This window comes from Sphingomonas sp. DC4900 (genome assembly GCF_049896485.1).
In the GTDB taxonomy this organism is placed as follows: domain Bacteria; phylum Pseudomonadota; class Alphaproteobacteria; order Sphingomonadales; family Sphingomonadaceae; genus Sphingomonas; species Sphingomonas aquatilis.
In genome coordinates, this window is record NZ_JAFCUK010000001.1 from 392689 (window position 1) to 446838 (window position 54150).

A 54150-nucleotide genomic window follows, 5' to 3' on the forward strand; every position below is an offset into this window, starting at 1 on the left:
CCGGATCGGTGCCGATCAGCGCGACATATTGGGCGAAGGTCGTCAGCCCGCAGGCGCGCACCCGCGGTGCCAGCCGGCCATAGACGAGCTGCATCTTGTTCGGCGGCAGCAGGATGCCCGCCGCCTCGTACACGAATTCGCTGATCGCCTGATGGTCGGCAACCTCGAAGCGGAATTCGGTCGGTCGCTGTCCGACGAGTGTCGCGGCGGCGGCGCTCATGCGGCGAGGCTCAGCGGCGCGTGCGGCGGCGTGGTGTGGCGCGGGTCACGGCGCCAGCGCGAGATCAGCGCATCTACGTCGAGGATCAGCGCGACGCGGCCGTCGCCCAGGATGGTGGCACCGGCAAGACCGGGGATGGCTTCGTAATTCGCCTCGAGGCTCTTCACGACGACCTGGCGCTGGTCCTGGATCGAATCGACCATCAGCACCGCCTGCCCGTGATCGGATTCGACCACGATCAGCACCGCATCCTCGGGATTGGTCTGCGCGCCATGGATGCCGAGCTGTTCGGCGACGCGGTGGACCGGCACGTACGAGCCGCGCACGTCGAGCAGCGAGGCGGTCGGGCCGAGCACCTTCACGCCGTCTTCGTCGGGGCGCAGGCTTTCGACGATATGGCCCAGCGGGATGACGAAGGTCTGGTCGCCGACGGTGACGATCATGCCGTCGAGTACCGCCAGCGTCAGCGGCAGCGACAGCGCGAAGGTCGACCCCGAGCCCAGCGTCGAGGTGATGCCGATCCGCCCGCCCAGCGCCTGCACGTTCTTGCGCACCACGTCCATGCCGACGCCGCGGCCGGAGATGTTGGAGACGGTCGCCGCGGTCGAGAAGCCGGGGGCGAAGATCAGATTGTCGATCTCTTCCTCGTTCAGGATCGCGTCGGCGGTGATGATGCCGCGCTCGATCGCCTTGGCGCGCACGCGCTTGCGGTCGATGCCGCGGCCGTCGTCGGCGACGGTGATGACGATGCGGCCCGAATGATGCGCGGCCGACAGCGTGACGACGCCCTCTTCCGGCTTGCCCGCGGCGAGGCGATCGGCCGGCGTTTCGAGGCCGTGATCGACCGCGTTGCGGATCAGGTGGGTCAGCGGTTCGCCGATGCGCTCGACGACGGTCTTGTCGACCTCGGTCATCTCGCCGACGATATCGAGGCGGACGCGCTTGCCGGTTTCGACCTCCAGCTCGCGGATGATGCGCGGCACGCGGCTGAAGACGGTCTTCATCGGCTGCGCGCGGATCGCCATCGTCGATTCCTGCAGCTCGCGCGTCAGGTGATCGAGGTCGGTTAGCTCGCTGATGCCGCCGGCGCCGTGTTCGGACAGGCGCTGCGCCAGCATCGCCTGGGTGATGACGAGCTCGCCGACCAGATTGACGAGGCGGTCGAGCTTGTCGAGGTCGACGCGGATCGTCTGCGCGGGCGGCGCGGCCGCGGGGCGCGGCGCGGCAGGTTCGGCGGGCAGGACCGTCGCGACCGGGGCGGGCGTCGCCGGCGCGGGGGCCGCGATCGGCGCAGGTGCCGGTTCGGGCGCGGCGGCCACCGGAGCGGGCGTCGGGGCGGCGGCCGGCACGGGCGCGGCGACCGGCAGGATCTCCTCGACCGGGGCCGATGCGGGCGCGGCCGGCATGACGTCGGCAAGCATGTCGGCGATCAGATCGTCATCCGACACGGCGGGTTCGCCGATGCGGGTGACGGTGAGTTCGCAATCGCCGATGAATTCGAAGATGCCGCGGATATCGTCTTCGGCGACGCTGCCCGGCACGATCGCGGTCCAGCCGAGATACGAGCGTTCCGGATGCAGTTCGGACAGCAGCGGCAGGCGCGACACGTCGGCGGCGAGCACTTCGCCCTCCAGCAGCGTCAGCTCGCGCACCAGCAGCAGCGGGTCGCCGCCATTGTCGAGCGCGTTGGTGCCGGGCACGAAGGTGACGGTCCAGTCGCCGGGATTGCCGAGGCTTTCTTCCGGTTCGGGGATGCTTTCGCACATTTCGAACAGATCGTCGAAATCGTCGATCGGGGCGGCGGCGGGCGCTTCGGCTACCGGTTCGGGCGCGGCCTCTACCGCGGCGCCAGGCGTCGAGGCGGCGACGAGGCGCGCGAGCATCGGGCCGTCGGCGGGCGCATCGCCACCGTCGCGTGCCGCGGCGACGTGATCGGACAGCATGTCGAACGCGCCGACGATCGTGCCGAGCAGGTCCGACGTCAGATCGAGCGTGCCGTTGCGCACCAGGTCGAGCAGCGTTTCATACTCATGGGTGAACGCCTGCAGCCGCTCGTGCCCGAACGCGCCCGCGCCGCCCTTGATCGAATGGACCGACCGGAAGATCGTGTTGATCGTTTCGGTGTCGTGCCCGCCCTGGCGGACGGAGGCGAAGCTCGCCTCCATCGTCGCGAGACCTTCCTCGCATTCCTGAAAGAAGATCTGCTGGATCTCGTCGAGGTTCATCATCAATCCTTTCAGGCGCCGCAGGTCGGTTCGAGCGCGGTGTCGAGCCGGGCGACGATCATCATCCGTTCCAGCGCCTCGCTGGGCCGATCGATGCGGAAATCGAGACCGCGCGCGATCGCGGTGGTGCGGGCGCTGACCAGCACCTGGAGGCAGGCCTGGCCGACCCGCGCGACCTCTGCCCCGTCGAGGCGCAGCGCCTCACCGCGCTCGATCAGGCCGAGCAGCGCGTGGCGCAGCGGCACGGCCGCCGAGGTATCGAGCGTGGGGGCAAGCGGAAGCGATGGCACGGACATACGGGTTCGACTTTCCTACGAACGGCACGACGGAGATCGGAGTGGCTGCGGACGCATCAGAACGCCGACCAATCGTCGTCCGCGATCGCCACGGCGGCGTTGCCGGCCCGCAGACGGGCGAGGCGACGGCCCGCTTCGGCGGCGCGTTGCTGAAGATGATGCACACTATTGCTGACGGAATGACTAACGACGCGCACACCATGACCGGCATCGGTATCGCCGACGCGGAAGTGGGCGACTTGGCGGGCAAGTTCGCTTGCTTCGCCAGACAGTTCCCGGGCGGCGGCGGTGGCCTGTTCGACCATGGCGGCGTTCTGCTGCGTCACGCTGTCCATTTCGCCGACGGCCGTGTTGACCTGCTGCAAGCCGGTCGATTGTTGTTCGGCGGCGATGGCGATTTGCGCGACGAGGCCATTGATCTCGCCGAAGCGGCCGATCAGGCGCTGCAGGGCCTGGCCGGTTTCGCTGACCAAAGCGACGCCGGCATCGACCTGTTCGGATGAAGCATTGATGCGCGTCTTCACGTCCTTGGCCGCCTCGGCCGAGCGCTGCGCCAGCGCGCGCACTTCGGATGCGACGACGGCGAAGCCCTTGCCCGCGTCGCCGGCGCGTGCCGCCTCGACGCCCGCGTTCAGCGCGAGCAGGTTGGTCTGGAAGGCGATTCCGTCGATGACGCTGATGATCTCGGAGATTTCGGCCGAGGCGCGTTCGATGCCGCCCATCGCCTCGACCGCGCGGGCGACGACGGCCCCCGATTGTTCGGCCTCGGTCTGCGCGGCGGCGACCACATCGTTGGCGCGCGTCGCGCCCGTGGCGGCCTGTCGGACCGTCTTGGTGATCTCGTCCATCGCCGCGGCGGTTTCCTCCAGGCTCGCGGCCTGCTGCTCGGTGCGCTGCGACAGATCGTCCGACGCCTGGAGAATGCCCTGCGAGCCATGGTTGATGCGGGTGGCGGCCTGATCGACCGCGGTCATCGCGGTGCGGATCGCGTCCATCGCCGCATTGAAGTCGTCGCGCAGCGATTCGAAATCCGCCGGGAAGGCTGCGGTGATGCGGAAGGTGAGGTCGCCCTGCGCCAGCGCGCCGAGCCCTTCGCCGAGCGCGGCGGCCATGCACCGCTGTGCCTCGGCGGTGTTCGCCTTTTCCATATTGGTGCGGAAGACCGCCATGGCGGTGGTCATCCGGCCGACGCAGTCGCGGTTTTCGGTATAGGCGATCGGCGAATCCAGGTCGCCGTCGGCCAGCGCCTCCATGCGCAGCACGGTGTCGACATAGGGCGTGCAGATAAGGCGACCGGCCATCACCGTCGTCGCGACGATGCCGGCGACCGCAGCGGCGACGACCGCGATGTCGAACGCCGGGCCGATCGCGAGCGTGCCCGTCGCGGTGAGCGCGGTGATCGCCACGGCAACGCCTCCCAGCGTCGCGTGCGTTCCCGCCAGCACCCGGAATTTCGTGCGGATGGGCGCGTGTTTGGCGAACCATTCCAGTGTCATCAGACCCTCCCTCAGGGCCCGGAAAGGCAAGTCCCCCCGGACCATGAGCGCGGGTTGTCGCGACACGTGTTTAACGAGCGGTTGAGCAACCGAAATGGGTGCAATTTTCGGCCGCTTCGTACCGATCCGGGTCGCATGACGCCGGGGGAAGCGGGGGGCGGGAGGACGGGCGACGACACGATAACGGTCGTCGTTCAATCGAACCGACATGGCGTCGCCTTTCTATCAAAGCCGGAGGGAAGAAGACCGGCAGGCACGGGCCCGCCGATCGCGGGATCAGAATTCGGACCAGTCGTCGCTCGGCGCCACGGCCACCGCCGCTCCGCCACCGGTGGCGCGGCGGCTGGCACGGGCGATGCGGCGGCCGGCGTCGGCGGCGCGATTTTGCAGCTCGTGGACCGCCGGCACTGCCGCCTTCGGCTCGCCTTCGCCCACCTTGAAACGGGCGACATGGCGGGCGAGCTCGTCCGATTCGGCGGACAGGCTGCGCGCCGCGGCGGTGGCTTCCTCGACCATCGCGGCGTTCTGCTGGGTCACGCCGTCCATCTCGCTGACCGCGGTGTTGACCTGTTGCAGGCCGGTCGCCTGCTGTTCGGCGGCGGTGGCGATCTGGCCGACGAGATTGCTGATCTCGCTGAAGCGGCCGATGATCCGCTGCAGCGCCTGACCGGTCTCGCTGACCAGTTCGACGCCTGCCTCGACCTGTTCGGACGAGGCGTTGATGCGCGTCTTGACGTCCTTGGCCGCTTCCGCCGAGCGCTGCGCCAGGGCGCGCACTTCGGAGGCGACCACCGCGAAGCCCTTGCCGGCGTCGCCCGCGCGCGCCGCCTCGACGCCCGCGTTCAGCGCCAGCAGATTGGTCTGGAAGGCGATGCCGTCGATGACGCTGATGATTTCCGAAATCTCGTTCGACGAGCGTTCGATGCCGCCCATCGCCTCGACCGCGCGGGCGACGACGGCGCCCGACTGTTCGGCCTCGACGCGCGCTTCCTCGACGACGCCATTGGCGCGGACCGCACCCGCGGCCGTCTGGCGGACGGTCGAGGTGATCTCGTCCATCGCCGCGGCGGTTTCCTCCAGGCTCGCGGCCTGCTGTTCGGTGCGCTGCGACAGATCGTCGGAAGCCTGGCGGATGTCGATCGCGCCGCTGTTGATGCCATTGGTGGCGTCAGTGACCGCGCTCATCGTTTCGGCGACAGCGTCCATCGCACGGTTATAGTCGATGCGGAGCTGTTCGTATTCGGCCGGGAAGGCGCGGTCGATGCGATAGCTGAGATCGCCGCCGGCAAGGCGGGTCAGCCCTTCGCCGAGCGAGCCGACGATGATCTGCTGCGTGGCAGCCCCGGCCTGGACGCGCTCGGCGTTTGCCTTGAAAATCTCCATCGCGCGCGAAATGCGGCCGATGCAGTCGCGATAGTCGGTGTTGGCGATCGGCGTGGTCAGATCGCCCGCAGCCAGCCCCTCCATCCGGACGACGGTGGCGACATAGGGATCGCTGATCAGCTTGCCGGCGACGAACACGGTCGCCATGGTAAGCGCGGTCAGTACGCAGGCGACGGCGAGATACACATGGACCTGCGACGGATCGGCGAGCGCCGCGAGATAGGTGGTGGCGATCCCGCCTGCGGTGAACAGGCCAAGGATCACCAGCAGGACCTTGAACTTCAATCTGATGGGGGCACTTTTTTCGAACCAATTCAGCATCGTCGGCATTCCTTTTCGTCAAGACCGTCGAGCTGAAGCGGCTCCCCCCTCCGGGCCACCGATGCTTCTCGGAATCGATTGGTCCGCTTTGCGTGAAAAGGGTAAAGGCCCGGTAAACTACGTCCATTCTGGCACTGAACCGTTTTGAATATGTGTGCTCAAAATGGCTGGCGAAGGACATGTCGATGACCTGTTACGCTTTGGACGATGTCCGACCCCACCTTGCCGCAGACGCCTATGTCGCGCCGGGTGCGCAGGTGATCGGGCGCGTGACGCTGGGTGCGCGGGCATCGGTCTGGTTCAATGCGGTGCTGCGTGGCGACAACGATCCGATCACGATCGGGGCGGACAGCAACGTGCAGGATGGCGCGATGGTGCATGCCGATCCCGGCGTGCCGACGACGATCGGGGCGGGCGTGACGATCGGGCACCACGCGATCGTCCATGGCGCGACCGTCGGCGACAATTGCCTGATCGGCATGGGCGCGACGCTGCTCAACCGCGCGGTGATCGGTGCCGATTCGCTGGTCGGCGCGGGCGCGTTGGTGACGGAGGGCAAGAGCTTCCCGCCCGGCTCATTGATCGTCGGCAGCCCGGCGCGGGTGCTGCGGCCGCTGAGCGAGACGGAGATCGCCGGTCTCAGGCTGTCGGCGGCGACCTATGTCGCCAATGCCGAACGCTATCGCACCGGGCTGCGCGCGCTTCAGGCGTAGCGCGCCGACGCCTCCGCGACGAAGCGGGCGGTCTCGTCCGGCCGGGTGACGGGGATCATGTGGCCGCCCTCGATCACGTCGATCCGCGCGCCGGGGATCGCCGCGGCGGTGCGGTGGCCGTGCAGATCGGGGTCGAGGACATGGTCCTCGCGCGCATAGAGGATCGACAGCGGCACGCGAAGGTCGCCGTAGCGCGCGGCGATCGCGCCAATGTCGCTGGCGGCATGCGACAGGTCCGCCGCCGCCGCCGCGATCGCCGCAGGGCGGGCGGACAGCGCGCCGCCGCCGCGGGTGACGAAGTCGGCGGGCGGCGCTTCGGGCGCGAAGACCGCGGCGAGCGTCCGTTCCGAGGTGAGGCGGCTCAATGGCGTGGCGATCGTGCTCGCCATCAGCCGGCGCAGCGACGGCGGAATGGCGGCGAGGCTGCGGAACGCCTCGGGCACGCCATCCTGCGGCTGGGTGAGGGGGCAGATCAGCGCGAGGCCGCGGATCAGCGCCGGATGGTCGAGCGCCAGCGCCAGCGCGATGGCGCCGCCCAGCGAATGGCCGACGAGCAAGGGCCGGTCGATCCCCAACGCTTCGATGAAGCGCGCAACGATCGCCGCCTGTTCGACGACATTCGGTTCGCGACCCTCGTCGGCGGTCGAATAGCCCGAGCCGGGACGGTCGACGAGGATGACGCGATGGTCCTTCGCCAGAATATCGAGCATGCCATAGCCGAAGTTGCGCAGCTGGCCGGCAAGGCCATGGACCATGACGATCGCGGGACCGGTGCCCTTGTCGACGTAATGCAACCGCGCGCCATCGACGCGGATGTAGCGGCCGTCGGGCGGCACCTGCCGCTCCGCGTCGCGTGCGAGCCGATCCGAATAGAAGGAAAGCCCGAGCCCGCCGGCGACCGTCAGCGCCGCGCCGCCCACCAGGCTGCCGAGGGTCCAGCGTGTCGCGCTCTGCATGCCCGTCTCCGTCGCTCAAGGTTCGAAGCGACGAGGCGTAGCATGGATTGGGGCGCGGATCACGCGGTGGTGACGATCCCGTCGACGACGGTGACGGGCCATGCCGTCAGTTGCTGGCCGACGCAGGGGCCGCCGACGCAGCGGCCATCCGCAATCGTAAACAGCGCACCGTGCCAGTTGCAGGCGATGAGGTCGCCCGCGGGGGTGAGATAGTCGTCGAGCGTCTGGGTCAGGGGCACGCCGGCATGCGGGCAGCGATCGAGATAGCCGACGACGCCATCGCCCTGCCGCACGACGAAACCGTGAAAGCGGCCGGCGCGCATCTGGAGCACAAAGTTGCGCGCCTTGCCGTCGGCGATGTCGGTCAGCGGGGCGAGCGCGACGCCGGCGGGAGTGGTGGAGAGGCGTTCGGTCACGCGTCCGCGTCGGGCTGGCGGCTGGGGTGGGCGGCTTCCGCCAGATCCGCGGTGCGCGCGGCGGCGGCGACCATGCGCGGGTAGGGTGTGGTGTCCACGCCGAACCGCTCGGCCGAATAGAGCGCGGGGACCGCGATGCAATCGGCGAGCGTGGGGGTGTCGCCGTAGCAGAAGGTGCCGCCGTGACGCTCCGCAAGCGCCTCGAACGCCGCGAACCCCAGCCCCATCCAATGCGCCATCCAGGCGTTGACCTGCGTATCGCTCGCGCCGAAATCCTGGCGCAGCGCCTTCAGCGTGCGCAGATTGTGGAGCGGGTGGACGTCGGTGGCGATCGTCGCGACCATCGCGCGGACGATGGCGCGGCCGTTGGCATCGGCGGGCAGCAGGGCGGGGGTGGGGAAGCGATCCTCCAGCCATTCGAGGATCGCGACGCTCTGCGTCAGGATCAGGCCGTCGACCTCCAGCGCGGGCACCAGTCGCTGCGGGTTTAGCGCGGCATAATCGGGATCGGTGTGGCCCCCGGTGCGCAGGTCATGGTTGACCTGTTCGTAGGCGATGCCCTTCAGCGCCAGCGCGATCCGTACGCGATAGGCGGCGCCCGAGCGCCAATAGCCGTGCAGGATCATGCCATTGGGTCCTTGGGCAGCAGGGCCTTCGGAAAGTCGTTCCACACCGCGTCGTAATCGAGCTGCGCGTGGTCGAGCGCGTAAGTCGTCGGGCGATAGGGCCAGCAGCTTTCGAGCATGAACGCCATCGTGCCGTCGATCTTGTGCGGCTTCAGGTCCGCCGCCGATGCGCCCTGCCAGCTCGCGACATCGGGGCCGTGGCCGGCCATCAGATTGTGCAGCGAAATGCCGCCGGGCGAGAAACCGTCCGCCTTGGCGTCATAGGCGCCGGTGATCAGGCCCATCGCCTCGCTCATCACGTTGCGGTGGAACCAGGGCGGGCGGAACGTATCCTCCGCCACCATCCAGCGCGGGGGGAAGATCACGAAGTCCGCATTGGCGCGGCCGGGCACGTCGCTGGGCGAGGTGAGGACGGTGAAGATCGACGGATCGGGATGGTCGAAGCTGACCGTGTTGATCGTGTTGAAGTGCGACAGGTCGTAGCGCCACGGAGCGAGATTGCCGTGCCATGCCACCACGTCGAGTGGGCTGTGGTCGAGCGTCATCGTCCACAGCGATCCCATGAACTTCTGGATCACCTCGGTGGGTTCGTCGCGATCCTCGAACCACGCGACGGGCGTTTCGAAGTCGCGCGGGTTGGCGAGGCCGTTGGCGCCGATCGGGCCGAGATCGGGCAGGCGGAACAAGCTGCCGTGGTTCTCACAGACATAGCCGCGGGCCGCGCCGTCGGGCAGCAGCGCGCGGAAGCGGACGCCGCGGGGGATCAATGCGATCTGGCCGGGCGCGACGTCGAGGCGGCCGAGTTCGGTCAACAGCTGCAGGCGGCCGGCCTGGGGCACGAACAGCAGCTCGCCGTCGGCATCCATGAACACACGGGCGCTCATGTCGGCATTGGCGGCGTAGACGTGCATCGCGACGCCTTCGAGGTCCGCCGGATGACGGTTGGCGAGCATCGTCGTCATGCCGTCGATCAGGTCGGTGCCGGCGGGCGAATCGGCAATCGGGTTCCAGCGCAGGCGGTTCGGCGCTAGCGGCGCGTCGTCGGTGCCGGGGGCGAAGCGCTTCGCGCCGTCGTAGCGGGTGTAGGGCGGATGCTCCGCGGTCGGACGCATGCGGTACAGCCACGAGCGGCGGTTCTCGTGACGAGGCGCGGTGAAGGCGGTGCCGCTGAGCTGTTCGGCGTAAAGGCCAAAGGCGGGGCGCTGCGGCGAATTACGACCGATCGGCAGCGCGCCGGGCACGGCCTCGGTCGCGATATGGTTGCCGAAGCCGGGGATATAGTCGCTGCGGGGGTGGTGGTCGGTCATTGTTCTGGCGTCCTCTCCTGTTTCCACCACCCCGGTGTCGTACCGCGTCGTCGCCTGCCCCACATCCTTCGTCACTCCGGACGTGTTCCGGAGTCCACTGATCCGCGCGGGAAAGGTAAGAGGCTCCGGCCCTCCCCTCGCCGCGCGGTGGACCCCGGAACGAGTCCGGGGTGACGGAGTGGATGGGGAGGGGTTGACCCGATCCCATCCGCCGTGCCGGCCGGTCGACGGCGGCGCTTTCGCGCCGCACCGCGAACGAAGCTAAAGCTTCGTTCTTGGTCAGGCGTCGACCGTGATGACGCCGCGGCGAATCTGATCAAGCTCGATCGACTCGTACAGCGCCTGGAAATTGCCGTTGCCGAAGCCTTCGTTGCCCTTGCGCTGGATGATCTCGAAGAAGATCGGGCCGACCATCGTTTCGGTGAAGATCTGGAGCAGCAAGCCTTCCTCGCCGACGTTGCCGTCGATCAGGATGCGGTTCTGGCGCAGGCGTTCCAGGTCTTCGCCATGGCCGGGCACGCGCTTGTCGACGAGTTCGTAATAGGTCTCGATCGTGTCCTGCAGTTTGACGCCGCGCGAGCGCAGCTTTTCGACGGTGGTGTAGATGTCGTCGGTGGTCAGTGCGAGGTGCTGGATGCCTTCGCCGTTATAATCGCGGATGAATTCCTCGATCTGGCTCTTGTCGTCCTGGCTCTCGTTCAAGGGGATGCGGATCGCGCGATCGGGGGCGATCATCGCCTGGCTGAACAGGCCGGTCGCCTTGCCCTTGATGTCGAAATACTTCTGCTCTTCGAAGCCGAAGATCTGGCCGTAAAAGGCCGACCAGGTGCGCATCTGGCCGCGGCGCACGTTGTGCGTCAGGTGGTCGAGCAGGTCGAGGCCGACGTTGTTTTCGGCTTCTGCCTCCGCCGCGCCGGGCACCTGATCCCAATCGTCGTAGACGCTGCCGTCGGCGCCATGGCGATCGACGAGGTACAGCAGCGAACCGCCGATGCCTTCCAGCGCCGGAATGCCATCGAGCGACTGGCCGGCGGGGGCGGGCTTGGCGCCGCGCGCGATCGCCGCGTCATAAGCGGCCTGCGCGTCCTGCACCCGGAATGCCATCGCGCTCGCCGACGGGCCGTGCGCCGCGCGGAAATCGGCGGCGTGGCCGCTGTCTTCGCGGTTGATCAGCAGGTTGATGCGGCCCTGCTTGTAACGGGTGATGGCGCGCGTCTTGTGCGTCGAGGCGGGGACGAAGCCCAGCGCCTCGAACTGCTTGGCCAGCGCATCCGGATCGGGCGAGGTGAATTCGCAGAATTCGAAGCCGTCGAGCCCCATCGGGTTGACGTCGATATGGTCGTCGGTCTGGGCGGCATCGGTCATCAGTCTGGCCTTCCGAGATGGTATCATCCGTTACCAAACCCTGCGACATTGCCAATCTGGTGTCAACTGATACGAATGCGGCATGGCCGACCCATGCCCAGCCTCGTCGCCCGCGCCATCGTTGGTTTTGGCCGATTTTATTCCGTACCGGCTGTCGGTGACGTCCAACCTGGTCAGCGATTCGATTGCGCGGACCTATGAGGCGCTGTTTGGGCTGACGATTCCGGAATGGCGGCTGATCGCGGTGATCGCGGAAACGGGCGGCATCACGCAGCAGGCGATCGGCCGGGCCACGCGGATGGACAAGGTGACGGTCAGCCGCGCGGCGATCGCGCTGGTCGACCGGGGATTGCTCGACCGGCGCGGCAATCCGGAAGACCGGCGGTCGCACCTGCTCGACCTGACCGATGCCGGGCGCGACCTGTATGCGGTGGTGGCACCCAAGGCGCTGGACCTCGAAAGCCGCATCTTTTCGCAATTCCCCGCCGACGACGTCGCGCGGTTCATGGAGATGCTGCGCCGGGTCGAGGCGGTGACGCTGGCGCTCGACACCTGATCGCATCCTGCAGCGCGTTCCCACATCGCGGACACCGCTCTGGCACATTCGTGCGACAATTGGCGTTTACGCGCCGGCCGGTCGCCACAGGGACGGCGGCGGGTAAGAGGGACAAGCGAATCATGCGGATCGTTGCGGCGATGATGGTGGCGGCAAGCTGGCCGGCGATGGCGCTGGCGCAAGAGGTGCCGGCGCCCGCGCAGGCCCCCGCGCCCGCTCCGACGCCAAATCCGACGACGCCTGCCCCCGCGGCAGCGACCGTCCAGGCCGCGCCCACGACCCCGGCGGCAGCACCCGCCGCCCCGGCGGAAGAGGACAGCGAAGAGGGCGATATCGTCGTCACCGGCCGCAAGCCGGTGGGCTCCGTCGTCGGCGACATTCCCGCCGAACAGACGCTGAGCCCCGCCGACGTGCGCAGCTATGGCGTCAGCAGCGTGTCCGATCTGCTCACCGAACTGGGGCCGCAGACGCAGAGCGGCGCGGGCGGACCGCCGGTGGTGCTGCTCGACGGGCATCGCATTTCGGGCTTCCAGGAAATCCGCGACATCCCGACCGAGGCGATCCTGCGCGTCGATATCCTGCCCGAAGAGGTCGCGCTGAAATACGGCTATACCGCCGATCAGAAGGTGGTGAATTTCGTGCTGCGCCGCCGCTTCCGCGCGACGACGGTCGAGCTGGCCGACAAGGGCGCGACCGAAGGCGGCAGCAACACGCCGCAGGGCGAGCTGGACCTGCTGACCATCCGCCAGGGCGCGCGGCTGAACATTCACAGCAAATATCAGCAGACGTCGGCGCTGACCGAATCGGAACGCGACATCACCGCCGCGTCGACCGAAGGCCAGACCAACAATTTCGACCAGCGGCCGTATCGCACATTGGTGCCGTTCAGCCGCAGCTTCGGCACCAACGCGACCTATGCCAAGACGATCGGCGAGGACATCAACGCCTCGATCAACGGCGAGATCGCCGCGACGCAGAGCACCGGCCAGTTCGGACTGCCGCTCGACGGCACAGGTACGCCGGTCAGCGGCGATCCGCTGCGCCAGCAGACCAACGGCGTCACCGGGCACCTCGGCACCAGCTTCAACGGGCGGCTGAGCCCACGCTGGCTGTGGACGGTAACGGGATCGTTCGACCGCGCCGATACGCGCACGATCGGTGACACGGTCGCCGGCCGCGGCACCAACCGCGCGCATTCGGTGTCCAATGCCGGCGATCTGGAGGCGCTGGTCAACGGGCCGCTGTTCACACTGCCCGCGGGCGACGTGACGACGGCGGTGCGCGTCGGCGCGCAGACCAGCCAGTTCACCAGCAACTCGCTGCGCGCAGGCCTGGTCAGCGGCGGCCGGGTCTCGCGCGATCAGGCGAACGCGCGCGTCAACATCGACCTGCCGATCGCCAGCAAATCGCGCGCCGTGCTGCCGTTCCTCGGCAATCTGTCGATCAACGGCAATGCGGCGGTCAACCAGCTGTCCGACTTCGGCACGCTGACCGCCTATGGCTATGGCGTGAACTGGGCGCCGATCAACGCGATCCGCGTCATCGGGTCGATCAACCAGCAGGATGTCGCGCCGACCGCGCAGCAGCTGGGCAACCCGACGGTCGTGACGCCGAACGTGCGCGTCTTCGACTATGTGCAGGGTCAGACGGTGACGGTGACGACGATCAGCGGCGGCAACCCCGGCTTGCGCGACAGCAGCCGGCGGGTGACGAAGCTCGGCGTGACGCTCAGGCCGCTCGACCAGACCGACCTGACGATCATCGGTAATTATACGAAGCAGGATACGCGCAACCCGATCCAGGGCTTCCCGTCGCCGACCGCGGTGATCGAGGCGGCCTTCCCCGATCGCTTCACCCGCGATGCGGACGGCGAGCTGACCCGGCTCGACACGCGGCCGGTCAACTTCGCCCGATCCGAAAGCTCGGAATTCCGCTGGGGGATCAACTTCTCCAAGCCGATCAAGTCGAAGGTTCAGAAGCAGATCGAGGCATTCCGTGCCGGCACCGGACCCAATCCATTCGCGGGCCTGCGTTTCCCGGGTGCGGACGGACGGCGACGGGGCGGCGGCGGTGACGGCGCCGGTCCGGGTCGGGGCGCAGGCGCCCCACCGGCGGGCGGCGACCAAGCTGCGACGCAGGGGACCAGCGGGCAGGCGGGTGACGGTTCCGGAGCGCGCCCGAACCAGCAAGCCGATGGTGGCGACCGGCCGCGGGGTGGCTTCGGTGGTCCGGGTGGCGGCGGTCGCGGCTTCGGCGGCGGCGGGTTCGGGGGACGTGGCGGCGCCGGTGGCGGTCGCGTCCAATTCGCCTTCTATCACACCTGGCATCTGGTCGAACGGCGGACGATCGCCAACGGCGGACCGGTGCTCGACCTGCTCAACGGCGATACGCTGGGGTCGAACGGTGGCCAGCCGCGCCACGAATTCCAGGGGCAGGCCGGCTATTCCAACAACGGCATCGGCGTGCGCCTGTCGGCCAATTACGCCACCGGCACGCGGGTGAATGGCGGCACCGCGGCGAACCCGCAGACGCTCAACTTCTCGGGCCTCGCAACCGCGGACTTGCGCATCTTTGCCGATCTGGGGCAGCAGCTCAGCCTGGTGAAGGCGCATCCGTGGATCCGCGGCACCCGCGTCACCTTCTCGGTGAGCAACATCTTCAACAGTCGCCAGCGTGTGACCGATGCGACCGGGGTGACGCCGATCAGCTACCAGCCCGATTATCAGGACCCGATCGGGCGGACGGTGCGGCTGTCGTTGCGCAAGCTGTTCTTCTAAAGGCCCAGCCGGCGGGCGAGCCATTCCGCCGCCTGGTCGGGGGTCTGCTTGTCGGCGTCCCGGTCGACGCGATAATTAGCCTCGCGCATCGCGGTGACGGATATGCGGCCGACCAGCGGCTGGAGCGCCGCGACGAACGCCGCGTCCTTAGCGCGGCGCGGGGCAACGAGCAGCAGCGCGTCGTAGCTGGGAATGGCGTTCTTCGGATCGGTGAGGACGGTCAGCCCGTCCGCGGCGATCCGGCCATCCGAGGAGAATGCGGAGATAGCGTCCGCCTCGCCGCTCGCCAGCGCGCGGTACATGAATGTTGGTGCGTAGGACTTGGTCGCAGCGAAGCGCAACGGGTAGGCGCGGCGGACCGCCGCCCATTCGGGCCGTTCGAGGAATTCGAGGTCGCTGCCGAGCTTGAGGGAGGGCGCGGCGGCGACGAGGTCGGTCAGGCTGGTGATCCCCCGCGCCTTGGCGTCCGCTCCCCGCATCGCGAAGGCATAAGCGTTTTCGAAGCCCAACGGGCCGACCAGGCGTACGCCGCTGCTGGCTTGCGCCCAGCGGCCGATCGCGGCGACCATTGCGCGGCGATCGGGCACGTCGCTGCGGCGCATCTGGCCGTTCCACAGCGTGCCGGCATAATCGACGTAGACGTCGACATCGTTGCCGGCCAGCGCGCCATAGACGACCGCCGAGCCGAGGCCGTCACGATAGCGGACCGTATAGCCGGCGCGGGTCAGCCGGTCGCCGATCAGCCGGGCGAGAATATATTGCTCGGAGAAATTCTTGGCGCCGATCGTCACGACCTTCGTGTCAGTGCGTTGCCACAGCGGCGCGGTGGCGAGCGCGAGGCCGGCGACGAGCGCGATCAGCGCGCCGATCCACAGTGGCCGGCGGCGGTGCGCGATGCCGCGCTCGATCAGGCCGATGAGCGCGTCGGTGACGAGCGCCAGCCCGGCGGCGGCGATGCAGCCCGCCAGCACCAGCGCCCAGTTCTGCGTCTGTAGACCCGCGAAGATCATGTCGCCGAGGCTGGGCTGGCCGACCGTCGTCGAGAGCGTCGCCGCGCCGATCGTCCATACTGCGGCGGTGCGGATGCCCGCGACCAGCACCGGCAACGCGAGCGGCGCTTCGACCAGGCGCAGCTTTTGCGCGGGCGTCATGCCGACCGCATCCGCCGCCTGGGTGACGGCGGGGTCGATGCCGACGAGCCCGGCGACGCCGTTGCGGATGATCGGCAGCAGCGCATAGAGCGTCAGCGCGATCAGCGACGGCAGGAAGCCGAGCGCCGGGATACCGCCGCCGACCACCCCCGACAGCCACAGCAGCAATGGGTAGAAGAGCGCGAGCAGAGCGAGCGCCGGGATCGTCTGGATCAGGCTGGCGAGCCCAAGGATCGCGGTGCCGATCCGTGGACGGCGCGCGGCGAGGATGGCGAGCGGCAGGCTGATCGCGATGCCGAGCGCCAGCGCCGCGGCCGACAGAAGGACGTGCTGGGCGAGCAGCGGGGGCACGCGGCCGAGCGCGGCGACGAGGGCGTTCATCGTGCCATCTCGCGCAGCCGTTCGGCCTGATCGCGCGGCACCGCGACCAGCGCCTGTGCGGTCTCGCCGCCTTCGCCGCGCAGCAGCTGTGCGGGGGTGGCATCCGCGACGAGCTTGCCCGCCTGCATGACCAGCACGCGGTCGGCGAGCAGCAAGGCTTCGGCCATGTCGTGCGTGACGAGGATCGTGGTGAGGCTGAGCCGGTCGTGCAGCGCGCGAATCTCCTGCCCCAGCGCATCGCGCGTCACCGGGTCGAGCGCGCCGAACGCTTCGTCGAGCAGCAGCAATTTGGCACCCGGCGCAAGGGCACGGGCAATGGCGACGCGCTGTCGCTGCCCGCCCGACAGTGCGTCGGGCCTGCGGCAGGCGAGTTCGCGCGGCAAGGCGACGAGGTCGAGCAGCGCAGGCACGTCGACGGGCGGCCCGCCGGCGATGCGCGGGCCGATTGCGATATTCTCCGCGACGGTCATGTGCGGGAACAGGCCGATCGACTGGAAGACATAGCCGATGCTCCGTCGCAGCGCCGGCGCGGGGCGGGAGGCGACGTCGGCATCGTCGATCAGGACGCGGCCGTCGCTCGGCTCGACCAGACGGTTGACGGTCTTGAGCAAGGTCGACTTGCCGGAGCCGGAGGCGCCGACGAGCGCGACGAACTGACCCGCAGGGATCGTCGCTGAAACGCCATCGACCGCGACCGTGTCGTCGAACCTCTTGGTCACGGCATCGAAGCGGAGCGATTCTGCTGGCATCGGGGCCGACGATGCGGGATGCCTGATGCAAAGTCCAATAGGGAGAGCGAGATGGGCGAGCGGAAGGCGATCTTCATCACCGGTGGCGGATCGGGTATCGGCCGCGCGGTCGGGCGGCTGTTCGCGAGCCGCGGCTGGCTGGTCGGCGTGGCCGACGTCAATGCGGGCGGCCTTGCCGAGACGCTGGCGGCGCTGCCGGGCGAGGGGCACCAGAGCTATGTGATGGACGTGCGGGATCGCGATGCGTGGACGGCAAGCCTCGACGGCTTCACGCGCATCAGCGGCGGGCGGCTCGACGTCTTGTTCAACAATGCCGGTATCGGCACGGGCGGGCCGATCGCGACCGCCAGCTTCGATGAGATCGACCGGACGGTGGCGATCAACTTCACCGGCGTGCTCAACGGCGCGCGGATCGGGCATGCGTATCTGGCAAGGACTCCGGGATCGGTGCTGCTCAACACCTCGTCGGCGTCGGGCATCTATGGCTCATCGGGCCTTGCGACCTATTCGGCGACCAAGTTCGCGGTGCGGGGATTGAGCGAGGCGCTGGACGGCGAATGGTCGGCGGAGGGCATCAAGGTGCGCTGCCTGTTGCCGAGCTTCATCGAAACGCCGTTGCTGAATGGCGTATCCTCGGGCAGCAATCGCACCATCCGCGAAAGCGTGACCGGCGCGGGGCTGGAGCTGACGCCGGTCGACGTGGTCGCAGAGGCCGCGTGGAAGGCGGTGCATGGCGACGCGGTCCACACCTATGTCGGCAAGACCGCGGAACGGATGCGCTTCGCCGCGCGCTGGATGCCGGGATCGCTGCGCAAGCGGATGCGGCGGGCGATGCGCTGATGGTTGGGTTGGCGCGCTGCGCATCCTTTCCGTCACCCCGGGCTTGACCCGGGGTCCCGCTGTTTCGCGGCGTGGCCGAAGAAGCGGGACCTAGGCTCTTCGTCCGGGGTGACGGAGTGGCGCGATTCGTTACTCGTCGACGATCGCGTCGATCGCCTCGGCCATGTCGATGTCGCGGTGGCTGAGGCCGCCGGCGTCATGGGTGGTCAGCAGGATTTCGACGCGATTGTAGACGTTCTTCCATTCCGGATGGTGGTTCGCCTTTTCCGCCATCAGCGCGACCTGCGTCATGAAGCCGAACGCCTCGACGAAATCGGCGAATACCAGGCTGCGGGTGATCGCGTCGCGAGCCTCGTCATAATCCCATTCGGGCAGGCCATCGAGCGCATCGGCGCGGTCGGTTTCGCTGAGAGCCTCGATCATCCGGTCTTCCTTGCTGGAGGGCGTGGCGCCGGGGTATGGCCGATATCATGGCGCTGCAAGAATCTTATAGACAAGATGCTTTTGGCGCGGCGCCGGACGCCGACGCGATCGAGGGGATCGCCCGCGACACGATCGCGCGGCTGCCCGCGGCGTTCGCGCAGCATCTGGGCGATGTCGTCCTGATCGTCGAGGAAGAGGCGGATGACGAGACGCTCGCCGCGCTCGGCCTCGACCACCCGCTCGATCTGACCGGCCTGTATCACGGCCGACCGATCGGCGAGAAATCGTCGATGGAATCGGGGGCGCTGCCCGATCGCATCCATCTGTATCGGCAGGCGATCCTGGCCGAATGGGTGGAGACGGGCGTGCGGCTCGACGATCTCGTCCGCCATGTGACGATCCATGAGATCGGCCATCATTTCGGCCTGTCCGACGACGATATGCATGCGCTGGAAGAGGCGGCCGCGGATTGAGCCTCCTGCGGTTCGAGGATGTCGGCTGTCAGCGCGGCGGGCGGCTGCTGTTTGCGGGGATCGGCTTTGCGCTGGCGGCGGGCGGGGCCTTGTGCGTCACCGGACCCAATGGCGTCGGCAAGTCGAGCCTGATCCGCATCGCTGCCGGCCTGCTGCGGCCCGTCGAGGGCGCGGTGACGCGCGAGGGCGACGTCGCCTTATTGAGCGAGGCGCATGCGCTGGACCCGGAGCGGCCGCTGGCGCTGGCGCTGCGCTATTGGATCGGCGCGCGGGCGGAGGCGGCGCTGGCGGCGGTCGGGCTGGCCGAGGCGGCGGCGGTGCCGGTGCGGCTGTTGTCGACCGGGCAGCGGCGCCGCGCGGGATTGGCACGGGTCATCGGAACCGAGGCGCCGATTTGGCTGCTCGACGAGCCGGCGAACGGGCTGGACGTGGCGGGGATCGCGTTGCTGGAGGCGGCGGTCGCGGATCATCGCGCGAAGGGCGGCATTGCGGTGGTGGCGACGCATCTGCCGCTGGCGCTGCCGGGCGCGCAGATGCTGGCGCTGGGCTGATGCGTGTGTCCGCGATCATCCTGCGTGACCTGCGGCGAGCGTGGACGGGCGGCGGGTTGCTGTGGCCGGTCGCCTTTTTCCTGCTCGTCGCGACGCTGTTCCCCTTTGCGGTCGGGCCGGATGCGGCGCTGATCGGGCGGATCGGCGGCGGCGTGATCTGGGCGGCGGCACTGCTCGCGGCGCTGCTGCCGGTCGAGCGGCTGGTTGCGCCCGATGTCGAGGCGGGGGTGATCGATCAATATGCGGTGCGGGGCGTGCCGCTGGCGCTGGTCGCCTTCGCCAAGACGGTCGCGCACTGGCTGGGCTTCGCGCCGCCGTTGATGCTGGCGGCGGTGATCGCAGCCGGTCTGTTCGATCTGCCGGCGGCGACCCTGCTGCGCGTCGAGGCGGGATTGCTGGTGGGAACGCCGGGCCTCGCCGCTCTGGCGGTCGCGACATCGGCGTTGGTGACGGGCCTGCGCGGAGGGGGTGGGGTCGCAGGCCTCGTCATGCTGCCGCTCGCAATCCCGCTGCTGATCTTCGGCGCGGGATCGCTCGACTCTGGGGTGGGGGCGCTGAAGCTGCTCGGCGCGGTCAGCCTGTTGCTGACGGCGGGCGCCCCCTGGATCGCCGCTGCGGCGATCCGAGCAGGGATGGACTAAGGCAAGATCAGCCCTGGTTGTTGTCCGATGCATAGACCATCGCGGCCGCAGTTCCCGTTGCCGGTTTCAAGTGAAACCATTCAGGCCGGTCGATCGCGGTCAGAAATGCCAGTACCGTCAGGCCGAACATCAGCAGCGCTAGTCTGCCCCACAGCGGATTGGGAGGGCTGTCGTCGGTGTTGGTCTTGGCGATATCGTCGTCAAGCTGCATGATAAGCCTCTCTGTCTGCCGAAGCTGAGATATAGGCACATCAAGTCTTCTGATCGACGAGCGTTCCGTTACGTTTTCTTGCTGCGTCGCACCATGGCGATGGGGCGACGCATTTCGGCCGGTGAAGCGAGGTCTACCGGCTCCAGCGCGCCCAGATTGCGGTCGGCAGCGTCAGGCCGCGGGCCTCTTCGCGCACGCCGAGTTCGCCCGCCTCCACCTTCCCCGGCAGATCGGCGAACAGCTGGCGCATCAGCTCCTGCAGCGCCAGTGCCGACATGCGCACGGCATAGACGGTGAGGAACAGGAAGCGGCTGTCGGCATCGAGCAGGCGGCGGCAATCGGCCAGCAGGCGAGGCAGGTCTTCCTCCAGCCGCCACACTTCGCCTTCCGGCCCGCGGCCGTATTTGGGCGGATCGAGCAGGATGCCGTCGTAGCGGCGGTTGCGGCGCACCTCACGCGCGACGAATTTCGCCGCATCGTCGATGATCCAGCGGACCGGCGCGTCGCCCATCCCCGACAAGGCGGCATTGGCGCGCGCAGCCTCGACCGATTTCTTGGAAGCATCGACATGCACCATCTTCGCGCCCGCCGTTGCCATCGCCAGCGTGCCGACGCCGGTATAGCCGAACAGGTTCATGCATTCGGGCTGGTCCATGTCCGCGATCTGTTCGCGCATCCAGCTCCACACCGGCGCCATGTCGGGGAAGAAGCCCAGATGGCGGAAGGGCGTGGTCTGCGCGGTGAAGCGCACCTCGTTCCACTTCAGCGGCCAGCCTTCGCGCGGCACGGGTTCGGCAAAGACCCAGCGACCGCCGCCGTCCTCGTCGCTGGCGGGCAGGAACTCGCCCTGCGCCTTCCAATTCTCTGACGCGGGTGCCCACATCGCCTGCGGTTCGGGGCGGATGAAGCGGAAGCGGCCGTACCGCTCCAGCTTGCGGCCGTTCCCCGAATCGACCAGGCCATAGTCGGCCCAGGGTTCGCCGATCAGCGTCTGGAGCGTCATGCGCGGGGGCGCGCCCGCTCGGCGATATAGGCCGTCACCGCCTCGAACGTGCCGGGCAGATGGGCGCAACGCTCTTCGCGATCGAACAGGTCGCCGACGCGGGCCGGCAGCTCAGGACGCTGGCCGGTCGCACGCTCCACCGCATCGCCGAACTTGGCGGGGTGGGCGGTGGCGAGCGTCACCATCGGCGCATCGCCCGCCTGCGCGCGCGCGGCAGCCAGGGCGATGGCGGTGTGCGGGTCGACGATCTGGCCCGCGGCGTCATGCGCCCAGCGCATCGCAAGGGTCATGTCGTCCAGATCGACGCGGGCGCTGGCGAATAGCGACGCGCCGGTCTGCTGCGCATTGCTGAGCCGCATCGCGCCGCTCGATTCGAAGCCACGCATCTGGTCGGCCAGCGCGCCGCCGTCGCGACCGCCGAGGTCGAACAGCAGGCGTTCGAAATTGGAGCTGACCTGGATGTCCATCGACGGCGTCGGCGTCTGCTGGACAATGCCCTTGCTGTAATCGCCCGCCGACAGCGCGCGGTGCAGGATGTCATTGACGTTGGTCGCGACGATCAGCTTCGCGACCGGCAGGCCCATCTTCGCCGCCACATAGCCGGCAAAGACGTCGCCGAAATTGCCGGTCGGCACCGAAAAGGCGACGGCGCGATCGGGCGCGCCGAGGCGGACCGCGGCGTAGAAATAATAGACCACCTGCGCCATCAGGCGTGCCCAGTTGATCGAATTGACCGCCGACAGATGGAAACGGCCCGAGAAACCGGGATCGTTGAACATGGCCTTCACCAGCGCCTGCGCGGTGTCGAAGTCGCCGTCGATCGCGATGTTATGGACGTTGGGGGCAAGCACCGTCGTCATCTGGCGGCGCTGCACGTCGCTGACCCGGCCCTGCGGGTGGAGCATGAAGATATCGACCCCGGCACGCCCCGCCAGCGCATCGATCGCCGCCGATCCGGTGTCGCCGCTGGTCGCGCCAACGATGGTCAGATGGTCGCTGCTGCCCTTGAGGAAGCGTTCGAACAGCAGGCCGAGCAGCTGCAAGGCCACGTCCTTGAACGCGAGCGTCGGGCCGTGGAACAGTTCGAGCAGCCACTGGTCGTGGTCGAGCTGGACGAGCGGCGTGACCGCGGCATGCGCGAAACGGCCATAGGCCTGGGCGCAGAGCTCTTTCAGCTCGGCCGGCGTCAGCGCGTCGCCGATGAAGGGCGTCATCACCGCGACCGCCGTGTCGACATAGGACAGGCCGGCGAGGTCCGCGATCTGCTCGCGCGTGAAGCTCGGCCACGCGTCGGGCAGGTACAGGCCGCCGTCCGACGCCAGGCCGGCGAGGGTGACGTCGCGGAAATCGAGGGCGGGGGCGGCCCCGCGGGTGCTGACGTAGCGCATGGCGGCTGGGTAGCGGCGCGGGCGCGACGGGGCAACGGCGGGTTTTCTTGGGCGTGGTGCGGCTGGGCTATCGGCGTGCGAACGCGGCGGCGGCGTGCCGATTCGCGGCGATTCGGGCGCGGAAGTGGACGAAGTGGACGGTACGTAAGTGTCGAAATCGCCCACCGGCCCGGTGCCGGAGGGCACGGGGGCGGCAAAGCGACGGTCGGACATGCCGCCGTCATAGCGGATCGGCGGCGTGTAGGACAGACGGGCGATGGCGGCGGGGCCGCGCGTCGTCGGCTGGTCCGCAGTCTCGCTGGGCCGGGTCGCCATGCATCGTATCGGTGATTCACGCGAAGACGCGAAGACGCGAAGACGCGAAGAAGAAGAGGGTTGTTCACGCGGAGGCGCGGAGGACGCAGAGGGGTTGCGGCTGCCGCGTCGGTGGGCTGCTTTCCTACGGCCGAACGAGACAAGAACAGTGCGCCGCGGCGCACGAGACATCACCGCGTCCTGCGCGCCTCCGCGTGAACGGTCTTGCCTTTGCGTCTTCGCGTCTTCGCGTGAAGGAATGTCGATTCGTCCTGGTGGGTAAGTTATTGGCTTCGCCTCGTCCCGAAACCCTCCGCGCCTTGGCGTGACACCGGACTGTCGTGGTACTGGAGGTGCATGACCGTCGAAGGGGCGATTGGCGCCGGCCCGGCGAACGGGTTAGACGATCGGCCACCCCGTTCGTTATCGAGGCGCTATCCGATGACCCTCCCCGACCTGCTGTTGCCGACCTATGCCCAGATGCTGCGCGCGCTGTCGTCGTGGCTCGAAAAAGCGGGCGCGGGGCGGGAGGATGGTGGGGATGGGCTGCTGACTGCGCGGCTGGCGCCGGACATGTTCCCGCTGGCGACGCAGGTGCGCTTCGCCTGCGTGCAGGCCTATGAGGGCGTCGCCCGGCTGCGCGACACGCCGCTGCCCGATGCGGTGCAGGCGTTGCTCGCCGAGGGACGCGGCGCGGCCGAGGCGCCGGGGACGCTGGCCGCCGCGCAGGCGCGGATCGCCGAGACGATCGCGATGGTCGATGGGGCGGTGGGGGCGATGCCGGCGGTCGATCCGGCGCGCGCCATCGCGCATGCGCTGCCGCAGGGCATGATCTTCGATCTCAGCGCGGAGCAATATGCCCGCGACTGGGCGATCCCGCAGTTCTATTTCCACGTCATGACCGCCTATGCCATCCTGCGGGCCGAGGGCGCGGCACTGGGCAAGCCGGATTATGTCGCGCACATGTTCGCCTATCTGCGCCCCGGCACGATGCCTGGATGAGTAGGTTTGTACTCCGTCACAGACCTAATCTGCCAGAATGAGCAATTGATTGCATTTTTTTGGACAGTATCCGCCAGTTTCGGGTGAGGATGCTGACGTTCCGTGTCGTCATGACAGCAACGACAAGCTCGTCGTGAACCGAGGGACGAACCACGCATTATGCCGGAACCGATCAAGCCGCCCCCCGCCCAGTTTCTGCGCGACGACGTGATCCGTGGGGGGATGGACCTGTTGCTGTTTGCGCACAAATCGCACCTGCGCCATTCCGATGCCGAACTGACCGCCATGGGGCTGGGCCGGGCGCATCATCGCTGCCTGTATTTCGTCGGACGGCGACCCAATCTGTCGGTGGGCGAGTTGCTGGGGCTCTTGGGCGTGACCAAACAGTCGCTGGGCCGCGTGCTCGGCGCGCTGATCGACAACGGCCTGATCGAACAGCGCCCGGGCGAGGCGGACCGCCGCCAGCGCCTGCTGCGCCTGACGCCGGCGGGCGAGGATCTGGAGCGTCGCCTGTTCAGCGGGCTGCACGCCAACATGAGCCGCGCCTATGCCGCCTCGGGCGAAGAGGCGGTCAGCGGCTATTGGACGATGATGCAGAATTTGATGAGCGACGACGCGCAGGCGCAGTTCAAGGCGTTCCACGCGGGGTAAGGGAGGGGGGCGGCGGTGCGCCACGCCCGCCGCCCCGTTCCGGCGTTAAAAGGGCAGGGGCTGCCGATCGGGTTCGACCCAGGCGCGACGCGCGAGCACGCTGAACAGCGTAGCGCGATGCCAGTGATCCAGCAGCCACTCCGGGTGGCCCGGCCGCGATGCCATGAGCGCGGTGAGCACGCGATGCAGCGGTGCCTCCGGTGCGTAGCGCTCCAGATAGTGCGCCACGGCCCGCATCGACGCGCAGGTGATGGTGTGATGGTAGCCGCCGCTATCGGTGTTGGCGGTGAGCGTCGCGTCATTGTAGCGCGAGATCAGCGTCCGCATGCCCTGCGGCGCGGCCAGGTCGGGGCGATGGCGATACAGCCACAGCGCGGCGGCAAAGTGCGCGGCGTGCGTCCAGTCTCGCTTGGGTAATGTGCGATCGATCACGCCCAAAGCGATGCGCGCGATGGCCGCGTCCGTCGATATCATCATGGTAGGCCTTCCTTCATCAGGCCCGACTGGCAAAAAAACCCCGCCGGTCGGGCGGGGTGGGTCGTGTCGGGACGGATAGGCTGGTCAGCCGCTCCGACATCCCCACACGCGCGCGAACACCGCCGTAACGACGCGGTGATCTTGGATCGAGGCGATCGCGCAGATCGTGTCGATGGGATAATGGACATGGGGATCGCGCTCAAGGCGGCACCCGCCTACCGTCGCCGGCGCAGTGCCAGCGCGTAGATCGTTGCGGCGATGGCGGCGAAGAGGAACCACTGGACGGCGTAGGACAGATGGTTGTTCGGCACCGACGACAGATCGGGCTGGCCGTTGGCGGCGAGGCCGGGGGCGGGGCGATCGGCGACGATCATCAGCCGCTGCGGCGTATGATCGAACAGCGAGCCGATCAACGAGCGGGCGTCCGGCGCATGGCTGATGAAGCCGGTTACCGGGCCGCCGGTCCAGGTGCCCTTGTAGGCGGGATCGGTGGTGGTGCCGAGCTGGACGAGCATGCCCGGCCCCTCCGCGCCCGTCGCGCAGTCCGCGATCAGGCGGAAGCCGGCCTTGCCCGCGCCGGCGAGCCGCTGGCCGGTGACGCGGACGCACAGGCCCGAGGCGCGGCGGAACAGCAGGCGGTCGTCGGGAAAGCGCGGGAAGGCGATCGGCGGCTTGGCCGGATTGGCGGCGAGCTGCGCCAGATACGCCTCTTTCTTCGGCGCGCGGTCGAGCAGCTGCCAGAGGCCGAGGCCGATCATCGCGGCCACCGCGAGCGCGACGACGATGGTGGGGATCAGGGGAATGCGCTTCATGGGGTGGGGTCGCTGCGGGACTCGTCGATGCGGCCTTCGCGCGCGGCGTTCCGATATTCGGCGGCGAGCAGCGCGGCCTTGACGATGCGCAGCGACCAGATCACGCCCGCCGCGGTGACGGGGATCCAAATCAGCATGTGCAGCCACAGCGGTGGGTGCAGCGTCAGCTCGAGCGTGATGGCGCCGGCGACGACCAATGCCCCCAGGATCAGCGTCAGGAAGGCGGCGGGCCCGTCCCCGACGTTGAAGCGGGTGAAATCCAGGCCGCAGCCCGAACAGCGATCCGCGAACTTGACCCAGCCGGCAAACAAAAGGGGCCGGCCGCAACGCGGACACAGCCCCTTCAACGCGACCTCGGCAATCGCCGGCGAGGATACGGGCGTCGGATCGGTCATGCGACGCCCGTCAATCTGATCAGCCGCCGTGAACCGGTGCGCCCCAGCCGCCCCAGACGTAGATGGTGACGAACAGGAACAGCCACACCACGTCGACGAAATGCCAGTACCAGGCGGCGGCTTCGAAGCCGAAATGCTGGCGCGGCGTGAAGTCGCCCTTGTAAGCGCGGATCAGGCAGACGATCAGGAAGATCGTGCCGATCAGCACGTGGAAGCCGTGGAAGCCAGTCGCCATGAAGAAGGCGGCGCCGTAGTTGATGCCCTTGAACGGGAAGGGCGCGTGCATGTATTCATACGCCTGGATGCTGCTGAACAGCACGCCCAGCGCGACCGTCAGCCACAGGCCCTTCAGCACGCCGTCACGGTCGCCGACGCCCAGCATGCCCCACAGGCCACGCTTTTCGCCGCCGCGCTGGTTGTGGATCAGCGCATGGTGCGCCCAGGTGACGGTGGTGCCGCTGGTCAGCAGGATCAGCGTGTTGAGCAGCGGCAGTTCGAAGGCGTTGATGACGGTCAGGCCCTTGGGCGGCCATTGCGCGGCGATCGCCGCGGCGCCTTCGGCCGCGCGCTCCACCTGGCCGTCGACGAAGGCCATGGCGGTCGGGAACAGGCTGAAGTCGAAGAACGCCCAGAACCAGCCGACGAAGAACATGACTTCCGACGCGATGAACAAGATCATGCCGTAGCGGAAGTGGAGCTGGACGACGGGGGTATGATCGCCATGATGCGCTTCGCGCACCACGTCCGCCCACCAGCTGTACATCGTGAACAGCACGCCCGCGAGGCCGGCGAAGAAGATCCAGCCGCCGCCATTGGCCTTGTCGGCCGCCAGGTGGCCGCCGTGCATCCACATGATCGCGCCGCTCGCCATCACCAGCGCCGAGAGCGATCCGAACAGGGGCCAGATGCTGGGTGGCAGGATGTGATAGTCGTGATTCTTGGCGCCGGCCATGGTCAGGTCCCTGTTCTCTTATCCTCTTTGGGGCGGGACCCTAAGGCCCAAACGCCCCTAGAACAAGGTCGCGGCGGCGACGATTTTAGCGCCCGGAACAGGACGGGGGCCGTCGATCAGGATTCCGAACCCGTCTGCGCCCGGCCTGGGGTCTTGCCGGCATCGGCGGGATAGAAGGTGTAGGACAACGTGATCGTCTCGACGTCCGACGCGTCGGGGTCGTCCATGATCTTGGGATCGACGAAGAAGATCACCGGCATGCGCTGCGTCTCACCGGGCTTCAGCGTCTGCTGCGTGAAGCAGAAACACTGGATCTTCGTGAAATATTTGCCCGCCTGGCTGGGCGTGACGTTGAACGTCGCGGTGCCGGTGACGGGCTTGGTGTCGAGGTTCGTCGCGGTGAAGAACGCCATGTCGCGCGCGCCGATTTTTACCGTCTCCGACCCCGCTTCGGGGCGGAAGCGCCATTTCATGCCGGGTGCGACGTTACTGTCGAAATCGATGCGGATCAGTTTGTTGACCGCGCCGGGCGCCTCGAGCGCGCGCTGCGTCGTGCCGTTGAGGCCGGTCACCTGGCAGAACAGGCGGTAGAGCGGCACGCTGGCCCAGGCGATTCCGGTCATCACGCAGATGCCGAGCACCGCCAGCATCGCGGTGCGCAGCTGGCGACGGGTGCCGGGATCGGTCGCCGCCCCGGTCACATGCCCTCGCGGATCTTCACGATCGCAATGGCGAAGACGAGGATCACGAACGCGCCGAGCAGCAGCGCCATCACGCGCGCGCGCGATTGCTGGCGCGCGCGGATCAGGTCTTGGTCGTCAGGAGTCATCATGGCAGCACCCAGCGGTCGACGACCAATGCGCCGAACACCACGAAGAGGTAGAGGATCGAATAGCTGAACAGGCGCTTTTCGGGCTTCATGTTGTCGTCGGGCTGCGTCGTGCGCGTGGCGACGATCAGCGCGAGCGCGGCGAACACCAAAGTCGTGACGGTGGCGACCACGCCGTAGATCGCGCCGGTCAGGCCGAGCGGCCAGGGCAGCAGTGCGGCGAGCGCCATCGGGATCGTGTACAGGCCGATCTGGCGGCGCGTCGTGCGCTCGCCCGCGACGACGGGCAGCATCGGCACGCCGGCATTGGCGTAATCGGTCTTCACGAACAGCGCGAGCGCCCAGAAATGCGGCGGCGTCCACAGGAAGACGAGGCCGAACAGCAGAACGGGCAGCAGCGCGACATGCCCCGTCGCCGCCGCCCAGCCGATCAGCGGCGGAAAGGCGCCGGCCGCGCCGCCGATCACGATGTTCTGCGGCGTCCGGCGCTTCAGCCAGACGGTGTAGATCAACACGTAGAACAGGATCGAGACGGTCAGGATCGCCGCGGCGGCCAGATTGACCGCGAAATACATCAGGATGACCGAAAAGGCGGCAAGGCCGACGCCGAAATGCAGCGCCGACTGACGGTCCATCCGGCCATCGGGCAGCGGCCGCTTCTGCGTGCGGCGCATCTTGGCGTCGAGATCCGCCTCATACCATTGGTTGAGCGCGCCCGCCGCGCCGGCGCCGAGCGCGATGCACAGGATCGCGGTGAAGCCGATCACCGGATGCACGCCGACCGGCGCCGCCAGCATGCCGCACAGGCCGGTGAACACGACGAGCGTCATCACGCGCGGCTTGGTGAGCGCGAGGAAATCGCGCCAGTCGGCTGGCGGCAAAAGGGGCGTCGCGGCGGTCATGATCGGCCCGGCTATACCCATAGCGCGGGGGTTGGGGAAGGGTGACGCACGTATCGTGCTGATCCAGGTCAAGCGCCCCCGAAATGGCGGGAACGATAGCGGAAACAGGCGGTTAGCCTGACCTATTAGGCTGCCCGTACGGCGGCACAGGTTCGAGGGGATGAAGCAGTGGCAACCCGTATGATCGACGCCGGTATTCCGGCGTCGCAATTCCTGACCGACAGTTTCCAGCGCGGCCTCGCCCATTGGAACCGCGAGCGGCTGGAGCCGGGCTTCCCGATTAGCGACTGGCAGCGCACGCTGGACCGCGACCTGCGGATGCAGCGGCTGGAAGGCGGCTTTCTGGAGGAATTGCGCGCGGAGGTGGCGGATGAGGCTGCCGCGGCGCCGACCGACGTCGAGGGCTTCATCGCCTGGTTCGAGGAGCTGAAGGCGAGCGGGCCGGGGCAGCATGACGCTTTGTTCCCGTGGCTGGCGGAAGAGGCGAACCTCGATCAGCTGCGCTGGTTCTTCGAACAGGAAGCGGCGGGCGAGGCGGGGTTCGACGATCTCGTCGCGATGACGCAGGTGAAACTGCCGACGCTGCCCAAGCTGGAGTTGGCGCGCAATTATTGGGACGAGATGGGCCGGGGCAATGCCAAGGGCATGCACGGGCCGATGCTGGACGCGCTGGTCGAGACGCTGGCGGTGAACCCGGTGATCGAGAACACCTTGTGGCAGAGCCTGGCGCTGGCCAATGCGATGACCGCGATGGCGACCAACCGGCGCTATGCGTGGCAGTCGGTGGGGGCGCTCGGCGTGATCGAGCTGACCGCGCCGGATCGCTCTGCCGCGACCGCCAAGGGGCTGCGGCGACTGGGCTTTTCCGACAAGGAGCGGCGCTATTTCGATCTGCACGCGGTGCTCGACATCAAGCATAGCGAGGATTGGAACCGCGAAGCGATCCGCCCGGCGGTGGAGGAAGACCCGCGCCGCGCGACTGCGATGGCGGAGGGCGCGCTGATCCGGTTGAAGTGCGGCGAGCGGTGTTTCGAGGCGTATCGCGCGGTGTTGATGGGGTGAAGGTCGCCTAACGTAATCGTCACCCCGGACTTGGTCCGGGGTCCACCGGGTCGCAAGGGGGCGGCAAGAGGCTCAAATCATCCCCCTCGCTGCGGAGTGGACCCCGGACCAAGTCCGGGGTGACGGGGTGGCTAGAGCGGTCGCAGAGTCTTAGATCAGCGCGAGTTCTGCCAGTCGTCCGATGAGCGCGGGCGGCATCAGCGAAAGACCGTCGGTGTCCCCGCCCAGGTCCGCCGGCGCATCCGCCGCTTCCAGATAGCGCCAGCCCTGATGCGCACGCTTCGGCCGGGCCTGTACCAGCACCAGCGCCGGGTCGATGTGGATCGCGACGCGGCCGCCCTCCGCCTCGCCGAAGCCGAGGATCGGCGAGCGCGCGACGAGCTGGTGCTTGATGATCCAGAATAAGGAACCCTCCCCGGCCACCTCCTCATGCCGCTTGGGCAGGTAGCGCGTGGTCAGGAAGACCGGGCCGTCCGCGGCACGCTGCGTCAGGCGATCGGCGAGATGATCGACGCTCGTCGCGCCGAAGGCCACTTTGGTGAGATGCAGCATGGCCGCGCGATGTGGGTGGGGGGTGTGGTGCCCGCAAGGCTCGTCGTCGGTTCGATGCGTTCCAGCTGACCCCGCCGTCATCCCAGCGAAGGCTGGGATCTCCATGAGTTAGCGTGCGACAAGAGGCGCTTGAGACCCCAGCCTGCGCTGGGGTGACGTGTGTTGGGCAGATGTCGCGTCTTTACCCGCCCAATCCCCAGAGCGACGCCAGCCCCAAGAACGAAAAGAACCCCATCACGTCGGTTGCGGTCGTCACGAACACCGCGGACGACACCGCCGGATCGACATTGGCCTTGTCGAGCGCCACCGGCACGATGACGCCGACGAGGCCGGCGACGATCGAGTTGATGACCATCGCGATCGCGAACACGATCGACAATTGCAGGTTGCCGAGGATCACATAGCTGCCGACCGCACCAACCAGGCCGAGCGCGCCGCCGTTACACAGCGCGATCTGGAACTCGCGCGCCAGCATGCGCAGCGTGTTCGAGCTGGTGAGCTGGTTGGTCGCAAGCGCGCGCACGACGACGGCGAGCGTCTGCGTGCCGGCATTGCCGCCCAGCGCCGACACGATCGGCATCAGCGCGGCGAGCAGGGCAAAGCGCGCGATCTCGCCCTGGAACAGGCCGACGACCGATGCCGACAACATCGTCGCGCCCAGATTCACCACCAGCCACGCGATGCGCGTGCGCACGGTGAAGCGGATCGGTTCGTTGATGTCGCCTTCACCGGCGCCCGACAGGCGGAGGGCGTCCTCGCCCGCCTCCTGCTGGATGATGTGGACGATATCGTCGACGGTGATCATGCCGACGAGCCGATCGGACGCATCGACCACCGCGGCGCTGATGAGGGCGTATTTCTGGAAGCGGAGCGCGACCTCTTCCTGATCCATGTCGACCGGGATCAGCGTCTGTTCGCGCTTCATCACATCGCCGATCGCGATGCTGCGTGGCGTGCGCAGGATCCACGATAGCTGGCACGTGCCGACCGGATGGTGGCCGGCATCGACGACGAAGATTTCCCAGAAGTCGGTGGTCAGCTCTTCGTGGTGGCGCAGGAAGTCGATGACGTCGCCGACGGTCCAGTGATCGGGCACCGCGATCAGCTCGCGCTGCATCAGGCGGCCGGCGGTTTCCTCCGGGTAGGACAGCGCCTCTTCGATCGCGGCGCGATCGTCGGGGTCGAGCGCGCGCAGCACGGCACGCTGGTCGGCTTCCTCCAAATCCTCGATGATCGCGACCGCGTCGTCGGTGTCGAGCTCGCTCGCGATGTCGGCGACCTCGGTCGGGGTCAGCGCGTCGATCAGGTCCTCGCGGACGTAATCGTTCATCTCGGCGAAGACGTCGCCGTCGAGCAAGTCCTTCAGCGCGCGGGCGAGGCCGGCGCGATCCTCATGCGGGGTCAGTTCGAACAGGTCGGCGATGTCGGCCGGGTGCAGCGGCTCGACCAGCGCGCGCGCTTCCTCGTCGTCGCCCGCGCGCACCGCATCCAGCACCGCATCGACGAATTCGGGACGCAGGCGATCGTCCTCGTCCAGCTCGTCCTGTTCGGGGGCCAGCATCTCGGGAAGCTCGGTATCGCTCATCGCTGCCTCCGTCCGTGCTGCAATCGTGTCGTTGTGCAATCGGGGGCGTCTACCGCGCTGCGGCACGATTGGCCACCCTTCGGGGATTTGCCCTTCGGCCGAAGCGACACTACCTGCTGCGGCAACATCATAAAGGACAACACATGGCCGATACCTTCACCACGCTGACGCTGACGCTCGACACCGGGTCCGAACAGGGTGACGTCACGATCAAGCTGCGCCCCGATCTGGCGCCGAACCACGTCGCGCGCATCGGCGAGCTGGCGAACGAAGGCTTCTACAACGGCGTGCCGTTCCACCGCGTGATCCCGGGCTTCATGGCGCAGGGTGGCGACGGCGGTCGTGGCGACGGCACCGGCGGGTCGTCGAAGCCCAATCTGAAGCAGGAGTTCAACAAGGAACCGCACGTGCGCGGCGTCTGCTCGATGGCGCGGACCAGCGATCCCAATTCGGCGAACAGCCAGTTCTTCATCTGCTTCGACGACGCGCGCTTCCTCGACAACCAGTACACCGTCTGGGGCGAAGTGACCGACGGCATGGACCTGATCGACAAGCTGCCTAAGGGCGAGCCGCCCCGCAATCCGGGCAAGATCGTCAGCGCGAAGGCGGAGTAAGCCGTTTGGGGGGCGAGGGCGCCGTGTCCTCCCCCTCCGTCAGGCCATACGGCCTGCCACCTCCCCCTGGCGGGGGAGGACTTCAACGTCATCCTCCCCCGCCAGGGGGAGGTGGCGCCGGCACAGCCGGTGACGGAGGGGGAGGATACGGGACGTTCGCTGATCGTCCCGACCGTTAAACCTCCCCCAGCGTCCGGATCAGCCAGTCGTGGAACATGCGGACCGGGCGCTGTTGCAGCGCGCGGGGGCGGCACACGAACCAATAGCTGTACGGGCTTTCCACCACGATATCGAACAGGCGCACCAGCCGCGGATCGCGGGCGTCCTGGAAATGGCTTTCGTGCATGAAGGCGACGCCGATGCCCTGCGCCGCGGCCTCCAGCATCAAGGCGCCCGAATCGAAATAGTCGATCGCCAGCGGCTCGATCGTCGGGTCGATGCCCGCCGCGTCGCGCCATGCGGTGAAATTGTCGGGCATCTCGCGATGAATCAGCGCGGTCAGCCCGCTCAACTGCTCGGGCCGGGTGATCGGGTCGGGCCCCTCCAGCAGCGTGCGGGCGCCGATGACATAGACCGAATTGCGGTCGAGCCGCTTGGCGTACAGCGTCGGATCGATCTCGCGCGACAAAGCGATCACCGCGTCCAGCCCCTCGCCCAGCCGCGCGATGCCGTGGCCGGCGGTGTCGATATCGAGATGCAGTTCCGGATGCGCCGCGCGCAATTCGCCCAGCCGCGGGAACAGCCGCTGCGAGGCGAACAGCGGCAGGATGCCGAGGCGCAGGCGCAGCACGTCGCTATGCCCCATCATCTCCTCGATCGTATCCGACAAGCTGTCGAGCATCGGCGCGATCTGGCCGAGCAGCCGGTCGCCATCCGCGTTCAACACCATCGCCTGGTGGCGGCGTTCGAACAGCGGACGCCCGATGAAGCGTTCCAAGCTCTGCACGCGGCGGCTGAGCGCGGGAGCGGACAGCGCCAGTTCGGTGGCGGCAGCCTTCACCGACCCCAGTCGGGCGACTTGCACGAACGCCTCGATGGCGCCCAGCGGCGGCAATCTGCGCATCGCGGTCCTTCCTCGCCCCAGTGTCGCGTCAACGAATGCAGATTGTGCAATCGTATCGAATGTTTTCGCACTTGCAACATAAAGCTGCGGAGAGGAAAGGGGACGGGCCTTTCAGGCATCCTCTCCTAAAAACTTTCCCGGGCTGGCGTTTTCGCCGGCCCTTTTTTTTGTGCGTTTTTCGCGAAGCGCGCGCAGCAGGCCGGAGCCGCTAACGCGCGTGAACGCGTTTTCAAAAGCTTCTACCCTCGCACCATCGGAACCGCCTTCCTATCTCGCGCGCTTCGAACGCACCCTGCAGGACGAGAGTGGATGGCCGACAGCGATACCCCGACGCGTAAGATCCAGGTGGCGAACAGCCGTCCGGAGGATTCCGGCCGCGGCCTCGCGCACCTGCCGCGCAGCCTTATGGCCGCGCTGGGCGTGGGCGAGGGCGACGTGATCGAGATCGTCGGCAAACAGTCGACGCCCGCGCGCGCGGTCGGGCCGTACCCCGAGGACGAGGGGATCGAGATCCTGCGTATCGATGGCCTGCAGCGCGCCAATGCCGGCGTCGGCGCGGGCGATTTCGTCGAGGTGCGGAAAGTGGAATCGAAGCCCGCGACGCGCGTCGTCTTCGCGCCTGCGCAGGCCAATCTGCGCTTGCAGGGCCAGCCGCAGGCGCTGAAGCGCACCTTCTTCGGGCGGCCGCTCTGCCAAGGCGACGTCGTCGCGACCGCGGGGCACCAGCGCGTCGGCAACATGCCGCCGGGCATCCAGCAGTTCATGAACGCGCCGGCCTATGCGTTGCAGGAAATCCGCCTGTCGGTCGTGTCGGCCAGCCCCAAGGGCATCGTCCATATCGACGAGAATACCGAGGTGGAGCTGCGCCCCGAATATGAGGAGCCGACGCAGCGCCGCGCCGACGTGACCTATGACGATATCGGCGGCATGGCGCAGACGATCGACCAGCTGCGCGAGATGGTCGAACTGCCGCTGCGCTACCCCGAGCTGTTCCAGCGGCTGGGCGTCGATCCGCCCAAGGGCCTGCTGCTCTATGGCCCGCCGGGCACCGGCAAGACGCGCCTCGCGCGCGCCGTGGCGAACGAGAGCGACGCGTCGTTCTTCCTGATCAACGGCCCTGAGATCATGGGCTCGGCCTATGGCGAGTCCGAAGGGCGGCTGCGCGAGATTTTCGAGGAAGCGGCAAAGAGCGCACCGTCGATCGTCTTCATCGACGAGATCGATTCGATCGCCCCCAAGCGCGGCAGCGTGCAGGGCGAGGCGGAGAAGCGTGTCGTCGCGCAGCTGCTGACGCTGATGGACGGGCTGGAGGCGCGCGCGAACCTCGTCGTGATCGCCGCGACCAACCGACCCGAGGCGATCGACGAAGCGCTGCGTCGACCGGGCCGCTTCGATCGCGAGATCGTCGTCGGCGTGCCCGACGAGCGCGGCCGTCGCGAAATCCTGGGCATCCACACCCGCGGCATGCCGCTGGGCGACAAGGTCGACCTCGTCGAACTGGCGCGCACCACCTATGGCTTTGTCGGTGCCGATTTGGCCGCGCTGACCCGCGAGGCGGCGATCGAGGCGGTGCGGCGGATCATGCCCAAGCTCAACTTGGAAGAGCGGACGATCCCGGCCGAGGTGCTCGACGAGCTGTCGGTGACGCGCGAGGACTTCCTCGAGGCGCTGAAGCGCGTCCAGCCGAGCGCGATGCGCGAGGTGATGGTCGAGGCGCCGCGCGTGCGCTGGGACGATGTCGGCGGGCTGGATGCCGCGCAGAACCGGTTGAAGGAAGGCGTCGAGCTGCCGCTGAAGGACCCCGATGCCTTCCGCCGGTTGGGCATTCGGCCGGCCAAGGGCTTCCTGCTCTATGGCCCGCCGGGCACCGGCAAGACGTTGCTCGCCAAGGCGGTGGCGCGCGAGGCGGAGGCAAATTTCATCGCTACCAAATCGAGCGACTTGCTGTCGAAATGGTATGGCGAGAGCGAGCAGCAGATCACGCGCCTGTTCCAGCGCGCGCGGCAGGTGGCGCCGTGCGTGATCTTCATCGACGAACTCGACAGCCTGGTGCCCGCGCGCGGCGGCGGTCTCGGCGAGCCGCAGGTGACCGAGCGCGTGGTCAACACGATCCTCGCCGAGATGGACGGGCTGGAGGAATTGCAGTCGGTCGTCGTCATCGGCGCGACCAACCGGCCGAACCTGATCGACCCCGCGCTGTTACGGCCGGGCCGGTTCGACGAGCTGGTCTATGTCGGCGTCCCCAACCAGGAGGGGCGCCGGCGTATCCTGGGCATCCAGACGCAGAAAATGCCGCTGGCCGACGATGTCGATTTGGACGCGATCGCGCGCCAGACCGACCGGTTTACCGGTGCCGATCTGGAGGACGTGGTGCGCCGCGCCGGCCTGGTCGCGCTGCGGCGGTCGTTGCAGTCGACCGCGGTGACGATGGCGGACTTCGAATCGGCGCTGACCGAATCGCGGGCGAGCGTGACGCCCGAGATGGAGAAAGATTACGAAAAGATCGCCGCGCAGCTGAAGCAGGATGCGGCGGCGATCCAGCCGATCGGCTTCATCTCCCCTGGGCAATTGCGCGGACGCGGGCCGAAGGGCGCGGACTGAGCCGCAAACGCGCCAAACCGTTCGGGCTGAGCCTGTCGAAGCCCGCCTCTCCACGGGCGCTATGTCTGAGGAGAGGTGCCCTTCGACAGGCTCAGGGCGAGCGGTTCTTGGGGGCGCGGATCAGGCCCGCTCCCGCAGCGCCACCCACGCATAGACGAACAGCACCACCAGCGCCGCCGCCGCGGTCAGGTACGGCATCGGCCGCGACAGCTCGTACAGGCCGACGCCGATCGAGGGGCCGAGGACGAAGCTCGCGCCGTTGACGCTCGTCACCTTGCCGGCGACCGACCCTTGCGCGGCGGGTCCTACGGCAAGGCTCGACCCCGCGGTAAACCCCGGCCGCGTGAAGCCGAAGCCCAGGTTCGCCAGCGCATAGGCGGTGGCGATACCGTAAAGCGACGTCGCGAGCCCGGTCAGCGCCACGCCAATCGCGGCGAGCACCAGCCCCACCAGCACCAGCCGTCGCGGCGTCAGGCCGAGCAATGGGATCACCCCCCATTGCACCAGTAGCGCCGCGCCCGCGCCCATCATCAGCACGATGCCGGTCGGCTCCAGCGCCAGCGCGGGCGCGATGTGCAGGCGATCGATGACGAGGAAGCCGATCGCCTGGCTGGTCATCGCCTGCGCATGGCCCATCACCAGTCCCGCGATCATCCAGGCGCGCACGCGGGGATCGAGATAGCCGACATGTTCGCTATGCGGCTGCGTCGCGGCGGCGACGGTCGCGCCGGTGGGGGCGCCGCCGATCGAGGGATAGGCCGACGAGGTGCCATGTTCGTGGAATGCCGCGCGCCGGTCGTCGGGCAGGATCGCGCGCACCGTGATCCACACGCCCACGCCGAACACCGCGAAGACGAAGGCGGGGCCCGCCAGCCCGACCTCGACACGGCCGATATGGCCGAGCAGCAGATAGGGCGCGATCGCCGGCCCCAGGATCGTGCCGAGGCCGAAGGCGCTGGCGAGCAGGGTGAGGGCGCGCGTGCGATCCTCACGGCTCGTCTCGCCGGCGACCAGCGCCTGCACCGCGGGCGGCGCGGCGGAGCCGAACGTGCCGTAGATCAGCCGGCCGGCGATGAAGAGGCCGAAGGCGGCGGTGCCGCCGATCCAGCCGTTGATCCCGGCGGCAAGGAACAGGCCGCACAGGCTGAGCGACACCGAAAAGCCGCCGATGCCCAGCAGGATCATCGCGCGATGCCCGTGCCGGTCGGACCGGTTCGCCCAGAAGGGCGCGGCGATCACCCATAACAGCGCCGATACCGAAAAGGCGGCGGCGACGGCGCTGTCGGCGACCTTCAGCGAGCGCCCCAGCGCGGGCAGGATCGATTGCAGCGCGGTATTGCCCGCCGCGATCGTCAGCATGACGAGGAACATGAGCGCAAAGCGCCGGTCCATCGGGCCGCGGGTCCGGCCGGTCATGCGGCGCGGTGCCCGGCGCGGTCCCAGGCCCCGGCGCGGTCCCAGGCATAGTCGCGCATCACGGCGCAGACGATGACCTGATAGCGGTCGTACCAATGCGCCCGGCCCGCCTCGCGGATCGCGGCGTGATCGGGCTGGTCGCGCCAGGCGATGGCCGCCGCCTCGTCCGCCCAATAGCTGATCGTGATGCCGGCGCCGTCGGCGTCCCGCACGCTGTCGACGCCACGATAGCCCGGCTGGCGTGCCGCCAGCGCCGCCATCGCCTCAGCGGCCGCGTCATATCCCGCCGCGTCGGCGCCGTTGCGCTGCGAGGTGAAGATCACAGCGACCTCGCCAGACCGTTGCTCCGCCATGGTTTCTTCCCCTCCGTCATCCCCTTCCTAGTCCGGCGGCGGGGCAGGGCAAGCCGTGTCTCGGGAGCGCTCGCTGCGACGAACCGCAGGGGGCGACGCAACCGCATGTCTTGAAACGCGTTCGGGAAACGTGGCACGGGGTGTTTTCCGCGCGGTCCTGCGCGGGGTCCCGACACGCGATCAACGACAGGAAACCGATGCCCTCTTCGACCACCGCCGCCAGGCGCCGTACCCGTGGCACCGGCGTGCCGAGCCCGGTCGCGATGTTCTTTCAGGGCTTCCTGAAGCATCCGGTGATGGTGGGGTCGATCATCCCGTCGTCGGACAAGCTGATCCGCAAGATGCTCGCGCCGGTCGACTGGTCGGCGTGCAAGCTGTTCGTCGAATATGGACCCGGCGTCGGCACCTTCTGCCGCCCGATCCTGGAGCGGATGGCACCCGACGCGACGCTGATCGCGATCGACACCAACCCCGATTTCATCCGCTACCTCGACCACACGATCACGGATTCGCGCTTCGTCGCGGTGGAAGGATCGGCGGCGGACGTCGAGCGGATCGTGCGCGAGCGCGGGCACGACCATGCCGATTACGTGCTGTCGGGTCTGCCCTTCTCGACGCTGCCCGCCGGCGTCGGCCCGGCGATCGCCGCGGCGACGCATCGCGTGATCCGCACCGGCGGCGCCTTCCTGGTCTATCAATTCTCGCCCAAGGTGAAGGACTTCCTCACCCCCCATTTCACCAACATCGATCATGATATGGAATGGTGGAACGTGCCCCCCGCGCAGCTGTATTGGGCGTGGAAGGATTGATCGCCAGCGCGGCCTGTAGCGACACAATCAAACGATTTTGCCGATACGGGCCCTTTTCCTGCATCGAAGGTTAAGCTAATCGCGTCCGATATGGACGCTCCGAAGCATTCCTCTGCCCTGTTCCTGCGCGACACTGCGATCCGCCGCGGCATGGAATTGATGATGTTCGCCCAGACGCGGTTTCTGCGCACGGCGGACGAAAAGCTGGCCGAACTGGGCCTGGGGCGCGCGCATCACCGCGCGCTTTATTTCATCGGGCGCTGTCCCGACGTCACCGTCGGCGATCTGCTGTTGTTGCTGGCGGTGACCAAACAGTCGCTCGGCCGGGTGATGAAGGATCTGGTCGATCGCGATCTCGTCTGCATGCGCGCCGGGGACGTCGATCGTCGCCAGCGCCTGTTGCGGCTGACGGAACAGGGTATCGCGCTGGAAACGGCCTTGTTCGAGGAGCAGCGCGACCGCATGGCCAAGGCGTACAGCTATGCCGGGCAAGAGGCGGTGGCGGGCTATTGGGCGGTGATGGAAGCGCTGATCCCGGCAGAGGCGCGCGCGCAGATCGACGCGCTGGGCCGGTGACGCGCGGCTAGTCGTCGACGCCGAAGTTCAGCCCGCGCGACACGCTGGGATCGACCACCGCGATCAGCAGATAGGCGGCGAACTGGCGCAGGCGCTGCAGCACGCCGGTATGCGCCTTGTACCAGCTGCGCGTGATCGGCTGCGATCGCGCAATCTCGCCCTCGATATAGCGCCGGACGTGCGCGGCGAAGGCGGCGTCGTGGACGCGCAGCATCAGCTCCATGTTGATGAACAGGCTGCGCATGTCGAAATTGGCCGATCCGACATAGACGACGTCATCAATGACGTAGAGTTTGGTGTGCAGCTTGGTCGGCAGATATTCGTACAGCGCGACGCCCTTGCGCAGCAGGCCCGCATAGGTGAAGCGCGCCGCGGCGATCGTCGCATTGTTGTCGGATTTGGACGCGGTGACGACGCGCACCTTCGCCTTGCGCCGCCCCGCTTTGTCCAGTCGCCGCAGGATGGTGGGCGAGGGCGTGAAATAGGCGGCGATGATGTCGATCCGCTTGCCACGGCGCAGGTCGTCGCGCACCGCGCGGGCCCAGGGCGACAGGCGCCGCGTCGGGCCGCCGATCAGCCAGCGTGTGTCGCCATGCGCCTCGCTCCAGCGCGCCAGCGCCTTGTTGAGTGGGCGCACCTTGCCTTTGGGCAGCCGTAGCCAGTCGTGCAGTGCGTCGAAATAGCCGGCGAGGCGCCCCGCGGCCGGCCCCTCGACCAGCAGGCCCAGGTCGCGCCACGCTTCCTGCGCGGGGGTGCCGAAATAATCGTCCTCGACGTTGAACCCGCCGATGATGATCCGCTCCCCGTCCTGCCCCGCGTCGGCGAGCGCCAGCTTCTGGTGGTTGCGTAATAGATAGCGGCGCCCGAACCGGGGTGCGAAGCGGCACACGGATACGCCGGCCTCGCGTAGCGGCGCGTAGAAGGCGTCGTCGGTTTCGCTGCCGAAGCCGTCGACGATCAGCGCCGTGTCGACGCCGCGCTCCGCTGCGGCGATCAGCGCGGCATTGACGCGGCGTCCGGTCGCGTCGTCTGCGTAGATATAATAGAGGATGCGCAGCGAATGGGTCGCGCCCGCGATCAGGGCGAGCAGCGCGTCGAGGCGGCGCGGGCCGGTATCGAGCAGCGTCAGCCGATTGCCATCGACCGCGAAGGTCGGCTGGGGAGCGGGCGCATCCATCGCGCTCGTCTGTGCCCGTCGGTGCGCCGGGTGGCAAGTAAGGGTGAGGCGTTATGAACGTGACCTCACGCCACCCGATCCGTCACCCCGGACTTGGTCCGGGGTCCACTCCGCGGCGAGGGGGATGGCTGGAGGCTCTTACTCCTCCCTTGCGGCTTGGTGGACCCCGGACCAAGTCCGGGGTGACGATGTGGGTGGGGCCAAGGCCGCGCATCTCACCCTCGCCGCACCCCCGCGGGCCCGATTTCCTTGACTTTACCCACAGCCTCCGCCTACACGCCGCCCCTTACTGAATCGGTATTTGCGAAGGAAAGCGTCCATGGCGCGCGTTACCGTCGAGGATTGCGTCGACAAGATCCCCAACCGTTTCGACCTGGTCCTGTTCGCTGCGCAGCGCGCGCGGCAGATTTCGGGCGGCGCGGAACTGCTGCTCGATCGCGATCGCGACAAAAACCCGGTCGTCGCGCTGCGCGAAATCGCCGACGAGTTGGTCCGCCCCGATCACCTCGAGGAAGCGGTCGTCAACAGCCTGCAGCGCGTCCAGATCGACGACGACGATGAAGTCGACGCCGTCGGCTCGCTGGCCGCCTCGGCCGAAGCGCTCCGCCTGACGGCCGCTGCGCCGCCGCGGAACCAGAATCTCGGCGCCGATTACGACGGGTGAGGACTGGTCAGCGGGTTAGCCTCGGCTAATCCGCGTCGCGGACCAGTCCACGGCCAGCGGGCGCCAAGCCCGACTGACGACGCGGCTTTGCCGCGTCGTTTGCGTTTGGGGGATCGGTCAGCGGATTAGCCGCGCTAATCCGCGCCTCGGACCGATCCGCGGCCAGCGTCGCAACGCGACGACTGACGACGCGGCTTTGCCGCGGCGGGTGGGTTTGGAGAGGCATACAATTCCTCCCTCGCGTTAGCGGGAGTGCAGGGTTGGATTGCTCCCAGCAATCCAAGATCATGCCGGGGGCATGATCGACTCTGCACTGGGGACCGCCCGCGCAGCCGGTGGTGGACGGGGTGCTTCCGCGAACGCTGCCGTCGCCGCATCCTCCCCCTCCATCAGCGCGGAGGCGCTGCCACCTCCCCCTGGCGGGGGAGGAATGCGGAGGAGCCGGCGTTCCAAGCTCCGACCGCTATCGTCACCCCAGCGGAGGCTGGGGTCTTTGTGGAATGACGGTTGGAGCGTCGCGCAGGGCCCCGCCGCGGCGAAGCCGCGTCGTCAGTCGTCGCGTTTGCGACGCTGGCCGGGGTCGCCACGCGACGCGGATTAGCGCCGCTAATCCGCTTGGCGACCCTTGAACCCCTGCGCCACGACGAACCATTCCACCGAACCCTTGCGGCTGCTGGGCGGCTTGGCGTGCTTCACCGTCTGGAAGTTGCGCTTCATCTCGGCGACCAATTGCGCGTCGGCGCCGCCGGCGAACACCTTGGCGACGAAGGTGCCGCCCTTGTCCAGCACGTCGACCGCAAAGGCGAGCGCGGTTTCGACCAGCGCCATGGTGCGCAGCGCGTCGGTCTGCGGGTGGCCGACGGTGTTCGCCGCCATGTCCGACATCACCAGGTCGGGTGCGCCGCCCAGCGCCTCCATCAGCACGTCCGGCGCGGCATCGTCCATGAAGTCCATCTGGAAGATGGTGACGCCGTCGATCGGATCGACCGGCAGCAGATCGATGCCGACCACCGCCGCCTTGGGCACGCGGCGGCGGATCACCTGGCTCCAGCCGCCCGGCGCGATGCCGAGGTCGACGACGCGGCGCTTGCCCTGGATGATCCCGAACCGCTCGTCGAGTTCGAGCAATTTGTACGCCGCACGGCTGCGATAGCCCTCCGCCTTGGCGCGGCGGACATAGGGGTCGTTGAGCTGGCGTTCGAGCCAGCGCGTCGATTGCGCGGTGCGGCCGCGCGCGGTCTTGACGCGGGTGCGCAGGCCGCCACCGTCTCTGCTCATGTCATGATACTCATGGTCTGGGGCTGCCCATCAGGCGGCGCAGGATGCCTTCGCGGATGCCGCGGTCGGCGATGCCCAGCCGCTCCGCGGGCCACAAATCGAGGATCGTTTCGAGGATCGCGCAACCCGCGACGACCAGGTCGGCGCGCTCCGATCCGATGCAGGCGAGCTGCGCGCGCTCCTTCACCGATTTGCGCGACAGATCGGCGCTGATCCGCCGCATCGCATCGGCGGGCACGATCAGGCCATCCACCTGTGCGCGGTCGTAATGGCTGAGCCCCAGATGGACGCTGCCGAGCGTCGTCACGGTGCCGCTGGTGCCGAGCAGGCGCGGGCGCCGGACGTTCTTGGGTAAGCGGCCGGCGAAATCGGCGAAACTGTCCGCGACGATGCCGCGCATCCGCTCATAGGCCGCGAGGCGGCCGCCTTCGCCCTCGCCGCCGCCGGCATGTTCGGTCAGCGACACCACGCCCCAGGGCGCCGAATGCCAGTCGAGCACGCGCGGCATGCTGCCCCGCGTCGTGTCGATCAGCACCAGTTCGGTCGAGCCGCCGCCGATGTCGAAAATCAGCGCTGGGTCGTCGCCCGGTTCGATCAGCGCATGGCAGCCGAGCACCGCCAGCCGGGCCTCTTCCTCGGCCGAGATGATGTCGAGGTGGATGCCGGTTTCCGCGAGCGCGCGTGCGATGAAATCCTGCCCGTTGCTCGCCCGCCGGCACGCTTCGGTCGCGACCGAGCGCGCGAGCGTGACGTTGCGGCGCTTCAACTTGTCGGCGCAGACGCGCAGCGCGGCGATGGTGCGTTCGATCGCGGCATCGCTCAGCCGGCCGGTCGCGGCGAGGCCTTCACCGAGGCGCACGATGCGCGAAAAGGCGTCGATGACGGCGAAGCCATCGCCCTGCGGCCGGGCGATCAGCAGCCGGCAATTGTTGGTGCCGAGGTCGAGCGCGGCAAAGGCCTGCGCATCGGACCAGCGACCGCGTTGCGGTCGGCTCGGCGCCGAACGGGCAGGCGGGGCCTGCCGGTACGGCATTCGGGCGGAACGATCCCCCATAGCCGTGGTGACTTTCTATCTGTTTCTGTTCTGCCGTCACGGGGATGAACGCCCCGCTCGGTGCTTGCCCTCTAGGTAGCGCGTACAAGCCCTTGCGACAAGGCGAGCAATTTGACCTGTTGACAGGCCCACGGTGCCCGCCTAGATGCGCGGCCCTCGTTGCCCGATCCTCTAATGGTAAGAGAGCGGACTCTGACTCCGTCAATCAAGGTTCGAATCCTTGTCGGGCATCCACTTACCACCTGCTCCTACGAGCGCCCCTTACATCGCTGATGTTGATCCAACCCCCACGCAGGTCGTGCTGGGGATCGATGCCGCGTGGACCGCGGGCCAGCCGAGCGGCGTCGCGCTCGCGGTGTTGGAGGCCGGGCGCTGGCGATTGCGCGCGGCGGCGCCATCCTACGACCATTTCCTGACGCTGGCAGAGGGCGAAGCGCTCGACGAACGCCCGCGCGGGCGTCTGCCCGATGCGCCTGCGCTGCTCGCCGCGGCCGAAGCGCTGGCGGGTGCGCGGGTCGATCTGGTTGCGATCGATATGCCGCTGGCCCGCACGCCGATCGTCGCGCGGCGCGCGTCGGACAATGCGATCACGCGGGCGTTCGGCGGGCGCTATTGCGGCACGCATTCGCCCAGCGCGGCGCGGCCGGGGCCGCTCTCCGACGACCTGCGTACCGGATTCGAGGATGCGGGCTATCCCCTGCGTACCGCCAATGCGCAGGCCGGTGGGCTGATCGAGGTCTATCCGCATCCGGCGCTGGTCGTGCTGGCGCAGGCGCCGCGGCGGTTGCCGTATAAGGTGTCGAAGACACGCAGCTATTGGCCGGACGAATCGCTGGCCGCGCGGCGCGTGTTGCTGGCGGCGGAATGGGCGCGGATCGTGGGCCTGCTGGCGACCCGGATCGATGGCGTGGAGGCGGCGCTGCCGTCGCTGCCCGACGACGCAAGCGGTGTCGCGCGCAAGGCGCACGAAGACATGATCGACGCGATCGTCTGCGCGTGGGTGGGGCTCACCGCGCTCGGCGGGCAGGCGGACGCTTATGGCGATGCGGAGTCGGCGATCTGGGTGCCGCGCGAGGGCGGAACGGCGGGGCCGCTCGCCGGTTGAACGGCCATGCCGACGTTCGATCCCCGCACCACCGCCCTGATCCTCATCGACCTGCAGGACGGCATCGTCGCCGGCGACAAGGGGCCGCACAGTGCCGCCGATGTCGTCGCGCGCGGCAAGGCGTTGGCCGAACGCTTCCGCGCCGCGGGTGCGCCGGTGGTGCTGGTCCATGTCGGCTTCGCGCCCGATACGATGCCGAGTCGCACTGTCGACCAACCGCGCTTGCCCGCCGAGGGGACGCCGCCTGCCTTCCATACGCTGGTCGAAGGATTGCGGCAGGACGGCGACATCGTCGTGATGAAGCACCATTGGGGCGCGTTCATTGGGACCGACCTGGACCTGCAATTGCGGCGGCGCGGGGTAAAGACGGTGGTGATCGCCGGCATCGCGACGAACTTCGGTGTCGAATCGACCGCGCGCAGCGCCTGGGAGCTGTCGTACGACGTGGTGATCGTCGAGGACGCCTCGACCTCGCGCTCGGCGGAGCTGCATGCGTTCGCGATCGAGCATATCCTGCCCCAGATCGCGCGGGTGGTGCAGAGTGACGCCGTGACGCTCGCTTAACCCCCCCCAATCCGTTCGTGCTGAGCCTGTCGAAGCACGGGGTTCCTCAAGCGTCACGCCTGTGGCGGCCCGCCCTTCGACAGGCTCAGGGCGAACGGGAAAAGAGTCTACTTCGCCTCTGCGATCAGCTTCGCCGCATCCGCGTCGGCCCAGTCGTTGCCGCCCTTCCAGCGCCACACCTCCTTGCCCGCCGAATCGAACAGCACCGTCGTCGGCAGGTTCGCGTTCCACCCCAGCGACAGCGCCATCTGATCGTCGACGTAGGGCGTCAGCGTCGGCGCGCCATGCGCCTTCAGGAACGCGGGCACCTTCTCCGTCCCTTGCGTATCCTGGCTGATCGCCGCGACGCGCACGGTGCCGCGCTTCGCCAGCGCCTCCAGCGTCGGCAGTTCGGCGATGCACGGTCCGCACCACGTCGCCCACAGATTGACGAGCACCGGCTTGCCCTTGAACGCGGCGAGGGTGGTGGGCTTGCCGTCCGGCCCCTTGAACGGCGTGCTCGGCGCGGCTTCGCCGGCATGGCTGCGATCGACGCCGACCTGCGCGGTCGTGGCCGCCGGAGCGGTCGCTTCGTCGGGGGAGGCTGTGTTCGTATCGGCCGTGTTCGCTTGCCCGGGGGCGGCGCTTTGCCTATCGCAGCCTGCGGCCATCAGCGCCAGGAGACAGACGATCGCGACGCGTGCGGACATGAGCGGTTCCAATTCGATGTGGGGCGGCAGATTTGCCGAAGGCCCTGCTGCGGTAATGCGCGAGATTAACGCCTCGATCCCCTTCGACAAGCGGATGTGGCGTCAGGATATCGCCGGATCGAAGGCGCATGTCGCGATGCTCGCGAAACAGGGCATCGTCTCGGCCGAGGATGCGGCCGCGATCGACGCGGGGCTGGACACGGTGGCGGCGGACTATGCCGCGAACGGCGTGCCCGAAGACCTTGCCCTCGAAGACATCCACATGCTGACCGAGGCGAAGCTGGCGCAGGCGATCGGCCCCGTCGCCGGCCGCCTGCACACCGCGCGCAGCCGCAACGATCAGGTCGCGACCGATTTCCGCCTGTGGGTGCGCGATGCGATCGACCAGGTGTTGGCGGCGCTGACCGGTCTGACCCACGCGCTGCTGACTCGCGCCGAGGAGCATGCCGATGCGGTGATGCCGGGCTTCACCCACCTGCAATCCGCGCAGCCGGTGACATTGGGCCATCACCTGATGGCCTATGTCGAGATGACGGCGCGCGACATCTCGCGCTTCCGCGATGCCCGCGCGCGCATGAACCTGTGCCCGCTCGGCTCCGCGGCGCTTGCCGGCACCAGCTTCCCGCTCGACCGGCAGATGACGGCGGCAGCGCTCGGCTTCGACGGGCCGACGCGCAACAGCCTGGACGGGGTCAGCGACCGCGACTTCGCGCTCGATTACCTGACGTGCGCGACGCAGACCGCGCTGCACCTCAGCCGCCTGGCGGAAGAGTTCGTGCTATGGGCGTCGCAGCCGTTCGGCTTCGTCGCATTGAGCGACCAATGGTCGACCGGCAGCTCGATCATGCCGCAGAAGCGCAATCCCGACGCCGCCGAACTGGTCCGCGGGCACGCCGGGCGCATCCTCGGCTGCCAGACCGCGCTGATGGTGACGATGAAGGGCCTGCCGCTCGCCTATTCGAAGGACATGCAGGACGACAAACCGCCGGTGTTCGAGGCGCACGATCTGCTCGGCCTGTCGATCGCGGCGATGACCGGCATGGTCGAAAGCGCGACCTTCCGCACCGATCGGATGCGCGGCCTTGCCGAAAGCGGCTTCGCCACCGCGACCGATTTCGCCGACTGGCTGGTGCGCGAGGCGGGGCTGCCGTTCCGCGAGGCGCATCACGTCACGGGGCGCGCGGTGAAGCGTGCCGAGGAACTGGGTGTGCGGCTGGACGAGCTGCCCTTTGCCGAATTCCAGGCGATCGACGCGCGGGTCAACGAAAGCCTGTACGACGTGCTGTCGGTCGACGCCTCGGTCGCCAGCCGGACGAGCTTCGGCGGCACCGCGCCCGCCAATGTGCGCGCCGCGATTGCCGCCGCGCGGGAGAGCCTGTCATGAAGCGCCTGATCCCGCTCTTGGCTTTGGCGCTCGCCGGTTGCGGCGCCGCCAAGGAATTGCAGCCCGCACCCGGCGCGAAACTGCCGCCCGCCCCTTATGGCGCGACCGCGACGCCGACTGCGAACCAGTTGCTCACCCCGACGACGCAACAGCGGCCGCAGCGCAGCGACGAACTGCTCAAACAGTCCGAAGCCCGCCGCAGCGACGAATTCGACCTCCCGCCGAACTGATACATCCATGAACCATTTCGATTATCGCGACGGCGTGCTCCACTGCGAGGACGTGCCGCTCACCCGCATCGCCGAAGAGGTGGGCACTCCCGTCTACGTCTATTCGACCAACACCTTCCGCCGTCACGCGCAGGTGTTCCGCGAGGGGCTGAAGCATGTCGGCCGCATCCATCTGGCTTATGCGATCAAGGCCAATCCGAACCTCGCCGTGCTGCGCGTCCTTGCCGAAGAGGGTTACGGCGCCGACGTCGTCTCTGGCGGCGAGATGGCGCGTGCGCTCGCGGCGGGCATCCCGGCGGCGGACATCGTGTTTTCGGGCGTCGGCAAGACGCGGGCCGAACTTGCCCGCGGGATCGACGCCGGTATCGGCCAGTTCAACCTGGAACTGGAGGAAGAGGGCGTCGTCCTCGCGCAGATCGCCCACGCCAAGGGCAAGCGCGCGCCCGCGACGCTGCGCGTGAACCCCGACGTCGACGCCGGCACGCACGCCAAGATCTCCACGGGGCGCGCCGAAAACAAGTTCGGCGTGCCGATCGATCAGGCCCCCGACATGTTCGACCGGCTGGCACCGCTCGACGGCCTCGACCTGCGCGGCGTCGCCTGCCACATCGGCAGCCAGCTCAGCGACCTGTCGCGCCTCGAAGAGGCGTATCGCCGGATCGGCGAGCTGGTCGCCGAACTGCGCCGTCGCGGCCACACGATCACCCGCGTCGACCTCGGCGGCGGCCTCGGCGTGCCGTACAAGGCGGGCGACGTGCTGCCGAGCCCGGCGGACTATGGCGCGATGGTGGCGCGCGCGACGCAGGGGTGGGATGTCGAGCTGATGTTCGAACCCGGCCGCGTCATCGCCGGCAATTCGGGCGTTCTGCTGACGGAAGTCGTCTGGGTGAAGCCCGGCGTCACCAACCCCTATGTCATCGTCGATGCTGCGATGAACGACCTCGCCCGCCCCGCGCTGTACGATGCGTGGCACGACTTCGACGCGGTGACGCCGACGGGTGAGCGGATGACCGCCAATATCGCCGGCCCGGTGTGCGAAAGCGGCGACACCTTCGCGATGGGCCGCGAGATCGATGCGGTGAAGAGCGGCGATCTCGCCGTCTTCCGCACCGCGGGCGCGTACGGCGCGACGATGGCCTCGACCTACAACAGCCGCGACCTCGTGCCCGAGGTGCTGGTCGATGGCGACCGTTATGCCGTCGTCGCCGATCGCATCGCCGCCGAGACGATCCTCGCCGCCGAGCGCGTGCCGGAGTGGCTGAAGGCGTGAGCCTCCACAGCCTGCCGCTGTTCGTCCGGCTGGCGGGCCGCCCGGTGATCCTGCTGGGCGAGGGCGAGGCAGCGGATGCCAAGCGGCGGCTGCTCGAACGTGCTGGCGCGGTGATCGTCGGCGAGGACGCGACGGCGAGCCTCGCCGTGGTGGCGATTGAGGACGAGGATACGGCATTGGCTGCGGTCGAGCGGCTCAAGGCGCGCGGGCTGCTGGTCAATGCGGTCGATCGGCCGGCCTTGTGCGACTTCACCACGCCCGCGATCATCGACCGCGCGCCGGTACTCATCGCGATCGGCACCGGTGGCGTGTCGGCGGGCCTCGCCGCAGCCTTGCGCCAGCGGCTGGAGGCGCTGCTGCCGGCGGGGCTCGGGCGGCTGGCGGAACAGCTCCACCATGCCCGCGCTGCGCTGCGTGCGCATTATCCCGATGGCGCCACGCGGCGACGTGCGCTCGGCGCGGCCCTGGCCGCGGGCGGGGCGCTCGACCCGATGCGTGAGGATGCTGACGTGCCGCGCTGGATCGCGGGCGGGCAGGCGATCGAGCAGGGGCATGTCCGTATCGCGCTCGCCTCACCCGATCCCGACGCGCTGACGCTGCGCCAGGCACGCTGGCTCGCCAATGCCGATCGCGTCGTCTTCCACCCGGGCGTTCCCGCGGCGATCCTCGACCGCGCCCGCGCCGATGCGGTGCGCGAGGCGTGGGGCGAGGCTATGACGGCGCACGACGGCCTGACGGTCGAGCTGGAGATGGCATGAGCGGCTTCGGATATCGCATCAACGGCCGCTCAGCGGAGCGCGTGGCGGTCAAGCAGGCGCTGGCCGATCCGGCGGACTTCGTGTGGGTCCACCTCAACACCACCGAGGAGCGCGCGCAGATCTGGCTGCGCGACGCGGCGGGGCTGGACGATTATGTCGTCGACGCGCTGACCGCGATGGAAACGCGCCCGCGCTGCGAGGCGTTCGAACAGGGCGCGCTGCTCAACCTGCGTGGCCGCTCCACCGACGAACTGACCAGCGGCGATGCGCTCGCCTCGGTCCGCATCTGGGCGATCAAGGGCCATGTCTATTCGGTCAGCCGCCGCCCGCTCTACGCGGTCGATGCGGTCGAGAAAGAGGTGGAATCGGGCCATGTCGCCGATCCGGGCGACCTCATCTCCGCCTTCGCCACCGCGATCACCGCCGATCTCGACCCGCATGTCGCGGACCTGGGCGACGAGCTGGACGATTGCGAGGAGCGGCTCGACGCCAATCGCGTCTTCGACCTGCGCCGCACCGTCACGCGCGTGCGCGTCGCCGCGATCGGCTATCGCCGCTTCCTGTCGCCGCAGCGCGCGGCGCTGGAAAAGCTCGCCGAACTGCCCGGCGCCTGGCTGGCCGAGGACGATCGCCGCCACCTGTCCGCCGCCGCCGACCGCGCCGCGCGCATGGCGGAGGAGCTGGAGGCGATCCGCGAACGCGCCTCGCTGATGCACGAGGCGCTGACCGACCTCAGGAGCGAACAGATCGACAGCCGTTCGCTCATCATCTCGATCGTCGCGATGGTGTTCCTGCCGCTGACCTTCATCACCGGCCTGTACGGCATGAACGTCGCGCATCTACCCTATGCACAGGAGCCTTGGGCGTTCGATGCGATCATGGGGCTGTGCGGGCTGATCACCGTCACGGTGCTGGGCTATTTCGTCCAGCAGCACTGGTTTCAGAAGTAATCTAATTCCTCCCTCGCTTTAGCGGGGGAGGGGGAGTGATGGGTCGAACGTGCCCCGCACGTTCGAGGATCGTCCGGGGGACGATCCGGCCCATTACTCCCGCGAAGCGGGTGGTGGAGGGGGCGTTTCCGCATGCGGCGCGTTCGCCATATCCTCCCCCTCCGTCACCGCCTTTGGCGGCGCCACCTCCCCCTGGCGGGGGAGGAATGAGGTTTTACGCCGCGCGCGCGGTGCGCCACGCCTCGGCGATCTCAGACAGGCTGCTCGCCGCATCGCGGAACGGCGCCGAATCGGTGCCGACCGATGCGTCCACCACCGTCCGGCGGATTCCGGCGTAGAGCCGCGCCAGCGTGTTCGACACCTCGCCGCCGCGTTCGAAATCGAGGCCCGATTCCAGCGCGAACAGGATCGCGGTCGCGCGCGTCACGCGCTCGCTCTTGGTGCGCAGCTGGTTGTTGTCCATCGCCCAGGCCGCCGCGCGCAGCGCCGAGATGAGCTCTTCGTAAAGCAATTGGACGAGGCCCGGCCCCTGCGCCTCGGCCGTGCGGCCGACGACGTCGATCTGGCGATAGGTGGCATAGGGGTCGCCCGAAAGTGCGGTCGCGTAAGCCATCAGTTGCTCTTGTTCCAAGCCTTGATCTGGTTGTCGAGGAAGGTCTGCGTCGATTTGTACGCGCTGACCTTGCTGTTCATCGACGAGAATTGCTGCGTCAGCCGCTTGTTCATCGCATCCGACAACAGCGAGACCTGATCCTGTTGTTTCGCCAGATCGCTCTTCGCTTGCGTATAGCGGGTCGCCGATGCGCCAAGGCCGTAGATGCTGCTCGACGTGGTCAGCGAGATGCTCGATAGCGTGCTGGAGAGGCCGAGCGCATTGCTCGACGTGCTGGCGAACATCGCCTCGACCTGATCGGGATTGGCGGCGAGCACGCGGTTGAGCGTCGTCGTGTCGACCTTCAGCGTGCCGTCGCGATTGGTCGCGACGCCCAGCTGCGCCAGCGTCGTCGGTGCGCCGCTCCCGTCGTCCGACACCAGCCCCTTGGTCGTCAGCGCCTGGAGCGAGCGCATTAGCGTCGCGGCGGCGGTATCGCCCTTCAGGTCGCCGTTCGTCGGGTCGATCTCGCCCTTCACGCTGGCGAACACCTGGTTGTAGGTGTCGACGAAATCGCCGACCGCCTGCGCCAGTGCGCTGGTCGGCCTCACGCTGGTGAGCGACACCGCGCTGGTCGTCACCGCATTGAGCTGCAACGTCACGCCCGACACCAGGTCGCTGACCGTGTTGGATGCGCGCTGCACCTGCACGCCATCGACGGTCAGCTTGGCATTCGCCGCGGTGCCGGTCAGCGTGCCGGTGTTCTTGCCGATGTTGAACTGGTTGAGCTTGCTGTCCGCATCGTCCGCCTTCAGCGTGAAGGCCTGCGCGGCGCCGGTCGCGCCCTTCAGCGACAGAACCGACTTGCCGTCGACATCGGTGATGACGGTCGCGGTCACGCCCGCCTTCGCGCCGTTGATCGCGCTGGCGATACCGTCGAGGCTGCCGTTGGTGACGTCGATCGACACGGTCGGGGCGCTGCCCGCGGTGAAGTCGGTCATCTGCGTGCCGTCGCTGCTGTACGTCGCCGTTCCGAACGTCAGCGTCATCTTGCCGGTCGCGATCGTCGCGGTGCGATCGTCGATCTTCGCCGAGCGCGATCCTTGCGCGGTCGCGAGCGCCTGGATCGAGACGCTGGACGACAGCTGGCCCACCTTCGCCCCCGCGATCGCGGTCGCGCCGAGCGCGCTGGTGTTCGAGCTGACGGGCTGCGTCTGCAATGTGCCGCCGGAGCTCAGACTGGCGAGCGCGGTCGAGAAGTTGGAGATGGTGTTGCGCAGCGTGCTGGTCGCCGAGATTTGCGCGGTCAGCGTGTCGTTCTTGGCGGTCAGCGCGGCGGTCTTGGCGGCGAACTGCGCCTGCACCAGCGCTGGGACCAGCGTCGCGATGTCGATGCCCGAGCCTGCGTTGAGCGAGGTCAGCAGGCTCTGCGCCGCATTCTTGGTCAGGCTCGTCGTCGACGCGGGCGCCGGGGTGGGCGTCGGTGTCGGCGTCGATGTGCTGCTGCCTACGGTGCTGGCCACTGGTCTACTCCACGCGCTTCATCAGGATTAACGGCCGCCGCCGTGCAAAGGTTAAGGGGTTTTCGCCGAAATCTTGATGCCATGTTCGTCGAACCGTGCGCTCTCGGGCACCTCGACCGGCGGCTGTGCGGTGCCGCCCGCCGCGGCGTTCAGGTTGAAGACGAAGGCGAGCACGGTGGCGATCGCGACGTACAGATCGTCGCGGACCTCCTGGTTCTCGCGCGTGGTGTAATAGATGGCGCGGGCGAGCATCGGATATTCCAGGATCGGCACGCGCGCCTCGCCCGCCACTTCGCGGATCGCCAGCGCGGTCGCGCCACGGCCCTTGGCGACCACCACCGGCACCTGATCACGCCCACGGTCGTAGCGCAGCGCGACCGCGAAGTGCGTCGGGTTGGTAAGCACGACATGCGCCTCCGCCACCGCCTTGCGCACGCCGCCCTTCGCCATCGCGCGCTGCACGCTGCGCTGGTGGCCCTTGGCCTCGGGCGAGCCTTCGGTTTCCTTATGCTCGTCGCGGACCTCCTGCTTGGTCATCTTCAGCTTGGAGAGCAGCTGGATGATCTGGATCGGCACGTCGAACAGCGCGATCGCGACGAGGCCGGCAGCCATGGCGATCATGATGCCGGTGAAGGTGCCGCCGAGCGCCCCCACGGCCTCGCCCAGGCTGGACGAGGACAGGCCCAGCGTCGTGCGGCTCGACTTCCACAGCATATAGCCGCCGATCACCGCGAGCAGCACGACCTTCAGCAGCGACTTGCCGAGCTCGATCCACCCCTGCGGCCCCAGGATGCGCTTCAGGCCCGACGCCGGGTTGATGCGCTCGCCCTTGAACGCGATCAGCTTGTTGTTCCACGTCAGCGAACCGAGGCCCGCCGAGCTGATGATCGTCGCGATCACGCTGACCGCGAACAACGTGATGAGCGAAGGCAGCAGCTTCCACCCCGCCTGTTGCAGCGGCCGCCAGGGCGAGAAATCCTCGACGTCGGTGCGGTCGAACTGGAAGCTGGCGGTCATCACCGCCTTGCAGGCCGCGATCAGCGACGGGCCGGCGAAGATCAGCCACGCGACGCCCGCCATGACGACGAGCGCGGTCGCGAAATCCTTGGACTTGAGGATATTGCCGTCTTCGGCGGCCTTTTCCTTGCGCCTTTGGGTTGGCGCTTCCGTCTTGTCGCCGCCTCCCGACATCAGCCGTTCACCAGCGTATCGGTGGCGGCGAGGCCCTCGCGGATGATGACCAGCATGTAATCGCCCATCGCTGGGAAGGCGACGGCGAGCGCGACGACACCGACCGCAAGGCTGGCGGGCAGGCCGACCGAGAACAGGTTGAGCGAGGGCGCCGCGCGGCTCACCATGCCGACGACGAGGTTGAGGCAGAGCAGCAGGAAGCCGACGGGGAGCGCCAGCAGCAGCCCGGCAAGGAAGGCGTAGCCGCCGAAGAAAGCGATGTCCTTCAGCCGATCGGTCGAGATCCAGCTGCCCGGCGGCATCGTCTC

General features: G+C 68.2%; 58 protein-coding genes and 1 tRNA gene (2 of these 59 cut by a window edge). 23 read left to right on the top strand and 36 right to left on the bottom strand.

Annotation, left to right across the window (positions count from 1 at the left end; translation table 11 throughout):
- The 5 genes from ACP690_RS01905 to ACP690_RS01925 all read right to left on the bottom strand — a co-directional run.
- Positions 1-220, bottom strand: the start of a protein-coding gene (locus ACP690_RS01905) for a CheR family methyltransferase (RefSeq protein ID WP_241890318.1). The gene continues 647 nt to the left of window position 1, outside the view; 220 of the gene's 867 nt are visible here — the first part of the coding sequence; the start codon lies at positions 218-220; the stop codon falls past the left edge of the window.
- The gene (locus ACP690_RS01910) at positions 217-2445 is read right to left on the bottom strand and encodes a chemotaxis protein CheA (RefSeq protein ID WP_426260023.1); all 2229 of its coding nucleotides are present in this window, start codon (positions 2443-2445) and stop codon (positions 217-219) included. The genes ACP690_RS01905 and ACP690_RS01910 overlap by 4 nt, the downstream gene beginning before the upstream one ends.
- Before the next feature lie 11 nt (positions 2446-2456).
- Positions 2457-2741, bottom strand: coding sequence for an STAS domain-containing protein (locus tag ACP690_RS01915; RefSeq protein WP_043061119.1), 285 nt, complete (start codon positions 2739-2741; stop codon positions 2457-2459).
- 56 nt (positions 2742-2797) lie between these two features.
- Positions 2798-4237 carry a methyl-accepting chemotaxis protein gene (locus ACP690_RS01920; protein ID WP_426259962.1) on the bottom strand — a complete coding sequence of 480 codons (1440 nt, stop codon included), beginning with the start codon at positions 4235-4237 and terminating at the stop codon, positions 2798-2800.
- Positions 4238-4513: 276 nt separating this feature from the next.
- Positions 4514-5950: a methyl-accepting chemotaxis protein gene (locus tag ACP690_RS01925; protein ID WP_426259963.1), complete on the bottom strand. Its 1437-nt coding sequence runs from the start codon at positions 5948-5950 to the stop codon at positions 4514-4516.
- 176 nt (positions 5951-6126) lie between these two features.
- Between ACP690_RS01925 and ACP690_RS01930 the strand changes: the two genes are divergently transcribed.
- Positions 6127-6654, top strand: a complete 528-nt coding sequence (locus ACP690_RS01930) for a gamma carbonic anhydrase family protein (protein ID WP_183949483.1) — start codon at positions 6127-6129, stop codon at positions 6652-6654.
- Here the strand turns inward: ACP690_RS01930 and ACP690_RS01935 are convergent.
- The 5 genes from ACP690_RS01935 to hppD form a co-directional block, all read right to left on the bottom strand.
- Positions 6645-7610: an alpha/beta fold hydrolase gene (locus tag ACP690_RS01935; RefSeq protein WP_426259964.1), complete on the bottom strand. Its 966-nt coding sequence runs from the start codon at positions 7608-7610 to the stop codon at positions 6645-6647. The genes ACP690_RS01930 and ACP690_RS01935 overlap by 10 nt on opposite strands.
- A gap of 59 nt (positions 7611-7669) precedes the next feature.
- Positions 7670-8026, bottom strand: coding sequence for a Rieske (2Fe-2S) protein (locus ACP690_RS01940; RefSeq protein WP_426259965.1), 357 nt, complete (start codon positions 8024-8026; stop codon positions 7670-7672).
- A complete protein-coding gene (maiA, locus tag ACP690_RS01945; protein ID WP_147036457.1) occupies positions 8023-8652 on the bottom strand; it encodes a maleylacetoacetate isomerase in 630 nt (209 codons plus the stop codon). The genes ACP690_RS01940 and maiA overlap by 4 nt, the downstream gene beginning before the upstream one ends.
- The gene (gene hmgA, locus ACP690_RS01950; RefSeq protein ID WP_426259966.1) at positions 8649-9959 is read right to left on the bottom strand and encodes a homogentisate 1,2-dioxygenase; all 1311 of its coding nucleotides are present in this window, start codon (positions 9957-9959) and stop codon (positions 8649-8651) included. Before hmgA ends, maiA begins: the two co-directional genes overlap by 4 nt.
- A gap of 279 nt (positions 9960-10238) precedes the next feature.
- Complete coding sequence (gene hppD, locus ACP690_RS01955; RefSeq protein WP_294217748.1) at positions 10239-11324, bottom strand: 4-hydroxyphenylpyruvate dioxygenase; 1086 nt, start codon at positions 11322-11324, stop codon at positions 10239-10241.
- Between the two features lie 82 nt (positions 11325-11406).
- Here hppD and ACP690_RS01960 point away from each other — a divergent pair, with 82 nt between their 5' ends.
- Positions 11407-11880 (top strand): MarR family winged helix-turn-helix transcriptional regulator, encoded by a 474-nt coding sequence (locus ACP690_RS01960; RefSeq protein ID WP_172436182.1) that lies wholly within the window; start codon positions 11407-11409, stop codon positions 11878-11880.
- A gap of 122 nt (positions 11881-12002) precedes the next feature.
- Entirely contained in the window at positions 12003-14657 is a 2655-nt protein-coding gene (locus ACP690_RS01965; protein WP_426259967.1) for a TonB-dependent receptor, read from the top strand.
- Here the strand turns inward: ACP690_RS01965 and ACP690_RS01970 are convergent.
- Positions 14654-16189 (bottom strand): ABC transporter permease/substrate-binding protein, encoded by a 1536-nt coding sequence (locus ACP690_RS01970; protein WP_426259968.1) that lies wholly within the window; start codon positions 16187-16189, stop codon positions 14654-14656. The two genes, ACP690_RS01965 and ACP690_RS01970, sit on opposite strands and share 4 nt — an antisense overlap.
- Positions 16186-16938 (bottom strand): ATP-binding cassette domain-containing protein, encoded by a 753-nt coding sequence (locus ACP690_RS01975; protein WP_426259969.1) that lies wholly within the window; start codon positions 16936-16938, stop codon positions 16186-16188. The genes ACP690_RS01970 and ACP690_RS01975 overlap by 4 nt, the downstream gene beginning before the upstream one ends.
- Before the next feature lie 51 nt (positions 16939-16989).
- On the opposite strand from ACP690_RS01975, the gene ACP690_RS01980 reads away from it, so the two are divergent.
- Positions 16990-17778 carry an SDR family oxidoreductase gene (locus ACP690_RS01980; protein WP_426259970.1) on the top strand — a complete coding sequence of 263 codons (789 nt, stop codon included), beginning with the start codon at positions 16990-16992 and terminating at the stop codon, positions 17776-17778.
- Positions 17779-17907: 129 nt separating this feature from the next.
- On the opposite strand, the gene ACP690_RS01985 is transcribed toward ACP690_RS01980, so the two are convergent.
- Positions 17908-18201 carry a 4a-hydroxytetrahydrobiopterin dehydratase gene (locus tag ACP690_RS01985; RefSeq protein ID WP_017980223.1) on the bottom strand — a complete coding sequence of 98 codons (294 nt, stop codon included), beginning with the start codon at positions 18199-18201 and terminating at the stop codon, positions 17908-17910.
- A gap of 35 nt (positions 18202-18236) precedes the next feature.
- Between ACP690_RS01985 and ACP690_RS01990 the strand changes: the two genes are divergently transcribed.
- Genes ACP690_RS01990 through ACP690_RS02000 form a run of 3 tightly spaced genes read left to right on the top strand, consistent with a single transcriptional unit; the run spans position 18237 to position 19866 of the window.
- Positions 18237-18674 carry a metallopeptidase family protein gene (locus tag ACP690_RS01990; RefSeq protein WP_426259971.1) on the top strand — a complete coding sequence of 146 codons (438 nt, stop codon included), beginning with the start codon at positions 18237-18239 and terminating at the stop codon, positions 18672-18674.
- A complete protein-coding gene (gene ccmA / locus ACP690_RS01995) occupies positions 18671-19225 on the top strand; it encodes a heme ABC exporter ATP-binding protein CcmA (RefSeq protein WP_426259972.1) in 555 nt (184 codons plus the stop codon). The genes ACP690_RS01990 and ccmA overlap by 4 nt, the downstream gene beginning before the upstream one ends.
- Positions 19225-19866, top strand: a complete 642-nt coding sequence (locus ACP690_RS02000) for a heme exporter protein CcmB (RefSeq protein WP_426259973.1) — start codon at positions 19225-19227, stop codon at positions 19864-19866. The genes ccmA and ACP690_RS02000 overlap by 1 nt, the downstream gene beginning before the upstream one ends.
- A 7-nt stretch (positions 19867-19873) precedes the next feature.
- On the opposite strand, the gene ACP690_RS02005 is transcribed toward ACP690_RS02000, so the two are convergent.
- The 3 genes from ACP690_RS02005 to thrC form a co-directional block, all read right to left on the bottom strand.
- Positions 19874-20077: a hypothetical protein gene (locus tag ACP690_RS02005; protein WP_043061132.1), complete on the bottom strand. Its 204-nt coding sequence runs from the start codon at positions 20075-20077 to the stop codon at positions 19874-19876.
- Between the two features lie 133 nt (positions 20078-20210).
- Complete coding sequence (locus ACP690_RS02010; protein ID WP_426259974.1) at positions 20211-21080, bottom strand: class I SAM-dependent methyltransferase; 870 nt, start codon at positions 21078-21080, stop codon at positions 20211-20213.
- Positions 21077-22468, bottom strand: coding sequence for a threonine synthase (gene thrC, locus ACP690_RS02015; RefSeq protein ID WP_426260024.1), 1392 nt, complete (start codon positions 22466-22468; stop codon positions 21077-21079). Before thrC ends, ACP690_RS02010 begins: the two co-directional genes overlap by 4 nt.
- Before the next feature lie 735 nt (positions 22469-23203).
- On the opposite strand from thrC, the gene ACP690_RS02020 reads away from it, so the two are divergent.
- Both ACP690_RS02020 and ACP690_RS02025 read left to right on the top strand, forming a co-directional pair.
- Positions 23204-23764 carry a DUF1993 domain-containing protein gene (locus ACP690_RS02020; RefSeq protein ID WP_426259975.1) on the top strand — a complete coding sequence of 187 codons (561 nt, stop codon included), beginning with the start codon at positions 23204-23206 and terminating at the stop codon, positions 23762-23764.
- A 159-nt stretch (positions 23765-23923) separates the two neighbouring features.
- Positions 23924-24415, top strand: a complete 492-nt coding sequence (locus ACP690_RS02025) for a MarR family winged helix-turn-helix transcriptional regulator (RefSeq protein ID WP_017980215.1) — start codon at positions 23924-23926, stop codon at positions 24413-24415.
- 45 nt (positions 24416-24460) lie between these two features.
- Here ACP690_RS02025 and ACP690_RS02030 read toward each other — a convergent pair whose 3' ends face one another.
- The 7 genes from ACP690_RS02030 to ACP690_RS02060 form a co-directional block, all read right to left on the bottom strand.
- Positions 24461-24892: a hypothetical protein gene (locus ACP690_RS02030; protein WP_426259976.1), complete on the bottom strand. Its 432-nt coding sequence runs from the start codon at positions 24890-24892 to the stop codon at positions 24461-24463.
- Between the two features lie 215 nt (positions 24893-25107).
- Complete coding sequence (locus ACP690_RS02035) at positions 25108-25704, bottom strand: SURF1 family protein (protein ID WP_426259977.1); 597 nt, start codon at positions 25702-25704, stop codon at positions 25108-25110.
- Positions 25701-26099, bottom strand: a complete 399-nt coding sequence (locus ACP690_RS02040; RefSeq protein ID WP_426259978.1) for a DUF983 domain-containing protein — start codon at positions 26097-26099, stop codon at positions 25701-25703. Before ACP690_RS02040 ends, ACP690_RS02035 begins: the two co-directional genes overlap by 4 nt.
- Positions 26100-26118: 19 nt before the next feature.
- Positions 26119-27051, bottom strand: coding sequence for a cytochrome c oxidase subunit 3 (locus ACP690_RS02045; RefSeq protein WP_017980211.1), 933 nt, complete (start codon positions 27049-27051; stop codon positions 26119-26121).
- A gap of 116 nt (positions 27052-27167) precedes the next feature.
- Positions 27168-27752 (bottom strand): cytochrome c oxidase assembly protein, encoded by a 585-nt coding sequence (locus ACP690_RS02050; protein ID WP_426259979.1) that lies wholly within the window; start codon positions 27750-27752, stop codon positions 27168-27170.
- The gene (locus ACP690_RS02055) at positions 27749-27883 is read right to left on the bottom strand and encodes a hypothetical protein (protein ID WP_017980209.1); all 135 of its coding nucleotides are present in this window, start codon (positions 27881-27883) and stop codon (positions 27749-27751) included. The genes ACP690_RS02050 and ACP690_RS02055 overlap by 4 nt, the downstream gene beginning before the upstream one ends.
- A complete protein-coding gene (locus ACP690_RS02060; protein ID WP_017980208.1) occupies positions 27880-28782 on the bottom strand; it encodes a heme o synthase in 903 nt (300 codons plus the stop codon). Before ACP690_RS02060 ends, ACP690_RS02055 begins: the two co-directional genes overlap by 4 nt.
- Positions 28783-28962: 180 nt before the next feature.
- Here ACP690_RS02060 and ACP690_RS02065 point away from each other — a divergent pair, with 180 nt between their 5' ends.
- Positions 28963-29844, top strand: a complete 882-nt coding sequence (locus tag ACP690_RS02065) for an iron-containing redox enzyme family protein (RefSeq protein ID WP_426260025.1) — start codon at positions 28963-28965, stop codon at positions 29842-29844.
- Positions 29845-29994: 150 nt separating this feature from the next.
- Here the strand turns inward: ACP690_RS02065 and ACP690_RS02070 are convergent, their stop codons facing one another.
- Entirely contained in the window at positions 29995-30396 is a 402-nt protein-coding gene (locus ACP690_RS02070) for a DUF1489 family protein (protein ID WP_426259980.1), read from the bottom strand.
- 181 nt (positions 30397-30577) lie between these two features.
- Positions 30578-31981, bottom strand: coding sequence for a magnesium transporter (gene mgtE / locus ACP690_RS02075; RefSeq protein WP_017980205.1), 1404 nt, complete (start codon positions 31979-31981; stop codon positions 30578-30580).
- 143 nt (positions 31982-32124) lie between these two features.
- Between mgtE and ACP690_RS02080 the strand changes: the two genes are divergently transcribed.
- Positions 32125-32595, top strand: coding sequence for a peptidylprolyl isomerase (locus tag ACP690_RS02080; RefSeq protein ID WP_017980204.1), 471 nt, complete (start codon positions 32125-32127; stop codon positions 32593-32595).
- Between the two features lie 175 nt (positions 32596-32770).
- On the opposite strand, the gene ACP690_RS02085 is transcribed toward ACP690_RS02080, so the two are convergent.
- A complete protein-coding gene (locus ACP690_RS02085) occupies positions 32771-33658 on the bottom strand; it encodes a LysR substrate-binding domain-containing protein (protein ID WP_063686599.1) in 888 nt (295 codons plus the stop codon).
- A 309-nt stretch (positions 33659-33967) separates the two neighbouring features.
- Between ACP690_RS02085 and ACP690_RS02090 the strand changes: the two genes are divergently transcribed.
- Entirely contained in the window at positions 33968-36259 is a 2292-nt protein-coding gene (locus ACP690_RS02090) for a CDC48 family AAA ATPase (protein ID WP_063686598.1), read from the top strand.
- Between the two features lie 120 nt (positions 36260-36379).
- Here the strand turns inward: ACP690_RS02090 and ACP690_RS02095 are convergent, their stop codons facing one another.
- Together ACP690_RS02095 and ACP690_RS02100 are read right to left on the bottom strand one after the other, a co-directional pair.
- A complete protein-coding gene (locus tag ACP690_RS02095) occupies positions 36380-37675 on the bottom strand; it encodes an MFS transporter (RefSeq protein ID WP_426259981.1) in 1296 nt (431 codons plus the stop codon).
- On the bottom strand, positions 37672-38028 hold the full coding sequence (locus tag ACP690_RS02100; protein ID WP_426259982.1) for an antibiotic biosynthesis monooxygenase family protein: 357 nt from the start codon (positions 38026-38028) through the stop codon (positions 37672-37674). Before ACP690_RS02100 ends, ACP690_RS02095 begins: the two co-directional genes overlap by 4 nt.
- A 197-nt stretch (positions 38029-38225) precedes the next feature.
- Here ACP690_RS02100 and ACP690_RS02105 point away from each other — a divergent pair, with 197 nt between their 5' ends.
- Together ACP690_RS02105 and ACP690_RS02110 are read left to right on the top strand one after the other, a co-directional pair.
- Positions 38226-38837, top strand: coding sequence for a class I SAM-dependent methyltransferase (locus tag ACP690_RS02105; RefSeq protein WP_017980199.1), 612 nt, complete (start codon positions 38226-38228; stop codon positions 38835-38837).
- A gap of 90 nt (positions 38838-38927) precedes the next feature.
- On the top strand, positions 38928-39413 hold the full coding sequence (locus tag ACP690_RS02110) for a MarR family winged helix-turn-helix transcriptional regulator (protein WP_017980198.1): 486 nt from the start codon (positions 38928-38930) through the stop codon (positions 39411-39413).
- Between the two features lie 7 nt (positions 39414-39420).
- Here the strand turns inward: ACP690_RS02110 and ACP690_RS02115 are convergent, their stop codons facing one another.
- Positions 39421-40590, bottom strand: coding sequence for a phospholipase D-like domain-containing protein (locus ACP690_RS02115; RefSeq protein ID WP_426259983.1), 1170 nt, complete (start codon positions 40588-40590; stop codon positions 39421-39423).
- Between the two features lie 319 nt (positions 40591-40909).
- On the opposite strand from ACP690_RS02115, the gene rpoZ reads away from it, so the two are divergent.
- Positions 40910-41254 (top strand): DNA-directed RNA polymerase subunit omega, encoded by a 345-nt coding sequence (gene rpoZ / locus ACP690_RS02120; RefSeq protein WP_017980196.1) that lies wholly within the window; start codon positions 40910-40912, stop codon positions 41252-41254.
- Positions 41255-41860: 606 nt separating this feature from the next.
- On the opposite strand, the gene ACP690_RS02125 is transcribed toward rpoZ, so the two are convergent.
- Both ACP690_RS02125 and ACP690_RS02130 read right to left on the bottom strand, forming a co-directional pair.
- A complete protein-coding gene (locus ACP690_RS02125; protein WP_426259984.1) occupies positions 41861-42532 on the bottom strand; it encodes an RlmE family RNA methyltransferase in 672 nt (223 codons plus the stop codon).
- 10 nt (positions 42533-42542) lie between these two features.
- On the bottom strand, positions 42543-43565 hold the full coding sequence (locus ACP690_RS02130) for a Ppx/GppA phosphatase family protein (protein WP_043061398.1): 1023 nt from the start codon (positions 43563-43565) through the stop codon (positions 42543-42545).
- A gap of 181 nt (positions 43566-43746) precedes the next feature.
- On the opposite strand from ACP690_RS02130, the gene ACP690_RS02135 reads away from it, so the two are divergent.
- From ACP690_RS02135 to ACP690_RS02145, 3 genes are all read left to right on the top strand, one after another.
- Positions 43747-43820 (top strand) — tRNA-Gln (locus ACP690_RS02135).
- A 64-nt stretch (positions 43821-43884) separates the two neighbouring features.
- Entirely contained in the window at positions 43885-44691 is an 807-nt protein-coding gene (locus ACP690_RS02140) for a DUF429 domain-containing protein (protein WP_426259985.1), read from the top strand.
- A 6-nt stretch (positions 44692-44697) separates the two neighbouring features.
- Positions 44698-45255 (top strand): hydrolase, encoded by a 558-nt coding sequence (locus tag ACP690_RS02145; RefSeq protein ID WP_426259986.1) that lies wholly within the window; start codon positions 44698-44700, stop codon positions 45253-45255.
- Positions 45256-45362: 107 nt separating this feature from the next.
- On the opposite strand, the gene ACP690_RS02150 is transcribed toward ACP690_RS02145, so the two are convergent.
- Positions 45363-45944 carry a TlpA family protein disulfide reductase gene (locus ACP690_RS02150; protein WP_426259987.1) on the bottom strand — a complete coding sequence of 194 codons (582 nt, stop codon included), beginning with the start codon at positions 45942-45944 and terminating at the stop codon, positions 45363-45365.
- A gap of 16 nt (positions 45945-45960) precedes the next feature.
- Here ACP690_RS02150 and argH point away from each other — a divergent pair, with 16 nt between their 5' ends.
- From argH to ACP690_RS02175, 5 genes are read left to right on the top strand one after another with little or no spacing between them, the layout of a single operon-like run.
- Complete coding sequence (gene argH, locus ACP690_RS02155; protein WP_426260026.1) at positions 45961-47328, top strand: argininosuccinate lyase; 1368 nt, start codon at positions 45961-45963, stop codon at positions 47326-47328.
- Positions 47325-47558 (top strand): hypothetical protein, encoded by a 234-nt coding sequence (locus ACP690_RS02160; protein ID WP_017980140.1) that lies wholly within the window; start codon positions 47325-47327, stop codon positions 47556-47558. The genes argH and ACP690_RS02160 overlap by 4 nt, the downstream gene beginning before the upstream one ends.
- A gap of 7 nt (positions 47559-47565) precedes the next feature.
- A complete protein-coding gene (gene lysA, locus ACP690_RS02165; protein ID WP_294313901.1) occupies positions 47566-48828 on the top strand; it encodes a diaminopimelate decarboxylase in 1263 nt (420 codons plus the stop codon).
- Positions 48825-49586 carry a precorrin-2 dehydrogenase/sirohydrochlorin ferrochelatase family protein gene (locus ACP690_RS02170; RefSeq protein ID WP_426259988.1) on the top strand — a complete coding sequence of 254 codons (762 nt, stop codon included), beginning with the start codon at positions 48825-48827 and terminating at the stop codon, positions 49584-49586. Before lysA ends, ACP690_RS02170 begins: the two co-directional genes overlap by 4 nt.
- Positions 49583-50536 carry a zinc transporter ZntB gene (locus ACP690_RS02175; RefSeq protein WP_063686582.1) on the top strand — a complete coding sequence of 318 codons (954 nt, stop codon included), beginning with the start codon at positions 49583-49585 and terminating at the stop codon, positions 50534-50536. The genes ACP690_RS02170 and ACP690_RS02175 overlap by 4 nt, the downstream gene beginning before the upstream one ends.
- 214 nt (positions 50537-50750) lie before the next feature.
- On the opposite strand, the gene fliS is transcribed toward ACP690_RS02175, so the two are convergent.
- The 4 genes in view from fliS to fliR are tightly spaced (at most 51 nt apart) and all read right to left on the bottom strand, a layout consistent with a single transcriptional unit that may run on beyond the window.
- Entirely contained in the window at positions 50751-51149 is a 399-nt protein-coding gene (gene fliS / locus ACP690_RS02180) for a flagellar export chaperone FliS (RefSeq protein WP_063686580.1), read from the bottom strand.
- Positions 51149-52651: a flagellar filament capping protein FliD gene (gene fliD / locus ACP690_RS02185; protein WP_331362167.1), complete on the bottom strand. Its 1503-nt coding sequence runs from the start codon at positions 52649-52651 to the stop codon at positions 51149-51151. The genes fliS and fliD overlap by 1 nt, the downstream gene beginning before the upstream one ends.
- A gap of 51 nt (positions 52652-52702) precedes the next feature.
- Entirely contained in the window at positions 52703-53842 is a 1140-nt protein-coding gene (gene flhB, locus ACP690_RS02190; protein ID WP_017980134.1) for a flagellar type III secretion system protein FlhB, read from the bottom strand.
- Positions 53842-54150, bottom strand: partial view of a flagellar biosynthetic protein FliR gene (gene fliR, locus ACP690_RS02195; RefSeq protein ID WP_017980133.1) — the end only. The gene runs 462 nt beyond the window's last position; the window shows 309 of its 771 coding nt (coding positions 463-771); its start codon lies beyond the right edge, outside the window — the gene reads right to left on this strand; the stop codon is at positions 53842-53844. The genes flhB and fliR overlap by 1 nt, the downstream gene beginning before the upstream one ends.

Coding starts and splice junctions, on each gene's coding strand:
- ACP690_RS01910 (WP_426260023.1), bottom strand. CDS start 2,445: ATGAACCTCGACGAGATCCAGCAGATCTTCTTTCAGGAATGCGAGGAA.
- ACP690_RS01915 (WP_043061119.1), bottom strand. CDS start 2,741: ATGTCCGTGCCATCGCTTCCGCTTGCCCCCACGCTCGATACCTCGGCG.
- ACP690_RS01920 (WP_426259962.1), bottom strand. CDS start 4,237: ATGACACTGGAATGGTTCGCCAAACACGCGCCCATCCGCACGAAATTC.
- ACP690_RS01925 (WP_426259963.1), bottom strand. CDS start 5,950: ATGCCGACGATGCTGAATTGGTTCGAAAAAAGTGCCCCCATCAGATTG.
- ACP690_RS01930 (WP_183949483.1), top strand. CDS start 6,127: ATGACCTGTTACGCTTTGGACGATGTCCGACCCCACCTTGCCGCAGAC.
- ACP690_RS01935 (WP_426259964.1), bottom strand. CDS start 7,610: ATGCAGAGCGCGACACGCTGGACCCTCGGCAGCCTGGTGGGCGGCGCG.
- maiA (WP_147036457.1), bottom strand. CDS start 8,652: ATGATCCTGCACGGCTATTGGCGCTCGGGCGCCGCCTATCGCGTACGG.
- hmgA (WP_426259966.1), bottom strand. CDS start 9,959: ATGACCGACCACCACCCCCGCAGCGACTATATCCCCGGCTTCGGCAAC.
- hppD (WP_294217748.1), bottom strand. CDS start 11,324: ATGACCGATGCCGCCCAGACCGACGACCATATCGACGTCAACCCGATG.
- ACP690_RS01960 (WP_172436182.1), top strand. CDS start 11,407: ATGGCCGACCCATGCCCAGCCTCGTCGCCCGCGCCATCGTTGGTTTTG.
- ACP690_RS01965 (WP_426259967.1), top strand. CDS start 12,003: ATGCGGATCGTTGCGGCGATGATGGTGGCGGCAAGCTGGCCGGCGATG.
- ACP690_RS01970 (WP_426259968.1), bottom strand. CDS start 16,189: ATGAACGCCCTCGTCGCCGCGCTCGGCCGCGTGCCCCCGCTGCTCGCC.
- ACP690_RS01975 (WP_426259969.1), bottom strand. CDS start 16,938: ATGCCAGCAGAATCGCTCCGCTTCGATGCCGTGACCAAGAGGTTCGAC.
- ACP690_RS01980 (WP_426259970.1), top strand. CDS start 16,990: ATGGGCGAGCGGAAGGCGATCTTCATCACCGGTGGCGGATCGGGTATC.
- ACP690_RS01985 (WP_017980223.1), bottom strand. CDS start 18,201: ATGATCGAGGCTCTCAGCGAAACCGACCGCGCCGATGCGCTCGATGGC.
- ACP690_RS01990 (WP_426259971.1), top strand. CDS start 18,237: ATGGCCGATATCATGGCGCTGCAAGAATCTTATAGACAAGATGCTTTT.
- ACP690_RS02000 (WP_426259973.1), top strand. CDS start 19,225: ATGCGTGTGTCCGCGATCATCCTGCGTGACCTGCGGCGAGCGTGGACG.
- ACP690_RS02005 (WP_043061132.1), bottom strand. CDS start 20,077: ATGCAGCTTGACGACGATATCGCCAAGACCAACACCGACGACAGCCCT.
- ACP690_RS02010 (WP_426259974.1), bottom strand. CDS start 21,080: ATGACGCTCCAGACGCTGATCGGCGAACCCTGGGCCGACTATGGCCTG.
- thrC (WP_426260024.1), bottom strand. CDS start 22,468: ATGCGCTACGTCAGCACCCGCGGGGCCGCCCCCGCCCTCGATTTCCGC.
- ACP690_RS02020 (WP_426259975.1), top strand. CDS start 23,204: ATGACCCTCCCCGACCTGCTGTTGCCGACCTATGCCCAGATGCTGCGC.
- ACP690_RS02025 (WP_017980215.1), top strand. CDS start 23,924: ATGCCGGAACCGATCAAGCCGCCCCCCGCCCAGTTTCTGCGCGACGAC.
- ACP690_RS02030 (WP_426259976.1), bottom strand. CDS start 24,892: ATGATGATATCGACGGACGCGGCCATCGCGCGCATCGCTTTGGGCGTG.
- ACP690_RS02035 (WP_426259977.1), bottom strand. CDS start 25,704: ATGAAGCGCATTCCCCTGATCCCCACCATCGTCGTCGCGCTCGCGGTG.
- ACP690_RS02040 (WP_426259978.1), bottom strand. CDS start 26,099: ATGACCGATCCGACGCCCGTATCCTCGCCGGCGATTGCCGAGGTCGCG.
- ACP690_RS02045 (WP_017980211.1), bottom strand. CDS start 27,051: ATGGCCGGCGCCAAGAATCACGACTATCACATCCTGCCACCCAGCATC.
- ACP690_RS02055 (WP_017980209.1), bottom strand. CDS start 27,883: ATGATGACTCCTGACGACCAAGACCTGATCCGCGCGCGCCAGCAATCG.
- ACP690_RS02060 (WP_017980208.1), bottom strand. CDS start 28,782: ATGACCGCCGCGACGCCCCTTTTGCCGCCAGCCGACTGGCGCGATTTC.
- ACP690_RS02065 (WP_426260025.1), top strand. CDS start 28,963: ATGATCGACGCCGGTATTCCGGCGTCGCAATTCCTGACCGACAGTTTC.
- ACP690_RS02070 (WP_426259980.1), bottom strand. CDS start 30,396: ATGCTGCATCTCACCAAAGTGGCCTTCGGCGCGACGAGCGTCGATCAT.
- mgtE (WP_017980205.1), bottom strand. CDS start 31,981: ATGAGCGATACCGAGCTTCCCGAGATGCTGGCCCCCGAACAGGACGAG.
- ACP690_RS02080 (WP_017980204.1), top strand. CDS start 32,125: ATGGCCGATACCTTCACCACGCTGACGCTGACGCTCGACACCGGGTCC.
- ACP690_RS02085 (WP_063686599.1), bottom strand. CDS start 33,658: ATGCGCAGATTGCCGCCGCTGGGCGCCATCGAGGCGTTCGTGCAAGTC.
- ACP690_RS02090 (WP_063686598.1), top strand. CDS start 33,968: ATGGCCGACAGCGATACCCCGACGCGTAAGATCCAGGTGGCGAACAGC.
- ACP690_RS02095 (WP_426259981.1), bottom strand. CDS start 37,675: ATGACCGGCCGGACCCGCGGCCCGATGGACCGGCGCTTTGCGCTCATG.
- ACP690_RS02100 (WP_426259982.1), bottom strand. CDS start 38,028: ATGGCGGAGCAACGGTCTGGCGAGGTCGCTGTGATCTTCACCTCGCAG.
- ACP690_RS02105 (WP_017980199.1), top strand. CDS start 38,226: ATGCCCTCTTCGACCACCGCCGCCAGGCGCCGTACCCGTGGCACCGGC.
- ACP690_RS02110 (WP_017980198.1), top strand. CDS start 38,928: ATGGACGCTCCGAAGCATTCCTCTGCCCTGTTCCTGCGCGACACTGCG.
- ACP690_RS02115 (WP_426259983.1), bottom strand. CDS start 40,590: ATGGATGCGCCCGCTCCCCAGCCGACCTTCGCGGTCGATGGCAATCGG.
- rpoZ (WP_017980196.1), top strand. CDS start 40,910: ATGGCGCGCGTTACCGTCGAGGATTGCGTCGACAAGATCCCCAACCGT.
- ACP690_RS02125 (WP_426259984.1), bottom strand. CDS start 42,532: ATGAGCAGAGACGGTGGCGGCCTGCGCACCCGCGTCAAGACCGCGCGC.
- ACP690_RS02130 (WP_043061398.1), bottom strand. CDS start 43,565: ATGCCGTACCGGCAGGCCCCGCCTGCCCGTTCGGCGCCGAGCCGACCG.
- ACP690_RS02145 (WP_426259986.1), top strand. CDS start 44,698: ATGCCGACGTTCGATCCCCGCACCACCGCCCTGATCCTCATCGACCTG.
- ACP690_RS02150 (WP_426259987.1), bottom strand. CDS start 45,944: ATGTCCGCACGCGTCGCGATCGTCTGTCTCCTGGCGCTGATGGCCGCA.
- argH (WP_426260026.1), top strand. CDS start 45,961: ATGTGGGGCGGCAGATTTGCCGAAGGCCCTGCTGCGGTAATGCGCGAG.
- ACP690_RS02160 (WP_017980140.1), top strand. CDS start 47,325: ATGAAGCGCCTGATCCCGCTCTTGGCTTTGGCGCTCGCCGGTTGCGGC.
- lysA (WP_294313901.1), top strand. CDS start 47,566: ATGAACCATTTCGATTATCGCGACGGCGTGCTCCACTGCGAGGACGTG.
- ACP690_RS02175 (WP_063686582.1), top strand. CDS start 49,583: ATGAGCGGCTTCGGATATCGCATCAACGGCCGCTCAGCGGAGCGCGTG.
- fliS (WP_063686580.1), bottom strand. CDS start 51,149: ATGGCTTACGCGACCGCACTTTCGGGCGACCCCTATGCCACCTATCGC.
- flhB (WP_017980134.1), bottom strand. CDS start 53,842: ATGTCGGGAGGCGGCGACAAGACGGAAGCGCCAACCCAAAGGCGCAAG.